This is a genomic window from Actinomadura roseirufa (assembly GCF_900659635.1).
Lineage (GTDB): Bacteria > Actinomycetota > Actinomycetes > Streptosporangiales > Streptosporangiaceae > Spirillospora > Spirillospora roseirufa.
Genome location: NZ_CAACVB010000014.1, coordinates 1 through 57,671 on the forward strand (window position 1 = coordinate 1; position 57,671 = coordinate 57,671).

Annotated in this window: 47 protein-coding genes and 1 other RNA gene (1 of these 48 running past the window's edge); 28 read left to right on the top strand and 20 right to left on the bottom strand. The window is 70.7% G+C overall.

Annotated features, from left to right (window positions below):
• On the bottom strand, positions 1-1,115 hold a 1,115-nt coding region (locus tag E1291_RS05005), incomplete at its 3' end, for an N-acetylglucosamine kinase (protein ID WP_131736353.1).
• An 88-nt stretch (positions 1,116-1,203) separates the two neighbouring features.
• Here E1291_RS05005 and E1291_RS05010 point away from each other — a divergent pair.
• The 7 genes from E1291_RS05010 to E1291_RS05040 all read left to right on the top strand — a co-directional run bounded on the left by E1291_RS05010 (position 1,204) and on the right by E1291_RS05040 (position 9,408).
• Positions 1,204-2,166, top strand: coding sequence for a MurR/RpiR family transcriptional regulator (locus E1291_RS05010; protein WP_242613953.1), 963 nt, complete (start codon positions 1,204-1,206; stop codon positions 2,164-2,166).
• Positions 2,163-3,059: an N-acetylmuramic acid 6-phosphate etherase gene (locus E1291_RS05015; protein ID WP_131736354.1), complete on the top strand. Its 897-nt coding sequence runs from the start codon at positions 2,163-2,165 to the stop codon at positions 3,057-3,059. Before E1291_RS05010 ends, E1291_RS05015 begins: the two co-directional genes overlap by 4 nt.
• A 366-nt stretch (positions 3,060-3,425) precedes the next feature.
• Positions 3,426-4,061, top strand: coding sequence for an HAD family hydrolase (locus tag E1291_RS05020; RefSeq protein WP_242613954.1), 636 nt, complete (start codon positions 3,426-3,428; stop codon positions 4,059-4,061).
• Positions 4,062-4,086: 25 nt separating this feature from the next.
• Positions 4,087-4,575 carry a DUF6912 family protein gene (locus tag E1291_RS05025; RefSeq protein WP_131736355.1) on the top strand — a complete coding sequence of 163 codons (489 nt, stop codon included), beginning with the start codon at positions 4,087-4,089 and terminating at the stop codon, positions 4,573-4,575.
• A 109-nt stretch (positions 4,576-4,684) separates the two neighbouring features.
• A complete protein-coding gene (pruA, locus tag E1291_RS05030; RefSeq protein ID WP_131736356.1) occupies positions 4,685-6,313 on the top strand; it encodes an L-glutamate gamma-semialdehyde dehydrogenase in 1,629 nt (542 codons plus the stop codon).
• 154 nt (positions 6,314-6,467) lie between these two features.
• Positions 6,468-7,178, top strand: a complete 711-nt coding sequence (locus tag E1291_RS05035) for an HAD family hydrolase (protein ID WP_131736357.1) — start codon at positions 6,468-6,470, stop codon at positions 7,176-7,178.
• 268 nt (positions 7,179-7,446) lie between these two features.
• Positions 7,447-9,408, top strand: a complete 1,962-nt coding sequence (locus E1291_RS05040) for an acetoacetate--CoA ligase (RefSeq protein WP_131736358.1) — start codon at positions 7,447-7,449, stop codon at positions 9,406-9,408.
• Between the two features lie 342 nt (positions 9,409-9,750).
• On the opposite strand, the gene E1291_RS05045 is transcribed toward E1291_RS05040, so the two are convergent.
• Entirely contained in the window at positions 9,751-10,338 is a 588-nt protein-coding gene (locus E1291_RS05045) for a hypothetical protein (protein ID WP_242613955.1), read from the bottom strand.
• 242 nt (positions 10,339-10,580) lie between these two features.
• Here E1291_RS05045 and E1291_RS05050 point away from each other — a divergent pair, with 242 nt between their 5' ends.
• Complete coding sequence (locus tag E1291_RS05050) at positions 10,581-12,101, top strand: serine/threonine-protein kinase (protein ID WP_131736362.1); 1,521 nt, start codon at positions 10,581-10,583, stop codon at positions 12,099-12,101.
• Between the two features lie 86 nt (positions 12,102-12,187).
• On the opposite strand, the gene E1291_RS44515 is transcribed toward E1291_RS05050, so the two are convergent.
• A complete protein-coding gene (locus E1291_RS44515) occupies positions 12,188-12,316 on the bottom strand; it encodes a hypothetical protein (protein WP_278045229.1) in 129 nt (42 codons plus the stop codon).
• Positions 12,317-14,896: 2,580 nt separating this feature from the next.
• Here E1291_RS44515 and E1291_RS05055 point away from each other — a divergent pair.
• Positions 14,897-19,756, top strand: a complete 4,860-nt coding sequence (locus E1291_RS05055; protein WP_131736364.1) for an NAD-glutamate dehydrogenase — start codon at positions 14,897-14,899, stop codon at positions 19,754-19,756.
• Positions 19,757-20,022: 266 nt separating this feature from the next.
• Complete coding sequence (locus E1291_RS05060) at positions 20,023-21,000, top strand: DUF8094 domain-containing protein (protein ID WP_131736366.1); 978 nt, start codon at positions 20,023-20,025, stop codon at positions 20,998-21,000.
• A gap of 229 nt (positions 21,001-21,229) precedes the next feature.
• Here the strand turns inward: E1291_RS05060 and prfB are convergent, their stop codons facing one another.
• Positions 21,230-22,339, bottom strand: a complete 1,110-nt coding sequence (gene prfB, locus E1291_RS05065) for a peptide chain release factor 2 (protein ID WP_131736368.1) — start codon at positions 22,337-22,339, stop codon at positions 21,230-21,232.
• Between the two features lie 128 nt (positions 22,340-22,467).
• On the opposite strand from prfB, the gene E1291_RS05070 reads away from it, so the two are divergent.
• Positions 22,468-23,520, top strand: coding sequence for a DUF8094 domain-containing protein (locus E1291_RS05070; protein WP_131736370.1), 1,053 nt, complete (start codon positions 22,468-22,470; stop codon positions 23,518-23,520).
• A 38-nt stretch (positions 23,521-23,558) separates the two neighbouring features.
• Here E1291_RS05070 and E1291_RS05075 read toward each other — a convergent pair whose 3' ends face one another.
• The gene (locus E1291_RS05075; RefSeq protein WP_242613956.1) at positions 23,559-23,699 is read right to left on the bottom strand and encodes a hypothetical protein; all 141 of its coding nucleotides are present in this window, start codon (positions 23,697-23,699) and stop codon (positions 23,559-23,561) included.
• Between the two features lie 559 nt (positions 23,700-24,258).
• Here E1291_RS05075 and ftsE point away from each other — a divergent pair.
• The 6 genes from ftsE (at position 24,259) to E1291_RS44520 (ending at position 29,483) form a co-directional block, all read left to right on the top strand.
• Positions 24,259-24,948, top strand: coding sequence for a cell division ATP-binding protein FtsE (gene ftsE / locus E1291_RS05080; protein WP_067453578.1), 690 nt, complete (start codon positions 24,259-24,261; stop codon positions 24,946-24,948).
• A gap of 180 nt (positions 24,949-25,128) precedes the next feature.
• Entirely contained in the window at positions 25,129-26,034 is a 906-nt protein-coding gene (gene ftsX / locus E1291_RS05085; protein ID WP_131736374.1) for a permease-like cell division protein FtsX, read from the top strand.
• Between the two features lie 121 nt (positions 26,035-26,155).
• The gene (gene smpB / locus E1291_RS05090; protein WP_131736375.1) at positions 26,156-26,629 is read left to right on the top strand and encodes an SsrA-binding protein SmpB; all 474 of its coding nucleotides are present in this window, start codon (positions 26,156-26,158) and stop codon (positions 26,627-26,629) included.
• 75 nt (positions 26,630-26,704) lie between these two features.
• Positions 26,705-28,606, top strand: coding sequence for a penicillin-binding transpeptidase domain-containing protein (locus E1291_RS05095; RefSeq protein WP_131736377.1), 1,902 nt, complete (start codon positions 26,705-26,707; stop codon positions 28,604-28,606).
• 309 nt (positions 28,607-28,915) lie between these two features.
• Positions 28,916-29,288, top strand: a transfer-messenger RNA (tmRNA) gene (gene ssrA, locus E1291_RS05100).
• Between the two features lie 60 nt (positions 29,289-29,348).
• On the top strand, positions 29,349-29,483 hold the full coding sequence (locus tag E1291_RS44520; protein ID WP_278045230.1) for a hypothetical protein: 135 nt from the start codon (positions 29,349-29,351) through the stop codon (positions 29,481-29,483).
• A 507-nt stretch (positions 29,484-29,990) separates the two neighbouring features.
• Here E1291_RS44520 and E1291_RS05105 read toward each other — a convergent pair.
• The 5 genes from E1291_RS05105 to E1291_RS05125 form a co-directional block, all read right to left on the bottom strand.
• On the bottom strand, positions 29,991-30,188 hold the full coding sequence (locus E1291_RS05105; RefSeq protein ID WP_131736379.1) for a hypothetical protein: 198 nt from the start codon (positions 30,186-30,188) through the stop codon (positions 29,991-29,993).
• The gene (locus E1291_RS05110; protein WP_131736381.1) at positions 30,185-30,451 is read right to left on the bottom strand and encodes a hypothetical protein; all 267 of its coding nucleotides are present in this window, start codon (positions 30,449-30,451) and stop codon (positions 30,185-30,187) included. Before E1291_RS05110 ends, E1291_RS05105 begins: the two co-directional genes overlap by 4 nt.
• A gap of 100 nt (positions 30,452-30,551) precedes the next feature.
• A complete protein-coding gene (locus E1291_RS05115) occupies positions 30,552-30,791 on the bottom strand; it encodes a hypothetical protein (RefSeq protein ID WP_131736383.1) in 240 nt (79 codons plus the stop codon).
• A 56-nt stretch (positions 30,792-30,847) separates the two neighbouring features.
• The gene (locus E1291_RS05120; RefSeq protein ID WP_131736385.1) at positions 30,848-31,603 is read right to left on the bottom strand and encodes a protein kinase family protein; all 756 of its coding nucleotides are present in this window, start codon (positions 31,601-31,603) and stop codon (positions 30,848-30,850) included.
• A 91-nt stretch (positions 31,604-31,694) separates the two neighbouring features.
• A complete protein-coding gene (locus E1291_RS05125) occupies positions 31,695-32,366 on the bottom strand; it encodes an RICIN domain-containing protein (RefSeq protein WP_165494968.1) in 672 nt (223 codons plus the stop codon).
• Between the two features lie 212 nt (positions 32,367-32,578).
• Here E1291_RS05125 and E1291_RS05130 point away from each other — a divergent pair, with 212 nt between their 5' ends.
• Positions 32,579-33,106 carry a SigE family RNA polymerase sigma factor gene (locus E1291_RS05130; RefSeq protein ID WP_131736389.1) on the top strand — a complete coding sequence of 176 codons (528 nt, stop codon included), beginning with the start codon at positions 32,579-32,581 and terminating at the stop codon, positions 33,104-33,106.
• Positions 33,107-33,501: 395 nt separating this feature from the next.
• On the opposite strand, the gene E1291_RS05135 is transcribed toward E1291_RS05130, so the two are convergent.
• From E1291_RS05135 to E1291_RS05145, 3 genes are all read right to left on the bottom strand, one after another.
• On the bottom strand, positions 33,502-34,965 hold the full coding sequence (locus E1291_RS05135; RefSeq protein ID WP_131736391.1) for a CLIPPER-2 domain-containing protein: 1,464 nt from the start codon (positions 34,963-34,965) through the stop codon (positions 33,502-33,504).
• 218 nt (positions 34,966-35,183) lie between these two features.
• Positions 35,184-36,458: a helix-turn-helix domain-containing protein gene (locus tag E1291_RS05140; RefSeq protein ID WP_242613957.1), complete on the bottom strand. Its 1,275-nt coding sequence runs from the start codon at positions 36,456-36,458 to the stop codon at positions 35,184-35,186.
• Positions 36,459-36,647: 189 nt separating this feature from the next.
• The gene (locus E1291_RS05145) at positions 36,648-37,571 is read right to left on the bottom strand and encodes a VOC family protein (RefSeq protein ID WP_131736393.1); all 924 of its coding nucleotides are present in this window, start codon (positions 37,569-37,571) and stop codon (positions 36,648-36,650) included.
• Positions 37,572-37,648: 77 nt separating this feature from the next.
• Here E1291_RS05145 and E1291_RS05150 point away from each other — a divergent pair, with 77 nt between their 5' ends.
• Both E1291_RS05150 and E1291_RS05155 read left to right on the top strand, forming a co-directional pair.
• A complete protein-coding gene (locus E1291_RS05150; protein WP_131736395.1) occupies positions 37,649-38,365 on the top strand; it encodes a GntR family transcriptional regulator in 717 nt (238 codons plus the stop codon).
• A gap of 74 nt (positions 38,366-38,439) precedes the next feature.
• On the top strand, positions 38,440-39,945 hold the full coding sequence (locus tag E1291_RS05155; protein WP_131736397.1) for an amidohydrolase family protein: 1,506 nt from the start codon (positions 38,440-38,442) through the stop codon (positions 39,943-39,945).
• Between the two features lie 73 nt (positions 39,946-40,018).
• On the opposite strand, the gene E1291_RS05160 is transcribed toward E1291_RS05155, so the two are convergent.
• The 6 genes from E1291_RS05160 to E1291_RS05185 form a co-directional block, all read right to left on the bottom strand.
• Positions 40,019-41,509 carry a SulP family inorganic anion transporter gene (locus tag E1291_RS05160; RefSeq protein WP_131736399.1) on the bottom strand — a complete coding sequence of 497 codons (1,491 nt, stop codon included), beginning with the start codon at positions 41,507-41,509 and terminating at the stop codon, positions 40,019-40,021.
• A 10-nt stretch (positions 41,510-41,519) separates the two neighbouring features.
• A complete protein-coding gene (locus E1291_RS05165) occupies positions 41,520-42,122 on the bottom strand; it encodes a carbonic anhydrase (RefSeq protein WP_131736400.1) in 603 nt (200 codons plus the stop codon).
• Positions 42,123-42,314: 192 nt separating this feature from the next.
• Positions 42,315-42,605, bottom strand: coding sequence for a hypothetical protein (locus E1291_RS05170; protein ID WP_131736402.1), 291 nt, complete (start codon positions 42,603-42,605; stop codon positions 42,315-42,317).
• A 464-nt stretch (positions 42,606-43,069) separates the two neighbouring features.
• On the bottom strand, positions 43,070-43,504 hold the full coding sequence (locus E1291_RS05175; RefSeq protein WP_131736403.1) for a VOC family protein: 435 nt from the start codon (positions 43,502-43,504) through the stop codon (positions 43,070-43,072).
• Positions 43,501-44,025, bottom strand: coding sequence for an SRPBCC family protein (locus E1291_RS05180; RefSeq protein WP_131736405.1), 525 nt, complete (start codon positions 44,023-44,025; stop codon positions 43,501-43,503). Before E1291_RS05180 ends, E1291_RS05175 begins: the two co-directional genes overlap by 4 nt.
• On the bottom strand, positions 44,022-44,357 hold the full coding sequence (locus tag E1291_RS05185) for an ArsR/SmtB family transcription factor (RefSeq protein WP_131736407.1): 336 nt from the start codon (positions 44,355-44,357) through the stop codon (positions 44,022-44,024). The genes E1291_RS05180 and E1291_RS05185 overlap by 4 nt, the downstream gene beginning before the upstream one ends.
• Positions 44,358-44,546: 189 nt before the next feature.
• Here E1291_RS05185 and E1291_RS05190 point away from each other — a divergent pair, with 189 nt between their 5' ends.
• From E1291_RS05190 to E1291_RS05220, 7 genes are all read left to right on the top strand, one after another.
• Positions 44,547-45,653: an NAD(P)/FAD-dependent oxidoreductase gene (locus E1291_RS05190; protein WP_131736409.1), complete on the top strand. Its 1,107-nt coding sequence runs from the start codon at positions 44,547-44,549 to the stop codon at positions 45,651-45,653.
• Positions 45,654-46,388: 735 nt separating this feature from the next.
• The gene (locus E1291_RS05195; RefSeq protein WP_165494969.1) at positions 46,389-49,190 is read left to right on the top strand and encodes an AfsR/SARP family transcriptional regulator; all 2,802 of its coding nucleotides are present in this window, start codon (positions 46,389-46,391) and stop codon (positions 49,188-49,190) included.
• A 168-nt stretch (positions 49,191-49,358) separates the two neighbouring features.
• Complete coding sequence (locus E1291_RS05200; protein WP_131736413.1) at positions 49,359-50,123, top strand: hypothetical protein; 765 nt, start codon at positions 49,359-49,361, stop codon at positions 50,121-50,123.
• Complete coding sequence (locus E1291_RS05205; protein ID WP_131736415.1) at positions 50,120-52,378, top strand: hypothetical protein; 2,259 nt, start codon at positions 50,120-50,122, stop codon at positions 52,376-52,378. Before E1291_RS05200 ends, E1291_RS05205 begins: the two co-directional genes overlap by 4 nt.
• Before the next feature lie 91 nt (positions 52,379-52,469).
• Entirely contained in the window at positions 52,470-53,339 is an 870-nt protein-coding gene (locus tag E1291_RS05210; protein ID WP_131736417.1) for an SDR family NAD(P)-dependent oxidoreductase, read from the top strand.
• Positions 53,340-53,348: 9 nt separating this feature from the next.
• On the top strand, positions 53,349-54,155 hold the full coding sequence (locus E1291_RS05215; protein WP_131736419.1) for an EI24 domain-containing protein: 807 nt from the start codon (positions 53,349-53,351) through the stop codon (positions 54,153-54,155).
• Positions 54,156-54,265: 110 nt separating this feature from the next.
• Positions 54,266-55,786, top strand: a complete 1,521-nt coding sequence (locus E1291_RS05220) for a hypothetical protein (RefSeq protein ID WP_131736421.1) — start codon at positions 54,266-54,268, stop codon at positions 55,784-55,786.
• A gap of 160 nt (positions 55,787-55,946) precedes the next feature.
• On the opposite strand, the gene E1291_RS05225 is transcribed toward E1291_RS05220, so the two are convergent.
• Positions 55,947-56,375 (bottom strand): hypothetical protein, encoded by a 429-nt coding sequence (locus E1291_RS05225; RefSeq protein WP_131736422.1) that lies wholly within the window; start codon positions 56,373-56,375, stop codon positions 55,947-55,949.
• Between the two features lie 221 nt (positions 56,376-56,596).
• On the opposite strand from E1291_RS05225, the gene E1291_RS05230 reads away from it, so the two are divergent.
• On the top strand, positions 56,597-57,671 hold the 5' portion of the coding sequence (locus E1291_RS05230; RefSeq protein ID WP_131736423.1) for an acyl-CoA synthetase. 518 nt of this gene lie beyond the right edge of the window; only the first 1,075 of its 1,593 coding nucleotides appear in the window; its start codon is at positions 56,597-56,599; its stop codon lies beyond the right edge, outside the window.

A 57,671-nucleotide genomic window follows, 5' to 3' on the forward strand; every position in this document is an offset into this window, starting at 1 on the left:
CACCGCGGCATCGGGAGTCCAGGTCGTCGGACGGCTCGGCTTCGACGACGGCCTGCTCGGCATCGTCGTGGCCCTGGAGAACGCGGCCGGCTGACGACCGGCGCGCGGGGGTCGGAGAGGGCCGGGCGCACCGCGTCGACGTCGCGGAGCAGCCATTCGGCCGCCTCCTGGGTGATCCGCCTGGCCACCGGGTCGCCGGCGGCCGCGGCGGCGGCCACCACCGGGCCGAGCCGGCCCAGCGCGGCGGGCGGGCGGCCGTACACCTCCTTGATGATCGCCTGGGCGAGCTGCGGGTTCGGCGGCGTGCCCGGCGCCTCGGGATGCCCCGGTACCGCCGAGCCCCCGGGAGAACCCGGGGGCCCGGTGCCCTGCGGCGCCCCGGAGGGCTCGGGTATCAGCACGGCGGTGCCCGTGCCGCCTCCCGGATGGGAGGAGCCTCCGGCCGACAGCGAGGACGCCTGCGACAGGGCGGGGACGCCCGGAGCCGGCGCGGCGGCGCCGGCCAGCGCCAGCGCGCGCTGGTGGCGGGGCCGCCGCGCCGAGTCGATCTCCGCGACCACGGTGGGCCCGAGCAGCGCCCGCGGAACCGAGTCGGTGAGGAGTGTGGGGGAGCCGCGGCCGTCGTAGGCGGCGAGTGCCGCCCGGACCGCCTCCTTCCCCAGCCACACCGCCGAACCCTCGTCCCCGACGAGCCAGCCGTAGCCGTCAGCGCGCTGCACGATCGTGCCGTCGCTGATGACCGCCGCCCCGGCTCCCGTGCCGGAGAACACCACGATGCCCTTGGGCTGGCTGGTGCCGGCGGCGAACGCCACCGCGATGTCGGTCACCACGGCGGGCGAGCCGCGCAGGCCGACGGCCTGCCACGCCCGGCGCGCCGCCGCGACGGCGGCGGGCCGGCCGGCCGAGCCTGCCCCGGCGATCCCGAACACGCCGGTGAGGATGTGGGTTCGGTCCAGGTCCCCGAGCGCCTCCCGCAGGGCGGTGGTCAGCGCCCCCGCGGTGTCGCCTCCAGAGTTGGGGTTGGCCCCTGGGCCGGTGCCGGAACCGGCCAGGGCTCCCCCGAGCGTCAGTACGACACAGCGGGTCTTCGTGCCACCCGCGTCTATACCGACCACGTAAGGACCGGCCAAATGGGTCAACACATGGCGACCGTAGCCTTTTCTACCGTTGACGTGACATCCTGCCAGTAAGAAACTTTCTTCCATGAGGAAACCCATCGGCCCCGAGCCGGGGAGCACGGGGGAGCACGGTGCGCCCAGGGACGAGGTGGCGTCCAAGGACCCCACACCGCTGAGCACCGTGGTGCGGGTACGCTCGCTGCTGCCCTCGCTGCCCCCCGCCGAGCGACGTGTCGCTCAACGCGTCATCGACGACCCCGAAGCGGTCGCCAACTCCACCATCACCGAACTCGCCCAGACCTGCGGCACCTCCGAGACCACCGTCATCAGGTTCTGCCGGGCGATCGGGTTTCATGGTTATCCAGAGCTCCGACTGACCCTCGCCACCGAGGCGGGCCGTGCGCAGAGCGCCAGCGGCGGCCGGGTCATCGGCAGCGACATCAGCCCCGACGACTCCCTCGAGCAGATCGTGGAGAAGGTGACCTTCGCCGACGCGCGCGCCGTGGAGGAGACCGCCGCCCAGCTCGACATCAAGATGCTCGAGCAGGTCGTGGACGCGGTCGTCGCCGCGGACCGCGTCGACGTCTACGGCGTCGGCGCCAGCGCCTTCGTCGCCGCCGACTTCCAGCAGAAACTGCACCGGATCGGCATGGTCTGCTCGGCCTGGTCCGACGCCCACATCATGCTCACCAGCGCCGCGGTCCTGGGCAGCGGCAACGTCGCGATCGGGATCTCGCACACGGGCGCGACGGTGGAGACCATCGACGCGCTCGCGGTCGCCAAGGCCGGCGGGGTGCGGACCGTGGCGCTCACCAACTTCCCCAAGTCCCCGATAGCGGAGGTGGCCGACCTGATACTGACGACTGCGGCGCGGGAGACGACCTTCCGCTCCGGCGCCACCGCCAGCCGGCTGGCGCAGCTGACCGTGGTCGACTGCGTGTTCGTCGGCGTGGCGCAGCGCACCTTCGGGCCGACCCGCAAGGCCCTGGAAGCCACATACGAGGCGGTCCGCGGCCGGACCGTGCGACCCGACCGGAGGCGTCGGTGATCGATTGCGAGCTCCCCACCGAGGGCAGGAACCCCCGAACCCTCGACGTCGACACGCTGCCGACCCTGGAGGTGCTGCGCCTGATCAACTCTGAGGACGCGAGCGTTCCGCTGGTCGTCGCGTCCGTCCTGCCCGAGGTCGCCCGGCTGGTCGACCTCGCCGTCACCTCGCTGCGCGCGGGCGGGCGCGTCCACTACTTCGGCGCCGGCACGTCCGGGCGGCTCGCGGTGATCGACGCCGCCGAGCTGCCCCCGACGTTCGGCATCTGGGGACGGGTCGTCGCCCACCACGCCGGCGGCCCCGGCGCGCTCTCCCAGGCGATCTCCGACGTCGAGGACGACGTCGAGCTCGGCACCCGGGACGCGCGCGACGTCCAGCCCGGCGACATCGCCATCGGGATCGCGGCGAGCGGCCGCACCCCCTACGTGGTCGGCGCGCTGCGCGCGGCGGCCGCGACCGGGGCGCACACCGCGCTGATCAGCTGCAACCCGCACACCCCCTACGGCGACGAAGTGGAGGTGCACATCGGCCTGGCCACCGGACCCGAGGTGATCAGCGGTTCCACCCGGATGAAGGCCGGAACCGCGACCAAGCTGGTGCTCAACTCCTTCTCCACCACCCTCATGGTGCGGCTCGGCCGCACCTACTCCAACCTGATGGTCAGCGTGAACGCGCTGAACTCCAAGCTGCGCGCCAGGCTGGTGCGCATCCTCACCGAGGCGACCGGAATGGACGCGCGCACCTGCGAGAACGCGCTGACCGAGGCGGGCGGCAACACCCGCGTCGCGCTCGTCTCGCTGCTCGGCGAGGTGCCGGCCGCGCGCGCGACGATCGTCCTGGAGGAGAGCGACGGCGGCGTCAGGGAGGCGCTGCAGCGGCTGAGATCGGCCTGACCGGCCGGCGGGCGCGGTGACCGGGGGGCAGGACCGGTGACCGCCGCACCGGCCGGCGCGGACGCCGGCCGGACGGGGTTCCGTGATCATGCGATCGTCCCCGCACCGATTGCATGATCACGGACGGCGCCCGCCCGGTCGCGGCCGGGCCGGCGCCGCCCGTCCCCCGTCGAGGCCCTCGGGTAAAAACGTACGAACCGCGCGCCCGCGCTCCGGCACATTCGGCACGCAGGGACAAAAGGGCGTGGCAGGGTCTGTGAAACGCGTGTCTCGTCCGCCTTCGGTGGCGAGGCCGTCCGGTGTGATCGGGTGGCCCCGACCGAATGGAATTCGGTCATTCCACTGGAAATCGCCTACGATCAGTGCGTGACCGTCAAAGCAGTGATCACCGACTGGGGCGGCGTCCTCACCTCCCCGCTGGCCGAGGCGGTCGGCGCCTGGCTCGCCGCCGACCGGATCGACGCCGACCGCTACCGCACGGTGATGCGCGCCTGGGTGGACCAGGCGTACGACGGCGGCGGGCCGAACCCGATCCACGGACTGGAGGACGGCACCCTCGACCCCGCCGAGTTCGAGCGCCTCCTCGCCGCCGAGCTCCTCACCGTGGACGGCGGCCCGGTCCTCGCGGCCGGCCTCATCTCCCGCATGTTCGGCGCGTTCGCCCCGGTCGAGCCCATGTACGCCGCGCTGCGCACCGTCCGCTCCGGCGGCGCCCGCACGGCGCTGCTGTCCAACTCCTGGGGCAACGACTACCCCCGCGACCTGTTCGACGGCCACTTCGACGCCGTCGTCATCTCCGCCGAGGTCGGCATGCGCAAACCCGACGAGCGCATCTTCCGGCACGCGGTCGCCCTGCTCGGCCTCGCGCCCGCCGAATGCGTCTTCATCGACGACATCGAGCACAACGTCCGCGCCGCCGAGGACCTCGGCCTCCACGCCATCCTCCACACGGCGTCCGACACCACGATCGCCGAGCTGCGCGGGTTGGGTCTGCACCCCTGACCTTCTGGCAGACTGGCTGATCGTCATGCGCGTCTACCTGCCTTCCACGCTCGCGCTCCTCGCCGGCGTCCACGCCGCCCGGGAGATCGCCCCGGCGCCGCTCACCGCCTACGCGGTGACGCCCGCGCTGCGCGAGTGGTACGCGGGCGGCGACCTCGAGGAGCTGGAGTACGCGGCGATGACCGCCGCCGCCCGCGCGTCCCTCGGCCTCCTCGCCGCCGACCCGTCCGCCCCGCGCCGCCGCGTCGTGCTGGCCGCCGAGATCCCCGACCAGTCCGTCGCCCGCGTCCCCGATGACGAGCGCGCCCTGGTGGCCGTCTCTGAGCCCGTCCCCTGGAAGTGGATCGCCTCCGCGCACGTCGACGAGCTCGCGGCCGTCCCCGACGTCACCGCCGCGATCGCCGCCCTGCCCGCCGCCGAGGCCGGCGACGACGACGCCCTCTTCACCGTCGACGGCGCGGAGGGCCACGAACTCCTCTGGTACGCCACGCAGGAACTCCAAGACCTCCTCTGACCGCGCCCGGCTTCCTTACCGGCGCTCCCGCCCGGCCGCGCATCCCCCCGAGGTGGGCGGGTAGGCCCCGCACCACGGACAAGGCCGCCGGATGCGCAGGGAGCGACAGATGGACGCCGTCACGAACGTGCCCGTCCCGGTGAACGAGCCGGTCAAGGGGTACGCGCCGGGCAGCGGCGAGCGGGCCGCGCTCGAGGCGAAGATCAAGGAGATGGGCGCCGAGCAGACCGAGCTCACCATGACGATCGGGGGCGAGCGGCGCCTGGGCGCCGGTGCCCCCATCGACGTCGTCGAGCCCCACAACCGCGGGCATCTCCTCGGCCGGATGGGCGACGCCACCGCCGCCGACGTGGCCGAGGCCGTGGCCGCCGCGCACGCCGCCGCGCCCGGCTGGCGGGCCATGGCCCCCGACGACCGTGCCGCGATCTTCCTGCGCGCGGCCGAGCTGCTGGCGGGCCCGTGGCGGCCCGTCCTCAACGCCGCGACGATCCTCGGCCAGTCCAAGTCGGTGCAGCAGGCGGAGATCGACGCGGCCTGCGAGCTGATCGACTTCCTCCGGTTCAACGTCGCCTACGCCCGGCAGATCTACGAACGGCAGCCGAACTCCTCACCGGGCGTGTGGAACCGGATGGACCACCGCCCGCTGGAAGGGTTCGTCCTGGCCATCACCCCGTTCAACTTCACCGCCATCGCCGGGAACCTGCCGACCTCCCCGGCGCTGATGGGCAACGTCGTCGTGTGGAAGCCGTCCCCGACGCAGCAGCTCGCCGCCCACCACACGATGCGGCTCCTGGAGGCCGCCGGGCTTCCGCCCGGGGTGATCAACCTCGTCACCGGCGACGGCCGGGCCGTCTCGGAGGTGGCGCTGCGTCACCCCGACCTGGCCGGTCTCCACTTCACCGGGTCGCCGCCGACCTTCCAGCACCTGTGGCGGACGATCGGGGAGAACATCGCCGGATACCGGGGGTACCCGCGGATCGTCGGCGAGACCGGCGGGAAGGACTTCGTCATCGCGCACCCGTCCGCCGACCCCGCGGTCCTGAAGACCGCCCTGATCCGGGGCGCGTTCGAGTACCAGGGCCAGAAGTGCTCCGCCGCGTCCCGCGCCTACGTCCCGAGGTCCGTCTGGGCCGCGCTCCGCGACGACTTCTGCGACGAGGTCGAGGCGCTCACCATGGGCGACGTGGCCGGCGACCTGTCGCTCTTCATGGGCGCGGTGATCGACGAGCGGGCGTTCGCCAAGCACCGCGCCGCGCTCGACCGGGCCCGCGGCGTCGGCTCGCTGCGCCTGCTGGCCGGCGGCGAGCTGGACGACGCGCGGGGCTGGTTCGTCCGGCCGACCGTCCTGGAGTCCTCGGACCCCACCGACGAGATCTTCACCAGGGAGTACTTCGGGCCGATCCTCGGCGTCCACGTCTACGACGACCACGACTACGACGCCGTCCTGGCCCAGATGGAGTCCGTCAGCGAGTACGGGCTGACCGGCGCGGTCGTCGCCCGGGACCGTGCCGCGATCGCCGCCGCGACGGACGCCCTCCGCTTCGCGGCGGGCAACTTCTACATCAACGACAAGCCGACCGGCGCCGTCGTCGGCCAGCAGCCCTTCGGCGGCGCCCGCGCGTCCGGCACCAACGACAAGGCGGGCTCGATCCTCAACCTGCTGCGCTGGACGAGCACGCGCGCCATCAAGGAGACGTTCGTACCGCCCACCGACCACCGTTATCCGCACATGTCGTGACGGCGCGGCCGGGCCCGAGCCCTCCCGGCGTGCCCGGACCGGTTGCGGTGGTGTCCGTAAAGACCGACGATTGGTTCGCCTCCCCTGCCCGGGTGGGCCGGGCCGGTGCCGGGGACGGTGCCGCCGACGCCTTCGAGCGGTGCATGGGAACGGGATGTCGACGCTGAACCGCCTGGTGCTGTGGAACATCGATCAGACACTGGTCGACGTCGGGCGGGTCACCCGGGAGGCCTACGCCGAGGCCTTCCAGCGGACCGTCGGACGGCCGCTCGTGCGCCTCGCCCCGACCCCCGGCCGCACCGAATCGGAGATCATCTTCGAGACGCTGGCCTTCAACGACGTCGTCACCACCGACGACCACCTGCCCCAGTTCGTCTCCGCGCTCACCGAGGCGTTCGCGGCCCGGCGCGGCGACCTGCGCACCCATGGCCGCGTCCTGGCCGGAGCCCGCGAGGCCGTCGAAGCGCTCTCCCGCGTCCCCGGCCTCGTCCAGTCCGTGCTGACCGGGTCGGTGCAGCCCAACGCGGTGCTGAAGGTGACCGAACTCGGGCTCGCCGCCCACCTCGACCTGGAATCCGGCGGCTACGAGAACGGCGTCTACAGCAAGGCCGCCCTCCTTGAGGTCGCCCGCGCGCGCGCCGGCGAACGCCACGGCGCCCGCTACCCCGAGGCGGCGACCGTCTACATCGCCGACTCCCCGCGGGACGTGCAGGCCGCCCGCATCGCCGGATCCCCGATCATCGCGGTCGCCACCGGCAGCGCCACCGAGGCCGAACTCCGCGCGGCGGGCGCCGACCGCGTCCTGGCGACCCTCGCCGACACCGACGCCGTGGTGAGCGTCGCCGCCGAGCTCACCCGCCTCTGACTCCCGCTCCCCACGAGCGATCCCGCAGGTCAGACGACCCGCGGCCGGCCCGCCTGGACGCCGGACCGGCTTTCGGCGAGTGTGGGCGGGGAGGACTGTCAGAGGGCGTGATGTGTGGCCGGACGAGGTTGTGGATCAGGCGGTTTCGGCGTGAAGTGAGATGGCCCGCACACGGGCCGGGCGCCGAGACCAGGGAAGTTGCGCCCGGCGCGCGGCGGGTCCGATATTGGGGAAGATCGCGCGATGGGGCGCGGTGGGAAGGAGAGAGATGTCCCGTGACCATGAGGTATCCGAGGGCGCGGCGCTGTGGGAGCCCTCGGAGGAGGTCGTCGCGAACGCCCGCGTGACCCACTTCATCCACTGGTTGGCGGAGCGGGGCGTCCACACCGAGACCTATGACGACCTCTGGCGCTGGTCCGTCACGGAGGTCGACGCCTTCTGGGACGCGATCTGGGCCTACTTCGAGGTCGTCGGCGAACGGGGCGACGGACCCGTCCGGACGGGCGGCGCCATGCCGGTGGACGGGCTCCGCTGGTTCCCGGGGGCCACACTGAACTACGCGGCGAACGCCCTGCGGCGGGCGGCGGAGACCCCGGACGAGACGGCCGTGGTCTTCCGGTCGGAGGCAGGGGGACACCGGGTCCTGTCCTACCGCGAACTGGCCCTGCACGTGGCCGAGGTACGAGCGGGCCTTGCGGACCTGGGCGTCGGCAAGGGCGACCGGGTCGTCGCGTACGTGCCGAACATCCCCGAAGCGCTCATCTGTTTCCTGGCGACGGCCTCACTTGGCGCGATCTGGTCCTCCTGTTCCCCCGACTTCGGCTCCTCCTCGGTGATCGACCGGTTCGCGCAGATCGACCCCAAGGTCTTCATCGCGGTGGACGGCTACGCCTACAACGGCAAGCGGTTCGACCGGCGGAAAGTCGTCGCCGAGATCGAGGCCGAGCTGCCGAGCCTGGCCGCCACGGTCCTCATCCCCTACCTCGACCCCGCCGCGACGCCGGAAGGGTTGCGCGTAGGCAAGCACTACGGCGACCTCCCGCGCCGGGACCACGACACCCTGGAGTTCGAAGAGGTCCCCTTCGACCATCCCTTGTGGGTGGTGTACTCCTCGGGGACGACGGGCCTGCCCAAGCCGATCGTCCATGGGCACGGCGGTGTCGTCCTAGAACACCTCAAGGCATTGTCGTTCCACCAGGATCTCGGCCAAGAAGACGTCTTCTTCTGGTTCACCACCACCGGCTGGATGATGTGGAACTACCTCATGGGCGGTCTGCTCGTGGGGTCGACCATCGTCATGTACGACGGCGCTCCACTCGACCTATGGACCCTGGCCGCCGAGAACGGCGTCACGTACATGGGAGTGGGCGCGCCCTACATCACGGCGTCCGCGAAGGAAGGACGCCGCCCAGGACACGACCACGACCTCTCCCGGTTGCGCGGCATCGGCTCGACCGGGTCACCGCTCCCACCCGAGGGATTCGCCTGGGTCTACGAGGCGGTCAGCAGCGATCTGCTACTGGGCTCGTTCTCCGGCGGCACCGACCTCTGCACGGGATTCGTCGGGCCGTCGCCGCTCCTCCCACTCCGCGCGGGCGTCATCCAGTGCCGTGGCCTGGGCGCCAAGGTCGAGGCCTACGGCGACGACGGCGCACCGATCGTGGACGAGGTCGGCGAACTCGTCATCACCGAGCCCATGCCGTCCATGCCCGTCAGTTTCTGGGACGACGAGAAGGACGAGCGGTACCGCGAGTCCTACTTCGACATGTACCCGGGCGTGTGGCGGCACGGAGACTGGATCAAAGTGCTGCCGGACGGCGGCTGCGTCATCTACGGCCGTTCCGACTCCACCCTCAACCGCGGCGGCGTCCGCATGGGCACGTCCGACTTCTACCGTGTGGTCGAGGCGTTCGACGAAATCAGCGACAGCCTCGTCATCGACACCGGCCGCCTAGGGGAAGAGGGACGCCTCCTCCTGTACGTCCAGATCGCCCCAGGCGCCTCCCTGGACGATGACCTGGTGACGTCCCTGAAGCGCGAGATCCGCTCCGCCCTATCCCCCCGCCACGTCCCGGACGAGATCCACGCGGTACCGGGCATCCCGCGGACACTGTCGGGCAAGAAGCTGGAAGTCCCCGTCCGGAAGATCCTCCAGGGCACCCCCGTGGACAAGGCCGCCAACCGCGACTCAATGGCCAACCCAGAGGTCCTCCAACACTTCACCCCCTAACCCCCGAGCCACTCCACCCGACCGACCTAGCCCCCATGCCCGTCCACGAGCCCTCCCGGTACCGGAGGCCCCACTTCCTCCGGTCCACCACGCCAAAATGCCGCGCCGAAAGCGGCGTACACCCCCCGAACTGCTACCCCAGCGCATCCTCCACCCAATGGCCGCCCGGGAGGTCCTCCAGTCCCTCACCCACAATGGCGGACCACCCACGACCCGCACACGCCAAGCTGTAGCCCCGCAAATAGAAGCGGCGTAAGCACCCACCCCGAGCCGCTCCGCCAGGACGGCTTCGGCCCCGTGGCTGTCCTGGAGGCCCTCTGATCCTTCACCCGTAGCGGCGGATCATTTTCGGGCCGCGTAGGTCAGGATGTCACTGCGGCGGTAGAAGCGGCGTAGGCGTCCGCCCCCGAGTTGCTCCACCCGGGCGGGTTCGGGCCATCCGGCGGGTGGGCGCTTCGGGTAGACCGTGACGCTGGTCTGGGCGAGGCCGAGGATGCGGGCCGCCTCCGCGAGGGTGACAAGGTCCTCCGCGTCCTCTTCGGGGGGACGCTCCTGATGTGCGGAGTACCAGGCCGTCCATTCCGCTTCGTCCCAGTAGAGGGCCTTGCCGACCTGATGGGCGACATCGGGGTGACCGTTCGCGGTGCGTTCGGCCCAGAGCCGCTTCAGGTGGTGCCGGGTGAGGCCGTGCCGCGCGGCGAGCTCGTCCCGGGTGACGAGACCGGCCGGGACGGCGGATCCGCGCGCGGCGTACCAGCGGTCCCAGGCGTCGGCGTCCCAGGTGAGCTGGGAGCCGACGGTCCCCGCGGGCTCGGGGTGCCCGTTGCGCTCCCGCTCGCGGAACCACTTCTCCAGGGTGCTGCGGCCGAGCCCGTAGGCGTCCATCAAGTCGGCGCGGGTATAGACGCGGCGGCCGTCGAGTGTGGTCACCGGCACAGTCTCGCCCATGCCGAGCCGTGGCCGTTCGGTATCGCGGCACGGGTCGCGGCACTAGGGTGGTGGCTCGACCAAAAGCGTCCGATGGGATGCGGAGGGTCAGACCGCGTCGTTCGGCCGCCGAGGCCGGTGAACTTTCCCCAGGTTTGGGGCGTCAAATTAGTGGAACGCTGGCCTGCGTCCATCCGGGCCGTGGTCCGCTCGGTCCGTCGATTTGGAGAGGGACGGTTCCACGCATGGAGGTTGCGGCGCTGCGTTCCGGGGACCCGGAGCGGCTTGGCCCGTACGCCCTGATCGGCCGGGTGGGGGAGGGCGGGCAGGGCGCCGTCTTCCTCGGCGAGGCCGACGGCGGCCGGAAGGTCGCGATCAAGCTGCTGCACGCCGAACTGACCTCCGACGACAAGGCGCGCGCCCGGTTCATCCGGGAACTGGAGGTCGCCAAGCAAGTCGCGCCGTTCTGCACGGCGCAGGTCATCGACGCCGACGCGGACGGCGACCGGCCCTACATCGTCAGCGAGTACGTCCCCGGGCCCTCGCTCAACCAGCAGGTCACCAAGAACGGCCCGCTCGCCGGAGCGGCCCTCGACCGCCTCGCGGTCGGTACCGCCACGGCGCTCGCGGCGATCCACCAGGCGAAGATCATCCACCGCGACTTCAAGCCGCACAACGTGCTGATCGGGCCGGACGGCCCGCGCGTCATCGACTTCGGCGTGGCACGTGCCATCAGCGGGTCGACCACGCTCACCAGCCGCGTCATCGGTACCCCCTCCTACATGGCGCCGGAGCAGATCCGCGGCGAGGAGATCGGCACCGCGGCGGACGTGTTCTGCTGGGCCGCCACCCTGGTGTTCGCGGCCACCGGCGAGCCGCCGTTCGGCCAGGACACCATTCCCGCCGTCATCAACCGCATCCTGCACGAGTCGCCCGATCTCGGTGGTCTCGACGGCGCCCTCGGCGACCTCGTCGCCGACTGCCTGGACAAGGACCCGGCCCGCCGTCCGCACGCCCGCCAGGTCCTGATGCGGCTGCTCGGCCACGAGGACGCCGCCCCGGCCGCCGAGAGCGCCCGCCCGTCCGGCGACACGGACGAGACGGCGATTCTCGCCGCCGGCAGCGTCCTGGCCGCCGAGATCGGCGCCGCCGAGGCCGCGGCGCCCGCCGCCTTCGCCGAGACCGCGGCGCCGGCCGCCTTCGCCGAGGCCGCGCCGGACGCAACCCAGTCCCAGCTCCAGCCGGAGCGCCTGCCCACCCCGGCCGAGTGGGCCGCCGGGAACACCCTGCCCCGCGACCCCGCCCGCCCCGCCGGTTCAGGACGTCGGCGCTCGTTCGCCGGGCCGGGCCGCTCGGCCGTGCTGGCGGGCGCCGCCGCGCTCGTCCTGGCGATCGTGGTGGTCTCCGCCGTGCTCGCCCTCGGCTCGAACGACAAGGGCAAGGCCAGCCGCAAGGTCAGCGACCCCAGCGCCTCGCCCGTGGTGACCGGCGTCTCACCGACGAGGTCCGGCCCGAGGACCCCCCAGCCGGTCGAGCAGCAGCCCGAACCGACCTACAGCGCGTCCGCGCCCGTGTCCGAGTCCCCGACGGAGACCCCGAGCACGTCCAGCAGCCCGACCCCGATCCCCTCGACGACGGCCCCGACGCCCGCACAGACCTCGCCGAGCCCCGACCCGGAGCCGACCACCACCAAGCCCACCGACCCGGGAACCAGCACCGCCCAGCCGCCCAAAGGCACCGGCACCGACGGTGCCCCCGCCAACTGACCGACCCCACAAACCCCGAGTACACCGAGCGCCCTTCGGCCCTCCCCACCCAGGCCGTACCTCAGAAGTTGATCACGGTGCGTCCGTCACTTCAGGACGATCTTGATCGTCGGGGCCGTGGTGACCTGACCGATGCGCAGTGGTCGTTGTCGGTAGCTGCCCCGCTCGATGCGGGTGACACGGTCTGCAGCGAGGAACGCCGCCGCCCCGGTCACGGAGGCAGCGCAGGTTGCGCCCTTGATCGGGCAGCACCTCGGTGTAGGTCATCGGGAGTGGCTGTAGATGGCCGTGTGGATGTGGTCGTAGCGGTCACGGGCGGTCTCGCTGCGGCCGGCCTTGCACCCGTCGGCCGCCGCCGTCGGGAATCCGGCCGATTGACAACCAGGGAAATCATCTCGCCGGGCGTGCCATGCCCCTAGCGGCGGTTGTTCCGTGGATGCGCGAATCTGCTGCCGGTAGCCAGGGCGCAGGCGGCCGGAGCACAGGCGGCCGAGACCAGGGCGCCTTGGTGACGGAGGATCCGGGGACTAGGACTGCGGTCGCGGGCAACGACGATCGGGCCTGGCGCGTGGCGGGTGGCGCGCGCCCGGCACGCGCTGCTCGGCGCGGCTCGGCGTCTGGGCCGGTGGCCGGGGCGCAGGCGGCCGGGGCGGGGACGCCTTGGTGATGCAGGTTCCGGGGACTAGGACTGCGGTCACGGCAACGACGATCGGGCCGGGCGCGTGGCGGGTGGCGCGCGGCCGGCGCGCGCTGCTCGGCGCGGCTCGGCGTCTGGGCCGGTGGCCGGGGCCAGGGCGCCTTGGTGACGCAGGATCCAGGGACCAGGACTGCGGTCACGGGCAACGACGATCAGGCCCGGCGCGTAGCTTGCGGCGCGCGGCTGGCACGCGTTGCCCGGCCTGGCCCGGCGTCTGGGACGGGGACGAGCCACGCCGCTGTGTCCTTTGACCTGCCCGTCCCAGGCCGGATGGCAGTGGCTTCCCAGCTACCGGTTCGCGTTGCTCGCCGCCGAGGGCGCACGGGCGTGGTTTGTGGTGACGTGGCACGCGTCGCGGCCGGGAGTGCTGCCTTCTGGGGACGTGAGAACGGGGTGCGCGGGAAGGGTGGCCGCGTCCCGTTGTGCGTCTTGGTGTTTGCGGATGGGCTGCGGGTGACGGTGTAGCGGCAGCGGGACGCGCTATGGCCAAAGCGCGCACCTGCTTGTGAAGAGTCGTGGGGCGGTCTGTGGCGGAGTTGCCACTCGCCGCTGGCGCGCGCTCTTTGCTGTGGGGTTCGAGAGGTGGGCATGCGGTCGGGATGGCTGTGGTCTGTCTGGGCTGCCTGGGGGTTGTGGCGGTTTTGTGGGGCGGGGCATGGCTGTGTCTGCGGCTGGGGCGCGCTGTCTTGTTGTGGGTGCGAGAGGGGGGCATGTGGTCGGGGTTGCTGCGGCCTTAATGCTGGGGCCTACGGAGTGCTTGTGGGTAGGGACATGGCCGTGCTGGGGGCGCGGCGGTGGGTGGAGCGCGCTGCTGTCTGTGGGGGCTTGGGCGCGGGTGGCGGTGGCGGTGGCGGTGGTCGTGGCCGGGGGGTGCGCGGTCAGGGGGCTGCGTTCTGTCATACGTGTTGGTGTTTGTGGATGGGCTGCGGTCAGGGCGTGGCGGCGGTAGGGGGCGGCTGCGGGTGAGGCGTGCTGCCCGGTGTGGGGTCCGAGAGGAGAGCATGCGGTCGGGATTGCTGCGGTCGTGATTCTGGGCGGGCTTGCCGGGCGGGATGTGGTCGTGTCTGTAGCCCGAGCGCGCTGCTTGTTGTGGGCTCGAGAGGAAGGGCGTGCGGTCAGGGTGGCGCGGCCTTTCCGCGATGGCGGGGCTTTGGATGGCTCGCTGGGGGAGGGGCGGCTGCGGTGGGGCGTGGCTGTGGTGGGACGCGGCTGTGACCGGAGGGTGTTGTTGCTTCTTGGTGCCGGGGCGGGTGGTGCCGGGGCGGGTGGTGAGGGGGCAGCGGTTTTTCGGTGGGATGTGCTGCCGGGGAGGGGGACCGAGGGACGGTGACGGGTCGGGAGGCTTTCTGGGGCGGGCTGGTGGGGGTGGACGGTCCGTGGGAGATGGCTCGGGGCGCCCTTGGTTGTCCGGTGGAAGGGCTTATGGGGGGCAGGTGGAGCCCTGGGTGTGGGGGGCAGTGCACGGGCGCCTGTGCGCGGTTGAAAGGGCCTGAGGTGGGCTGTGCTTGAAGGGCTATGTAGTGGCTCTTGGTTGGTGGTCGTTGTGCCGTGGGCGGGAGTGTGGGCGGTGTGGTGGGGCTCTGGAGTGAAGTTCGGTCCTTGAGGTCGGTGAGGTGTTGACGGGGGGCTTCTGGTGTGTGGCGGTTGGTGGGGATGGGGTGCTTGATCGTCCGGGGCGTTCCCCTTGGGGGTCTGTGGGAAGGCGCGGGCGGTTGTGGGGGGCGGGCGTAGTGAGTGGGGGCGGTGTCTTCCTCGGGCTCGCGTGTGTTGTTTTGAGATCTTGATCCGAGTGTGCGGGGGCTTGTTGTCCGGTGGGGTTTTGGGTAGGGGGAGTGGTTCCTTTTAGGGGTTTGAGGCGGTGTGGAGGTGGGGGTCCAGTGGGTTCGCCGAGAGGGCGGGAGAGGGCCGGAGCGCCGGTGGGGACGGGGTTGCGTGGACTTCGGCGATCGGTGGGCGGTGGTGCCGTTGGGGCTGGCAGGGTGGGCAAAGCCACGTTCACCTCGCGGCCGGGCAGGTCGGCTTTGGGGGAATTCCTGGCTACGCTGGCGCAGTGAGCGGCGCCACAACGAGGTGGCGAATTGTCTCTAGGGGAGAGTTGATGGGCGGCAAGCTCGATCAGGCCAAGGATGATCTGCTCCGGCGGGCGGCTGAGACATGTGCCCAGCGCCCCGGAAACCGGAGCGGGGATCTGGAGGAGGCCGTCGCCTACCTCCGTCTCTACTACCGTCATGTTGCGCCCGAGGATCTGCTCGCCAGGGATCCGGCGGACATCTGCGGGCCCGCGATGGCGCACCGGCTCCTCGGCGAGGAGCGGCCGCAGGGCCGGGCGAAGGTGCGGGTGTTCACGCCGTCGCTGGAGGAGTACGGCTGGGACCCCGGGCACACCGTCGTCCAGGTCGTCACCGACGACATGCCGTTCCTCGTCGACTCGGTGACGATGGAGCTGAACCGCTACCAGTTGACCACGCACCTGATCGTCCATCCGCTGCTCGGTGTCGACCGCGACGTCGCGGGGCATCTGCGCGGGTTCCGCGGCAAGCAGGACAGCGTCACGGACATCGACGAGTCGTGGATCCACATCGAAGTGGACCGGACGAGCGACCGTGAGCGGCTCGACGCGCTGGAGAAGGACCTGCTCCGCGTCCTGCAGGACGTGCGGGTCGCCGTCGAGGACGAGCCGAAGATGCGCGCGCGGGCCGGGGAGATCGCCGCGGCGATCTCGGCCACCGCGCCGCCGCTGCCGGCCAAGGAGCTCGCCGAGGGCGTCGAGCTGCTGAACTGGCTGGCGGACGGGCACTTCACGTTCCTGGGGTACCGGGACTACACGCTGACCGAGGGCGGGAGCGTCCTGCGACCCGAGCCGGGGACCGGGCTGGGGATCCTGCGCAACGACAAGCGGGAGTCCGACAGCTTCGCCGCGCTGCCGCCGGAGGTCCGGGAGAAGGCCACCGAGAAGCGTCTGCTGGTGCTCACCAAGGCGAACTCGCGCTCCACCGTGCACCGGCCGCTCTACCTCGACTACATCGGGGTGAAGAAGTTCGACGAGGCCGGTGAGGTCATCGGCGAGCGGCGGTTCCTCGGCCTGTTCACGCACGTCGCCTACAGCGAGTCGATCGCGCACATCCCCGTCCTCAAGCGCAAGCTCGAGGAGGTGCTCGAGGAGGGCGGGTTCGCGCCCGACAGCTACGACGGCCAGGACCTCATCGAGATCCTGGAGAGCTACCCGCGCGACGAGCTGTTCCAGATCTCGGTGGACGACCTGCTGCCGATCTCCCTCGGGGTGCTGCGGCTGCGCGAGCGCCGTCAGCTGAAGCTGTTCCTGCGCAAGGACCTGTACGGGCGCTTCATGTCGTGCATGGTCTACCTGCCGCGCGACCGCTACACCACCAAGGTGCGGCTGCGCATCCAGGAGATCCTGCGGACGGTGTTCGAAGGCGTCAGCGTCGACTACAGCGCCAACGTGACCGAGTCGATGCTGGCCCGGCTGCACGTGGTGGTGCGCGGGGAGCGGGGCCGCCCGCTGCCCGACGTGGACGTGGACGAGCTGGAGTCGCGGCTGACCGTCGCGACGCGGTCCTGGGGCGACGATCTGAGCGACGCGATCGTCGAGCAGTGCGGCGAGGAACGTTCCGGGACACTGTCCCGGCGGTACGGCGACGCGTTCCCGGAGGGGTACAAGGCCGACTTCCCGGCCCGGACCGCGGTCGCCGACCTGCGCCGTCTCGACGTCCTCACCGACGAGGACGACACCTCCATCAACCTCTACGAGCCCTATGGCGCCGAGCCGGGCGAGCGGCGGCTGAAGATCTACCGGCTGGGCGAGCCGATCTCGCTGTCGCGGGTCCTGCCACTGCTGCAGAACATGGGCGTCGAGGTCGTCGACGAGCGGCCGTATGAGATCAACACCGGCGAGGGCCGGCGGTTCTGGATCTACGACCTGGGACTGCGGTACGTCCCGCCCGCGGACGTGCCGGAGGAGGCCGTCAAGGGCCTGTTCCAAGAGGCGTTCATCGCCCTGTGGCGAGGCCGGATCGAGAACGACGGCTTCAACGCGCTGGTGCTGCACGTCGGGCTGAACTGGTGGCAGGCGATGATCCTGCGCGCCTACGCCCTGTACCTGCGGCAGGCCGGCACGACGTTCTCCAAGCGCTACATCGAGCAGGTGCTGCTGCGCAACGCGCAGATCACCCGGCTGCTCATCAGGCTCTGGGAGAGCCGCCTCGACCCGGCGCTGGCCGGAGGCGAGGAGGAGCGCAGCCTCGGCATCACCGAGGAACTGCAGGGCAAGCTGGACGAGGTCGCCAGCCTCGACGAGGACCGCATCCTGCGGGCCTACCTGTCGATGGTGCAGGCGACGCTGCGCACGAACCACTACCAGCGCAAGCCGTACCTCTCGATGAAGTTCGATCCCGAGCGCATCCCGGACCTGCCGCAGCCGCGCCCCAAGTACGAGATCTTCGTGTACTCGCCGAAGGTCGAGGGCGTGCACCTGAGGTTCGGGTCGGTGGCGCGCGGGGGGCTCCGCTGGTCGGACCGCCGCGAGGACTTCCGCACCGAGATCCTCGGCCTGGTCAAGGCGCAGGCGGTGAAGAACACCGTCATCGTCCCGGCCGGGGCGAAGGGCGGCTTCGTCGGCAAGCAGCTGCCCGACCCCGCGGCCGACCGCGAGGCTTTCATGCAGGCGGGGATCGCCTGCTACAAGGACTTCATCTCCGGCCTGCTCGACGTCACCGACAACCTCGTGGACGGCAAGGTCGTCCCGCCGCCGAACGTCGTGCGGCACGACGGCGACGACACCTACCTGGTGGTCGCCGCAGACAAGGGCACCGCGACGTTCTCCGACATCGCCAACGGTGTCGCCGCCGAGTACGGGTTCTGGCTGGGCGACGCGTTCGCGTCCGGTGGGTCCGTCGGCTACGACCACAAGGCCATGGGGATCACGGCCCGTGGCGCCTGGGAGTCGGTCAAGTACCACTTCCGCTCCCTCGGCAAGGACATCCAGAGCGAGGACTTCACCGTCGTCGGGATCGGCGACATGTCCGGTGACGTGTTCGGCAACGGGATGCTTCTGTCGGAGCACATCAGGCTGGTCGCCGCGTTCGACCACCGGCACATCTTCCTCGACCCCGATCCCGACCCGGCGCGCTCGTTCGCCGAACGTCGCCGCATGTTCGAGCTGCCGCGCAGTTCGTGGGCCGACTACGACACCGCGCTGATCTCCAAGGGCGGCGGGATCTTCCCCCGCACCGCCAAGTCGATCAAGCTGAGCCCGCAGATCAGGGCGGCCCTCGGCATCGACGACCGGGTCAAGGCGATGACACCGTTCGAGCTCATCCACGCGGCTCTGAAGGCGCCGGTGGACCTGCTGTGGAACGGCGGCATCGGCACCTACGTCAAGTCGTCGATCGAGAACAACGCCGACGTCGGCGACAAGGCGAACGACCCCGTCCGGGTGAACGGCGACGAACTGCGCTGCAAGGTGGTCGGCGAGGGCGGCAACCTCGGCCTCACCCAGCTCGGCCGCATCGAGTTCGCCCGTGAGGGCGGCCTGCGCGGCGGGAGCGCGCTGGTCAACACCGACTTCATCGACAACTCCGCGGGCGTCGACACCTCCGACCACGAGGTGAACATCAAGATCCTGCTCGACCAGGTGGTCCGCGACGGGGAGCTGACCCGCAAGCAGCGCGACGGCCTGCTATACGAGATGACCGACGAGGTCGGCGGGCTCGTCCTGCGCGACAACTACGCGCAGAACGCCGTGCTGGCCGCGTCGCGGGCGCAGGCGCCCGCGATGCTGCACGTCCACGGCCGCTACCTGCGCAAGCTGGAGCGGGACGGGCGGCTGAAGCGCGAGCTGGAGTTCCTGCCCGACGACAAGGCCCTCGCCGAACGCCGGCAGTCGGGCCTGGGGCTCACCAGCCCCGAGTTCTCCGTGCTGCTCGCCTACGCCAAGCTCGCGCTGGACCACGAGATCGTCGCCTCCGACCTCGCCGACGACCGGTACCTGGAGTCGTGGCTGGTCGAGTACTTCCCGACCGCGCTGCGCGAGCGGTTCCGGGACTATATGGACCGGCACCCGCTGCGCCGGGAGATCATCACGACGGCGGTGGTGAACGACCTGGTCAACAACTCGGGCTCCACGTTCGTGTTCCGGATGAACGAGGAGACGGGCGCGTCGTCGCCGGACATCGCCCGCGCCTACCTGGTCGCGCGCAAGGTCTTCGAGATGCCGCGCTTCTGGGCGTCGGTCGAGGCGCTCTCGCACCAGGTCGATGAGTCCACGCAGGTCGCGATGCTGCTGGAGGCGCGCAAGCTCACCGAGCGCGGCGCCCGCTGGCTGCTGCACAACCGGCGCCCGCCCTTCGACATCAGCGAGACGATCGACTTCTTCGCGGGCGGCGCCGCGACGCTCAGCGCGCTGCTGCCGAAGGTGCTGGTGGGGCTGGACCTCACCGCGTTCGAGCAGCGCCGCGACGGGTTCGCCGAGCGGGGCGTCCCCGACGAACTGGCCGAGCAGTGCGCGATGCTCGTCACCGCCTACTCCACGTTCGACCTGGTGAGCATCGCCCAGGACACGGGCCGGCCGGTGGAGGAGGTCGCCGAGGTGTACTTCGACCTGGCCGACCGCCTCCAGCTGGCGCGGCTGCGCGAGCGGATCATCACGCTGCCGCGCGACGACCGGTGGAGGTCGATGGCGCGCTCGGCGCTGCGCGACGACCTCTACGCCGCGCACGCGGCCCTCACCCGGGACGTCCTGGTCACGAGCGAGCCGGGAGCCGACCCCGTGACCCGCCTGCGGCACTGGGTGGAGAAGAACCGGAGCGCGGTGCTGCGGGCCCAGCAGACGCTCAGCGAGATCTGGGAGAGCGACAGCTTCGACCTCGCGACGCTGTCGGTGGCCCTCGGCTCGATCCGCACCCTGGTCACCGCCAGTTCGCTGCCCTCCACCGAAGCCTGAACCGACCGTTCTCCACGGCCGGACGTCGTCCCCCCGGCGTCCGGCCGGCCTTCCCGAAACCCGCATCACGGCACCTCCCGTTCGATGCCCCCATGCTCGACCCCGCCGCCGCGCGCCGGGAGTAGAACGACGTTCTGTGGATAACTCGACGAGGGTCGGCGCCGCAGGGGAGCCATCGCGACATTCTGACTTCACCGAGTGACTGTACGGTCACTCTGCGATGATTCCCGGTGGATCGGACGACCGTCTCCACTCGGGGGGCCTCCATGCCCGCGCACATCCGCGTCGCCTCGCGCACGACCATCTGCCTGCTCGCCGCCGCCATGGCTCCGGCCATGGCGGCGTGCAACGAAAGCTCCCGTGCGGGCGCCGACCCGCCCGCGCTGAGCAAGGAGCAGGCCCGGCAGGTGCTGGCGGGGTTCACCGCGGGTGCCAACCAGGCGGGCCACAGCCTCGACCGCAGGGCTCTGGCGGGTATCGAGGCAGAACCACAGCTGGCGATGGACACCGCGGCGTTCCGCCTCCGCCGCGCCATCCGGCAACGGCCGCCGCTGCTGGAGTTCGCCGAGCCCGTCTTCTACATCCCGAGGATGCACGGCTATCCGCACTGGTTCGCCGTGGACACCACCACCGGGTCGGGCGAGCAGCCGGTACGGCATGCTCTGCTGTTCACGCAGGCCAGGGCCGGTGGCCCGTGGCTGCTGGCGGCCGACCCGTATCCGGGGGAGGGGGCGCTGCGCAAGGTGAAACTGGACTCGGCGGGGTTCGCCGAGCCGGTGAGGCCGGACGCCAAGGATCTCGCTGTCTCGCCGGGTGGGCTCCCCGCCGCACACGCCGCGCTCCTGACGGACGGCCCGCACGCGCAGGGCGCTTCAGTGTTCGCGGAAGGATCGAAGACGAGCCAGACCTATGAGGCCCTGCGCCAAGGGGAACAGGCCTTGGCCAAGCGAGGAATCACCCTGTCCTCGCGGTTCTCGGCGACGCCGTACACGGTGTACGCGCTGCGTACCCAAGGGGGCGGGGCTCTTGTCTGGTATGTCGTTAAGCAGAACGAGGCGTACTCCAGCGTGAGGCGGGGCACGCTCGCTGTGAGCGGCGACCTCGTGGGGCTCGCCCGTGCGAGGGTCCCCAGGAACCGCCTGGACACCACCGTCCTGGTGCAGTACCTGGCCGCCGTTCCGCCCAAGGGCCGGGCGACGGTCACCGGCATGTACCGGAAGGCCGTCTCCGTGTACGGCTCCTGATGCTCCGTCGGGTGCCGGGGCGTTTCCGCTCTTCTGACCGCTGCAGTGGGACCGCACCGGCATCCGACGGGTCTTCACCTCAAAGATGAGGCGAGGTCAAAGACGAGGGCACGCCACGACCTGACGCCCCGTAGGGGAAGCGTTTCCGGCGAGCTCGTGTCGTTCGCCTCGGTCACCGTCACCCGCCCGCCCACCCTTCTAAGGCGCTCGGGTGACCGCCGAGAGTGGGTCAGGCGGTCTCCTGCTGGCGCATCCAGCGGATCTCGGCCTCGATGAACTCGTCGATCTCGCCGTCCAGCACCGAGGCGGGGTTGCCGGCCTCGATGCCGGTGCGCAGGTCCTTGACGATCTGGTACGGGTGCAGCACGTAGTTGCGGATCTGCGTGCCCCAGCTGCTGGTGCCCTCGCCGCGCAGGGCGGACATCTTGTCCGCCTCCTCCTGCCGCTTGCGCTCCAGCAGCTTGGCCTGCAGCACGTTCATGGCCGTGGCCTTGTTCTGGAGCTGGCTGCGCTCGTTCTGGCAGGACACGACGATGCCGGTGGGGATGTGGGTGATGCGCACGGCGGAGTCGGTCGTGTTGACGCCCTGGCCGCCCGGCCCGGACGACCGGTACACGTCAATGCGGAGCTCGGTCTCGTCGATGTCGACGTGGTCGCTCTGCTCCACGACCGGCACCACGTCCAGCCCGGCGAACGACGTCTGCCGGCGGCCCTGGTTGTCGAACGGGGAGATCCGGACGAGCCGGTGGGTGCCGTGCTCGCCGCGCAGAGTCCCATAGGCGTAGGGGGCCTTCACGGTGAAGGTGGTGGACTTGATCCCCGCCTCTTCGGCGTAGGAGGTCTCGTAGACCTCCGTGGGGTAGCCGTGGCGCTCGGCCCAGCGCAGGTACATCCGCTGGAGCTGCTCGGCCCAGTCGGCGGCGTCGACGCCTCCGGCCTGCGCGTTGATGGTCACCAGCGCCTCGCGGGCGTCGTACTCGCCCGCCATGAGCGTGCGGACCTCGAGCCGCTGGACGGCCTTGTGCAGCGAGGCCAGCTCCTCGTCGGCCTCCGCGAGCGTGTCGGCGTCGTCCATCTCCCGGGCCAGCTCGTACAGGGTGGCGACGTCGTCGTGCCGCTGGCGCAGGCCCTCGACCCGCCCCAGCTCGCTCTCCAGGTACGACAGGCGGCGCGTCACCGTCTGGGCGCGCTCCTGGTCGTTCCACAGGTCAGGGTCGGCCGACTGCTCCCGCAACTCGGCGATGTCGCGCCGCATGCCGTCGAGGTCCAGCACCTGCTCGATGCCGGTGAGCGCCGAGCCGAGCTCCTTGAGCTGCTCTTCGGGTTCGATACCTGCCACGGTTCGAGCTTATCGCCGTCCCGGAGTGCCCGAGCGTCCGGCCGACAGGCCGCGGATGGCAGAATCACGGATCTGGGAGGTCGATCGTCGGCGGTCGGCCTGATCGTCATGTGCCCGGGGGAGGGCCAGTGCGGAGGATCTCTGGCGCGGTCGCGGCCCTGGTGCTGCTCGTGCCGCCGCTCACGGTCGCGGGCTGCGCCGAGAGCAAGCCGGAGGCGAGGCCTTCGGGCATGCCGACGACGTCCCCGCCGGAACCGATCCCGCTCACCCCGCAGGTCGCGGAGAAGGCGTTCGCCACCTACGTGACGGACGAGGACGTGGCCAGGGCCGCGGGTGACGAGAGGCTCGCCCTGGCCTGGACGTCCGATGGGCAGGCGCTCCTGACCGCGGCCGAGTTCCGCAAGGCGGCCTTCGACGGTGACCCTGTGCGCCGCTTCTCCTATGGCAAGCCCAAGCTGTACGTGCCGAAAATCGAACCGGACAGATTTCCCCAATGGTTCGTGGCCTCGGTGTCACGGAGCGTCCAGGGGAAGGAGAAGAGCCAGCGTACGGCGCTGATGGCGTTCATGTTGCGCAGTCCGTCGGACCGCTGGCACGTCACCCTCACCACCCTGCTGGCGCCCAAGGCCAAGGAGCCGAAGGTCCTGATCGACCCTGAGGGTTATGTGACCGGGCTCGGTGCGGGCGAGAGGTCGATTCTGATCCGGCCCAGGGACGTGGGAGGCATCCAGGCGACCATCGCCGCCGAAGGCGAGGGCAGCGTCGCCGCCAAGGTCATGGGGTCCGGCCCCGTGACCACTGGCTACTACCAGGAGGCAAGACGCGCCAAGAGGAAGGCCAGGGACAAACACCTGATCCTCCAGGTCGTGTACACGGCGACGCCCTACCCCTACTTCGCGATGCGCACCGACCATGGCGGCGGCCTGGTGATCTACTCCCTGTTCCGCAACACGTCACTGGTCGCCAAGGATCCGCAGACTCCCAAGCCGGAGATCCCATCGGAGGCGGAGCACCTGCTGGACGGCACCGTCGAGGGCAACGAGGTCGACACGATGTCGATGCTGCACTTCGCCGCCTACGATCCGCCGCGGGCCAAGCAGGGCAAGCAGCCCAAGGCCGTGATAATCGCGGACGACGGGGCGGTGGCCAAGGCCGCGACCCCACCCCTCAAGAGGCCCTGACCACCGAGCCCGGGAAGATCGCGAAGCGATCCGCCCTCCTAGTAGACCCTCTGCAGGACGAGGGCGACGAACAGCAGGGCCACCAGGGCGGCCAGGACGAGCGCCGGCGGTATGGACGGGCCGTGGCGGTGCAGCTCCGAGCGGGCGATCCGGCAGGTCGGGCAGCGTCCCTCGATCACCGGGTTCGAGCATCGAGCGCAGATCAAGTGTTCGCAGCTCATGTCGTGTGGCCCCAATCTCCGTGAACGGCACGTGGGTCCGTGCGGTGAGTCGTCCTGGTGAGAACGTCGATCGCCGACCTATTAGGTATCTTTCACCATCATCCAGCGTAGCCGGACTGTATGGTCGTTCCGGCAAGTCCGGGAGCTCGACGGCATGAAACGGCCGGACGTCGGGAGACGGTTGCATGGCACTGAACGGACAGCACAACACCCCTGATCGTGCTGCCCACGCCATCTCCTCCCCCTCGGCCGGCCCGTCTTCACGGGCCGCGACTACCGGCGGTCTCTCGGTCGGCGCGTCGTCCATGGACGACACGCCGTACGGAGCGGTGCGTCCCGGCCGTTCCCCCTACACGGAGCGGGACGAGGTAGTTGACTGTCCCCTCTACACTGCTCGGAGGCTCCACGGTCCACCAGGCCGCGAAGCCGGGCGGCGCAGGCCGAAGACGACGGATCCTTCCGTGGTCGCGAGCCGGGCCGCTCCCCAACCCCTAGACTGAACCGCCGTGATGCAGCCGTGATCCATTTCGACAACGTCACCAAGGTCTACCCGAGCCAGAACCGGCCCGCCCTGCAGCATGTGAACGTCGCCATCGAGAAGGGCGAGTTCCTGTTCCTGGTGGGTCCCTCCGGCTCCGGTAAGTCGACCTTCCTGCGCCTCGTCCTCAAGGAGGAGCGTCCTTCCCAGGGTCACGTGCACGTGGCGGGCAAGGACCTGAGCAGGCTGAGCAACTGGAAGGTGCCGCACCTGCGCCGCAGGATCGGCTGCGTCTTCCAGGACTTCCGGCTGCTCCCCAACAAGAACGTCTTCGAGAACGTCGCCTTCGCCCTCGAGGTGATCGGCAAGCCGCGGCGGTTCATCGGCAAGGTCGTGCCCGAGGTCATCGACCTCGTCGGCCTGGAGGGCAAGGCCCACCGGATGCCGGACGAGCTGTCCGGCGGCGAGCAGCAGCGCGTCGCCATCGCGCGGGCGTTCGTCAACCGGCCGATGATCCTGCTCGCCGACGAGCCGACGGGCAACATCGACCCCGCCACCTCCATCGGCATCATGAAGGTGCTGGACCGCATCAACCGGACCGGCACCACCGTCGTCATGGCCACCCACGACGCCGCGATCGTCGACGCGTTCCGTAAGCGCGTCGTCGAGCTGGAGGACGGCCGGGTCGTCCGCGACCAGTCGCGCGGCGTGTACGGCCAGGCCTACTGACCATGATCCCGGGCGTCGCTCCCGGGCCCCTCCGCAGCACTTCCATCTGAACCATCGATTCTTGCCGGGGCGTACGACACCCCAGACGTGACACCACAGGCGTACGCCCGCACAGGGCCCGCGCGTCCGGCGCGGCGCCCACGCTTCCGGCGGGACACAGGCGATCAAGGACAGCGAGGCATGCGCGCACAGTTCGTTCTCCAGGAGATCTGGATCGGTCTCCGCCGGAACCTGACGATGACGATCTCTCTCGTCATCACCGTCGCCATCGCCATGGCGCTCTTCGGCACCGGCCTGCTCCTGCGCAGCCAGGTGGACTCCTCCAAGAGCTACTGGTACGACAAGATCGAGGTCTCGATCTTCCTGTGCGCCAAGACGAGCTCCAACAACAGCTGCCAGAAGCAGGACGTGACCCCGCAGGACCGGGACGCGCTCGGCGAGATGCTGAAGAAGATGCCGCAGGTCGCGAACGTCCAGTACGAGACCCAGCAGCAGGCGTACGCCCGCTTCAAGGAGCGCTTCTCCGGTTCGCCCGGGTTCGTGGAGAGCACCCGCCAGGACGACATCCCCCCCTCCTTCCGGGTGAAGCTGAAGAACCCGGAGGAGTACAAGACGGTCTCCCAGGCGGTGCTCGGCCACAAGGGCGTCGACACGGTCATCAACGAGCAGGAGATCCTGAAGAAGTTCTTCCGGATCCTCAACGGACTGCAGGTCGCCGCGCTGCTCATCGCCCTGATCCAGGTGGTGGCCGCGGTGCTGCTGGTCGGCAACACCGTCCGGCTGTCGGCGTTCAACAGGCGCCGGGAGACGGGCATCATGCGGCTGGTCGGCGCGTCCAACACCTATATCCAGATGCCCTTCATCTTGGAGGGCGCCATCGCGGGCCTGATCGGCGGCCTGTTCGCCTCGGTGCTGCTGGTGTTCAGCAAGATGTTCCTCGTCGACCGCCTGGCGGGCGACGTGCAGCTCGTCAGCCGGCTGGGCTGGAGCACGGTGATCGCGGTCATCGTCGTGTCCATCTGCTTCGGCGTGCTGCTGTGCGCGATCGCCTCGTTCCTCACCCTGCGCAGATATCTCAAGATCTGACGGGAGGAAACCCGCGCGACCACCGGCGCGTCTGATCGTAGGATCACAGACGGACGGGAAGGGAGCCGGGGCCGCGCGGCCCGCTCGCGACGACGCCGGACAAGGACCGAGGCTGATCAACGTGCCACGCGACACAGGGCGCAAGCTCATCGCCCAGAACAAGCGTGCCCGCTACGACTACCACATCGACGACACCTGGGAAGCGGGCATGGTGCTCATGGGCACCGAGGTGAAGGCGCTGCGTGCCGGGCGCGCCTCGCTCGTCGACGGGTACGCCCACGTGATGGACGGTGAGGTGTGGCTGGAACACGTCCACATCCCCGAGTACACGCAGGGCACCTGGACGAACCACGCCCCCAGGCGGCGGCGCAAGCTGCTGCTGCACAGACGCGAGATACAGAAAATCATCGCGAAGTCATCTGAACCGGGTTGGACGCTGGTACCCCTGTCGCTGTACTTCAAGGACGGCAAGGCCAAAATAGAGATCGGCTTGGCCCGTGGTAAGAAGTCCTACGACAAGCGCCAGGCCATCGCCAAGCGGGAAGCCGACCGTGAAATGCAGAAGGCGGCGGCGGCCCGGTTCAGGAGACGGTGAAGGGTGTCGATGACCAACCGAGGTCGGAGGCGGGCCCCGCGCGGGTCCCGTACAGCGTCGCGACGGGTGGTCTCGGTGGCGACCTGCGGTGCGCTCGTCGCGTCCCTGACGACGGGATGCTGGGCCGAGCCGTCGGCGATGCCCGCCGTCCGTGACTTCCTGATCGCCTGGCAGGTCGGCAACTATCCGGCGGCGGCGAAGAAGACCGTCGGCGCCGACCGCAAGCAGGTCGAGTCCGCGCTCGGCCAGGTCCGCGCCCAGCTGGACGCGGCGTCGCTGCGGCTCGCGCTCGGCGTCCCCACCGAGGGGGACACCAAGGTCAAGGCGATCCGCAAGACCGGCGACGACGCGACGGCGAGCTTCTCGGTGAAGGTCGACCTCGGTGAGAACGGCCAGCCCTGGACCTACAAGGGCTCCATGCGCCTGCGCCGCGAGGGCGGCAAGTGGAAGGTCGTCTGGGACCCCTCGATCATCAACCCGGCGTTGAAGCCGGGACAGCGGCTCGCGGTGAAGACCACGGTGCCGCCGCGCGCCCTGATCAAGGACGGCGCCGGCCGCTCGCTGCTGCGCGAGGTGAGCGTCTACGCGGTGGGCGTGTACCCCGGGCACCTCGCCGACACCCAGCGCACGCTGGACGGGCTGGCCAAGCAGGTCAAGCTCGGCATCGGCCAGCGGCTCGACACCGAGCGGCTGCTCGGACGCGTCCGCTCGGCGCCGCCCCAGGAGTTCCTGCCACTGATGACCCTGGAGGCCGGCGAGCACCAGGCGTTGCTCACCCGGCTGAACCAGGTCCCGGGCCTGAAGTTCATGAAGCTGCCCAGGGTTCCCATCCAGCCGAAGGCCGCGCCGGAGCTGGTCGGCGGTCTCGGCCCCGCCACCGCCGACCGGCTTCAGCAGGTCGGCGCCCCCTACCAGCCGGGCGACACCATCGGCGTCAACGGCATCCAGCTCCTGCAGCAGCGCCGCCTGGCCGGGACGCCGACCGTGAAGGTCGTGGCGCAGGACCCCGCCGGGCGCGTCTCCCAGGAGCTGGCCGGCTGGGAGGGGCAGCAGCCGCAGGAGGTCGACACCACCCTCGACGCCTCCTTCCAGGTCCGGGCGGACAAGGCGCTCGCCGGGCTGACCGTGCCGGCGTCCCTCGTGGCGGTGCGGCCCAGCACCGGCGAGGTGATCGCGGTGGCCAACCACGGGACGGGCGGCAAGAACCTGGCCTTCGAGGCCGAGTACCCCCCCGGGATGACGTTCGGGATCGTGTCCGCCGAGGCACTGATCTCCAAGGCCGGGCTCAACCAGGCCAGCCCGACCACGTGCCCCGGCACGATCACCGTCGGCGGCCGGACCTTCACCAGCAAGGCCCGCGCCGAAGGGAACTTCGCCACGCACTTCGGCTTCGCCTGTCAGACGACCTTCGCGCAGCTCAGCGGCAAGCTGGACGTGCCGACCCTGATGACGGAGGCGGCGGGGCTGGGTCTGGGCAAGGACTGGGGGCTGTCGGTTCCCGCCTTCACCGGCTCGATCCCCAAGCCCGCCAACGACGCGGAGAAGGCCGCGATCATGGTCGGCGAGGGCGGGGTCCGGGTGAGTCCCCTCGCCATGGCGATGGTGGCCGGCGCCGCCCGGTACGGCACGTGGAGGGCCCCCTACGTCCTCAAGGGCCTCACCGACCCCTCCCTCACCCCGCCCGCGCAGAACCTCCCGCGCGAGACCATCTCGAGCCTGCGGGCCCTCACGACGCAGTCGATGAGGTCCCTCCTCGCCAAGGACGCGCGCGTCTCCAACGACGTCACCGGCATCGCCGCCGTCCCGACGTACAAGGACAAGGACCGGGAACGGGTCGTGTCGTGGTTCGTCGGCTCCCGGGGCGACCTCGCCTTCGCGGTGGCCATCGAGGGCAAGGTCTACGCCTCCCGCGTCGCCAGGACGTTCCTCAGCCGCACCCCGCCCGTCGCCACTACCACGAAGCAGAACCCTCGCTAAGCGGGCTTTGACAGGTCTTTACGCCCCGGACTCAACCCCGCACGCTTCTCCGGGCGTCTTCCCAGGTGACTGAGCCTTCGCTTGGGGGGTTGCGGGACTCAGTCGCCGTGATGAGACCAGAGCCTCGTCTCGGGGGAGGCTCTGCCGTCCGGACCGGCCCGACCCTGCCGGTCGACCCCGGTGGGCGCGCTCAACACGCGCCCACCGGGGTTCACGCTGTCCAGGGGGAATCACGTTGCCCGCCGAGGCGTTATCCTTGTACGGTCGTCGTGCGGACGTCTTCGGACGGCGGCTTTGACAAGTCAACATGGGGGTGACCGGCTTCGACTTCGGTCGATCGAGCCAGGGGAAGCGGGTCGAGGGTGGTCGTCGTGACCTCGTAAATCCTGTGACGGCAAACCACAACTGCCAACAAGAAGCAGTCCGAGTTCGCTCTCGCCGCCTGAGGCGAGTAGCGAACTCTGTCAGCCCGGGAGCGTCTCCGACCCGGGGTCTGGCATCGTAAGGAGACTCCACCTGCAAGCCCGGTCGCGGGGCGTGTAGGGAAAACAAACAGCGGCTGAGCCTGTCGGCGACTTGCCTGCGTGAGCGCCGGGGCTGAGAAAGCGACTAGCAGGCTGCACCCGGAGAAGCCCTGACTCATTACCGAAGGACGCGGGTTCGATTCCCGCCACCTCCACGACACAGGAAGCCGCCGACCAGAGCGATCTGGCCGGCGGCTTCCTCGTTGTGTGCCTGCTTCATGACGGCTCTGGCCGAGGGCTTCGCCGGCCTCGGCGGACGCCACGCTCCGCCCCATGCACACGTCCTGCGCCGACATCGAAGCATGAGCGACTGGGCCACGCAGGCCGTCGGGAAGAGCTACTACACGTTCTGACGTGTGAGCAACAGCCGATCTTCGCGGGGGACGGGCCCGTTCGTGCTGCTCTGAACCCTTGTAGGGGCAGGACATAAAGACGGAAACCCAGGGTTACGACCTGTTGCGAACCCTCATTAGGGCGATGAGGACACGCCAAGCGCAGCATCTACAACGCTGGCATCGAAGTGTTGTCGCGAACCCTCTTAGGGACGATGAGGACTCCTGGTTGAAAAGCCCCTGGCCACATCGCTGGAGTTGCGAGCCCTCGCAGGGGATGCGGACCACTTCTGGAGCGACCAGTACGCCGCCGGGTTACGAACCCTTGCAGGGGGTGGTTTAACAGTAGCCTTTCACGCCTTCCGGCGGACTGGATACTGGGCCCGGGACCTCGGGCGCGCGTCTTCGACCGAAATCCTGGTGGTGGGGAACCGCATCCCCGGCGCCCCGCGCCGGACTCCCGGGGCCGCGGCGTTCAAGGGGCGGTCTCCTAGCCGATGGCCTCGGCGGCGGACGGCGCGTCCGGGCCTAGGTAAGACCCGAGACCGCGCCGTACCAGGCGTATTCGCCCTTCTCGGCGTCCCAGAGGACGTACAGCGACCCCTCGCCACGCCGCAGCAGGCAGAGGATCCCCGACCCACCGGATGGATGGATCGGCGCGATGTGCGGGAAGCGCTGTTCGATCAGCGCGGACAGCTCGTCGAGGCGCTCGAAGACGTCGCTCATGCCGCCACCCGTTCGGCCGTGTTCCGCCACGGCTCGTCCACCCATGGCGGGACGAACACCTCGCGGGCGTCACCACGCGGCGTCCGGCAGCGCCACCATCCGCCGCCGAGATCGACGAGCATGCCGAGCATGTCGCGAGTCTGTGGGGCGACGAGGAAGTAGACGCCGCCGGCGGCCTTCGACGTCGAGGCGCCCGGGTGAGACGGACGAGGGGGCTCTGCCGCCTTACCCGTCCCCCCGCGTGCAAGCTCGAGCTCACTCACCGCCACAGCCCTCGGAGGTCGGCGCGCGAAGCGTCGTCGCGACCGTCAGGGCCGCGTCGCCGATGTGGTTCGCCTCGATGATCGGCTCGTTCCAGCTCGGTCAGAACCACAGGTGGCCTCCGTTGTCGTGGCACCGCCTGCGCGTGATCGTGTCCGCGAGGCGCGGTATGGCGTCGCGGTGGCTCGGTGCCTTCGGGTGGATCACGGTCCGCTTGCGCTTGCCGCATGCGGTGATGTGGATTGGATCGCCGCCGTGGCCATTGCGGTCTTGGGCGAGCAGGGGGCCACCGCCGGCTTCTGCCCTTTGTCTTTCGCCGGTCGGCCCCCGTTCTTCGAGCATGAGGTCAGAGGGGCGTTCTGTGTGTTGTCGAGATGCCCTGCCTCAACGGGGGTGCTTCACTCTTCTTCAAGAGATGGTGGTAGATCAATGAGGCAGTCCAGCAGTTGTTCTGCGGTCGTGCCTTCGCCTGGATTGTTCTGCAGTACTGACTCTATGATCGTGAGAAGGTCGGGATCGAAGTCTCCGGGTATGGGGATATCCGAAGCGTTTGTGTGGTCATGTGACCTTAGCCCCGTGCCGGCGTACAGTACTAGGTTTGCCCACGAAATCAGGTCGTTCGTGAACTCCATGTCTCTGGCCCGGTCGTCCAGCGACCCGTCGAGGATTGCGGAGCCGGTGAACCCGGTCAGTCGTGGTCCGTCCGGACTCAGGAGAATCCTGTTGGGGTCGAGGGCGCGCAGCGCGATGTTCGCGTGATGTGCCGCGACGAGGAGAGTGGCCAATCCCATCGCGAGGCGGCGGACGGCGAAGCGGTCTAGTGGGCCGTGGTTGGAAATGAAACGTTGAAGTGTGTCGCCTTCGATGAACTCGACTACTGAATAAGGTCCCGTGCTTGTTTCGGCATAGTCGAGTACACTCCCCGCGATGATCGGTGAGGCGTGCCGGGCGACTCTTGTCTCCGCCTCAAGAGGATGGGTCTCCCAGTGCCCTCGCTTCGAACGGTCAGCGGGGAGGAACTTCACCACTACATGGTTCCCGTGCGGCCCCTGGGACAGGAAGTGGAAGATCCCGTCCTCGATCCTGAGCACCTTGGTCAGTGCATATGGTCCCAGGGTCCGCAGTCCAGGAGGCAAACGCGGAACGTCGGGCATGCTGCCTCCCCTCGTCCGGTCACGTCTCGTTATCGTATCTTGACGAGTGGCGAAACGCTGGATCTCAGGGAGTCCTGAACCTGGCCTCCGCCTATTTCACCACTCTTGCCCACCAGCGTTGGCTGCCATGATTGTTGCAGGTCCATTGAACGAGCTTCACGCCGTTTCGCCTGCTCTGCTGGGCGATGTCCAGGCACATCGGCCTTCCATTCTGGAGGCTGTGGACGCTGTAGATCTGGTAGTGGCCGTGGCCGAGATTCCTGAGTCGCCAGAGGCTGTTCGCCTTTTCGTTGCACGACCACTGAACGATCCGTGCGCCCTTCTTGAGCGAGTTGTGCTCCACGTTCATGCAGCGACCGCTGTTCAGGTTGACGAGATGAATGAAGCCGCTCCGATGGGTTCTGCTGAGGTACCAGTACTCGTTCTTCTGGTAGCTGCAGGCCCACTGGTCCAGGGCGACGCCGTTCTTGGTGCTCCATCCGGGAACCTCGGCGCAGATCCCGGAATAGCCGTTCACCAGCCAGTAGTAGGGGATCATCTTCGCCGGTCCGGTCGTGCCGGAAGGCGGCTTGGCCGATGAGACCGGACGGGCGTCCGCCATCGCCGTTCCGGTTCCGGAGACCCCGCACAGTGCGGCGCCGAGGATTGCCGCGGCGATCGCCGACGTCAGCATCTTGTTTGATCGCATGATCTGTTCCCCGCTCACTTCGTGCCAGATTTCGGTGCGGCCGGACGGAAGGGCCACCTGCGCCCGATTGGACACTCCCCGTATCAGGGCGTGAGGTTCTCCGGCCATCCGTCTCGGTGAGATCGATCAAGTAAGTGTTCTCCACGATGGTCGCCCACCGTGTCGCGTCAGTAGGTTGCCATCACCCCCTTTCGGCCATCACTTGTCTCTTCCATATACACGCGGCGCCGCGGTCGTTGCGCTGCACCTCGAACCAAGATCCTTTATGACGCCAGTGGAGGTGCCCCGTGGTCTCAAAGCACGGCAGTGGCTTCATCGAGTATGTGGAGAAGGCCCGGACAGAGATGCACCGCAGAGCCTTCCTGCTCTGCGGAGACTGGTTCGAGGCAGATGACCTGACCCAGAAGACCCTGATGAAGCTCTTACTCCAGTGGCCTCATCTGAACCATGAGAAGGGGCTGGGAGGCTATACGCGTACGGTGATGGTGCACACCTTCATCAGCGAGCGCAGGCGGGTCAGGTGGCGTCGGGAGGTTCCCTTGGACACCACCCCGGAAGCGCCTTCCGTCGCCGATGACCACCGGCAACTCGAAGACCGGCTGCTTCTTCTCGATGCGCTCTCGTTGCTCGGCGCCCGGCAAAGAGCGGTCATCGTCCTGCGTTACTTGGAAGATCTCACAGTCGGCGAAGCCGCCGATGTTCTCGGGTGCTCGACATCTACCGTCCGGAGCCAGACCAGCCGGGGCCTTGTGGCTCTCCGGGCGCTTCTGCGGACGGAGCGGCACTTCCAAGGCGACGGTAGGACCGAAGGCTGATTCGACCATGCGGAGCCATGTCGGGAGGACGGTCACCGCCAACTCGCGGGTGCCTCCTCTTCGAGGGAGTGCGTGTGCGGGCAGGGCCGCCGGCGCGCCTCGGATCGTCCGGCGGGTGATGTCCGTGCCGCCAAGGACGCACGTCCGCGGTCACGGCCACGGACGGCACCCTGCTCAAGGCGACGGAGCGGCTACTTGGTGGACTGGGCGCCCACTGGGTGCGGGTTTCCCTCGGTGATATCGCCTGTCCGGTTCGAGCGCGGTCAGCCGGTTCCGCGCGGGGTGCGGAACCGGCTGATCCCAGGTGTCACGTGGCGTTGGATGTCGGACGCGCAGGGCCCATCGGCGCGGTGGGTCGCGCCATCCGGTCCGAACGTGATCGCGGATCGATCGGCCTACGGCTTCGTCGGGTGGTGCTTCGGCTTGGTCTTCTCGTTCACCTCTACGGTCAGGTTGGATTCGTTGGAGGTGACGGTCGTGTGGTCGTCCTCTCTGGCGCCGGTCGCCGTCGCGGTGTTCTTGACGAAACCGCGTTCTCTGTCGGCTTCGGTGACGGTGTGCGAGCCCGTGCAGGTCACCGATTCGCCCGGCGCCAGGGTGGTGACCGGGCAGGTCAGCCCCTCGGCGAGGTCGTCCTTGATGGTGATGGTGTTCAGCGGCTCCTCGCCCGTGTTGGTGACGATGAACCTGTACCTGATGACGTTCCAGCGCTTACCGGGCTCACCCCAGCCGGCGAACTCCTTGGTGAGGTGCAGCGAACCCAGCGGACGTTCGGACTTCAGGACGACGCGGCGGATGAGGTGCACATCGGTGAACAGGCCGGTGGACGCGGCGAACCCGAATTTGTAGGTGCTCGGAACGGGCTCGGGGGCGGGGAAGCTCAGTACCCGCTGGAAGCCCTTCCCGTCCTGGAAGTCGATGTCGACGGTGACCACCGGGTTCGGCGCGGGCGACACCACGACGTGGACGGTTCGTTTCACCGGCTCCAGCAGGGCTTCCGCCTGCTCCGGCGTGACGTTCGGCGGCAGTGCGCTCAGGTCGCCCTGAAGCCGTCCGGGCAAAGTGGAGGGCCAAGGACCGCTGGTGGTCTTGTTGCTGGTCGTGGCGTCGAGCCAGCAGTACCCTTCGGTGCCGTTGCCGGGCCCTCGGACGGTGACCATGTTCGGACCGGGCGCGGGAACATGGAAGGTCGTCCCGGCGGGCGAACGCTGGGCGCAGCCGTTTCCGCGATGCTCCCAGTCTCCGAAGTAGTTCCCGAGGACGTCGAGACCGATGCCGAGATACCCGCCGTTGACGCCCGGGATGATCTGGGCGTTCGGGTCGTCGTCCGGCAGTTTCTGGGCGTAGCCGAGGCTCCCGCCGAAAGCGCCGGGCCGGGTGAGCCGCGCCGTGCCTTCGGTGAGGAAGAACGAGATTCCGTCCGCCGGGACCTGTGAGGTGTTGCCGTACTGCCATTGCTCGAAGGTGACGTCCAGTCCGTCGGTCGCCGGGATCGGCGAGTCGAACAGGACGGCACCGGACTGGTCGTTGTGCGCGTCCGTGAGCTGGAGATATCCGTGCGGTGCGCCGTTGCCGGGCGGCACCGGGCCGACCGGGTCCTCGCGGCAGCCTCCCAGCGGGTGCTCGCCGTCGCCCGGTACCGGTCCGCGCGGCGCGCCCGTCAGGCAGGCCGACCCGTACCCGATGAAGCGCGGGTCCGCGGTCGCTCTCGTGAACGTCTCGTTGACCAGATCCGAGCCCTGCCGCCTCTCGGCCGCGGACGACGGCCCGGCGGGCGCCACCCCGGCCGACGCCGCCAGCGTCGCGGCCGCGCCGACCGCCGCCGCTCCCGCGAGGACACGGGATATTCTTCGTCTCATAGCATTGACCCCCCAATTCGAATTGCGGGAGAAGAAACCCCCACGGCTCATATATCAGGACTATCGTGGACGGTTGCCCGAATTTTCCTGATCATGGCGCAATGCGACCGGAAGGATGGACTGAGCGGCGATCCCCTCATGGATCGGTCAAATCACCACTATTGCGGGTAATAAGACCTAACCCGTACCGGGTGTGGCGGCAGGTGGGCTCGCCGAAGCTAGATGAGTGCGGGGCGGGGTCGGGCGGCGGTCAGGGTGCGCAACTCCTGGGCGGCTGGAAGCGTGCGGGCTTTGTCGGGGAGAGAACCGAGGATCTCGCCGACCAGGTGACGTCGCGAGGCGCTGAGAGGCCAGGCTTCGATCGTGGTGACGGCGTGTTCAAGTCCGGCGGCGAATTCACGCGACTTCACGAGGCTGAACGCCCGGAGCATTTCCAGTGTGCTGACCGGGCCCGACATCGTGGTCGAGTGAAGGGCCCGAGCCTGATCCAGCGCACCCGTGGCGGCCCGTGTGTCGCCGAGCGCGATGAGCACGTGCGCCTCGCGCCAATGAAGAGAGGTCGGCCCTAGCAATTGGGGTGACGACAAGCCCGATGTCCTGAGACGCTGACTCTCGATGGCCTTGGCCCTGCTGGACAATGCCGTGCGGGCACCGGCGTGGTCGGATCGCTTCGCGGACGCGTACGCCTGGGCGCCGAGTGCTGAGGCGAGTCCGGGGCTGGGCCTGTTCTCGGCGATCGCCACGGCCTCGGCGGCCAGACGATTGACGAGAGTGTCGGGCCGTCCCGACCACTGGCCTTCGGCGGCTTCCCTTCCGCGTACCCAGACCCGCAGGTCCCGGTCTCCGGAGGCGTCGGCAGCGCGGCGCGCGGTCGCCCATGAGAGGCGCGCGCCCCGCTGCTCACCGACGTCGCCGAGGTCGATGGCCAGCAGGCTGGAGAGACCGGCGCTGACGCGAAGGAGCCCGAGATGGGCGGAGTCGTTGCGGTGGCGCTTGAGAAGGTCGCCGACCGCGACGAGATCGGCGGTGAGCGGATTGATCAACGCTCCGGCGTGACGGGCGGTGAGGAGTTGTCCGTGCTCGTGGACGACGGCTTCCCATTCGTCGAGGTCGAGGGGATTTCCCAGAGCGTCGTCGATTCCGGAAAGAACGGTTTCCAGAGCGCGTGGCGGGATGGCGGTTCCGGCGGCTAAGGCGGTGACGATCTGTAGCGCGGCGCGTCGTTTCACGTCGTCGTCCCTCTGGTCGGGAGTTGGACTCTGATCCACGGTACCGCCCGGTTTGCCGGATGGGGAGGGAGGTCTGAGGGCCGCCAGTGATCCATTCGCGTTGAGGATCTCGTCGAACCGGGCCGCCATCTTCTCCGACGGTCTCAGCAGCCCTCGTGCGACGCGCGATACGTATCCGTCGTCGCAGGGGACGAGGTCGGCCATCTGGCGCTGGCTGATCTTCTGTTCGGTCAGGAGTTCGCGGAGCTTCTCGCCGAAGGTCATCATTAGATCATCCCGATTTGTTCGAAGTTGTCCCGTGCCGTCCTCGACTGTGGTGTGGCACGTCGCCGCCCTTTGGCCATTGTGGACGTTCTTTCGCGGGTCATGCAGGCTTTTGACGAAGGCAAAGCATGGGATGATCCGGTCGGCCGGAAGGATGTCCGGTTATGGCGAATGGTTCGATTTTCCTTGTCAGGCTTCGTCGTGGGAGCCGGTCATCAGTTCGGCGAGGTCCTCGGGTGCGAGGAAGGAGGGCGGGGGCGGGGGTCCCCAGGCGTAGAGGCTCTTCTCCCCGGCCACGACTCTCGGCTCCCAGATCTGGTCGTCCAGGATGCAGTCCAGGTCGGAGTAGTACTCGGAGTAGTTGCCGGCCGGGTCGCGCAGGTACCAGAAGAAGTTCGACCCGATGTGGTGCCGGCCCAGACCCCAGGTGTGCCGCTCCGGGTGGTCTTCCAGCATCGCGGTCGCTCCGCGGCCGACCTCGTCCACGTCGTCGACCTCCCAGGACGTGTGGTGCAGGAAGGTGACCGGGGCCTGCTGGACGAGCACGTTGTGGTGATCGGTGGAGCAGCGCATGAAGGACGCGAGGCCGGGCGCCTCGTCGCTGACCTTGAACCCGAGCCCCTCGGTGAAGAACCGCTGTGTCGCGGCCTGGTCGGCGGAACCGAAGACCACATGACCGAGCTTTCGAGGACGGACGCGATCCGTCCTTTCGATGCCCGGCGCCCTCACGTTGGGCCGGGACAGTACGCCGGGGCCGTTGTAAGGGGGAGTGGGTGTGGGCTCCTGGTGTATCCGGGCCGTCACCGACACGACGACGTCCACTCCGGTGACCGGATCCGCGGTGTGGAGGGTGTCGCCGTCGCGGCGGTTGCCGACGCCGAGGCGGCTCAGCGACGACGTGATCCGGGCGAGGTCGTCGGGGTCGTCCACGCCGACGCCCAGGCTCAGCAGCCGACGTCGGCGACTGTGTCGGATCCGCAGTTGCTCGCCTCCGTCCACCGTGGAGAAGCCGCTCCCAGCGGTGGGCGTGAGCCCGAAGTCCGTGTAGTAGGCGGCGGTCTCCTCGACGTTGGGCACCCCGATGGTGACTCCGGTGAGGCGGTGCAGGCCCATCGCTGGCCTCCTCCTGAGAGTGACGACTCTCCCTAAGAGAATCGATTCTTACCTCAAGAGTATGTTACTTTCGTCCCATGGTGAAGCGTGAGGGCGGTGAGAGCCTGGCCGTGGCCGTGTACGCGCGGCTGCGGTCGGCGATTCTCGACACCGGTGAACTCGTCCCGGGGGAGCGGCTCCGGCCCGCGGAGCTCAGCGGCCGGTACGGGGTCAGCCTGAGCGTCGTCCGGGAGGCGCTCGGACTCCTGGCCGCCAAGGGCCTCGTGCGCATCGAGCGCAACCGCGGCTTCCGGGTCACCCCGCTGTCGCCGGAGGTCCTCGCCGACCTCACCGAGGCCCGGGTCATCAATGAGGGCGCGGCGCTGAGACTGTCGGTGGAGCGCGGGGACGTCGCCTGGGAGTCGGAGGTCCTGGCGGCACACCACCGGCTGGCCGGTCAGCCGCTTTTCCTGGACGGCGACCCGCCGCCGCGCAATGGGGAATGGGCTCGCGCGCACATCGAGTTCCACCACGTCCTGATCAAGGCGTGCGGCAACTCCGTCCTGCTGGACATCTGCTCGCGGCTGTCCGATACCGCCGAGTTGTACCGGGCCTGGTCCGCCGCCGGGACCCGCGAGGTGCGACGCGACGTCGCCGCGGAGCACAAGGGGCTGCTCGACGCCGCTCTGGCGCGTGACGCCGACCTGGCGGCCCGGCGGTTCGAGGAGCACGTGACCCGGACCCGGCGGATCCTCACCGAGTTCGGCCTCCCCAACAGCGGTGCCGAGTCCGCCGCCCGTACGGCTACCCCATGAACCCGACCCTTGAGAAGGCCGCGCACCACGGCCGTGTTTCCGCAGAACTCCCCACTTTATGACGGAGGTTTCACATGTCCGCACAGCACAACGAAGGCGAGCCGCGGGAGAACGCCGCTCCGGTCGTTTTCACTGATGCCGAGGCCCCGAGCGACAGCGGTCGTCCTGGACGCCGCTACGTCATCCGGGGCGGGGCCGTCATGTCGATGGACCCCGGTGTGGGCGACTTCGAGGCCGCCGATGTCCTGGTGGAGGGCAAGAAGATCGTCGCGGTCGGGCTCCGCGTCGAGGCGTCCGGCGCGGACGTGATCGACGCGCGCGGACGCATCGTCATGCCCGGCTTCGTGGACACGCACCACCACCTGTTCGAGACCGCGCTGCGCTCTTTCCTTCCCAACGGCCTGCTGTTCAACGACGGCTCCGGCTCACCGAGCGCGGACCCTTCGTACTATGAGTACATCTTGCAGCGGTTCGCTCCCGCCTATCGTCCGCGGGACGTGTACCTCGGCTCCCTGTTCGGGGGGCTCGCCCAGCTCGACGCCGGTGTCACCTCCGTGCTCGACGTCTCCCAGATCCACCACTCTCCTGAGCACACCGACGCGGCCGTCCAGGCGCTCCTCGACACCGGGCGCCGCTCCGCGTTCGGCTACTTCGAAGGCGACGGCCGTGACGAGGCCCGCTACCCACAGGACGCCTACCGCGTCCGGAAACAGTGGTTCTCGTCGGACGACCAGCTGGTGACCATGGTCATGGGCGGCGAGCTGTACCACGGTGAGGACGTCTACACCCGCTCCTGGAACATCGCCCGCGAACTGGACCTGCAGATCGCCGCGCACGCCGTGCCGGGGGCGGGGCTACAGCCGATCATCGACGACATCGCCCGCGGCACCGGCGGGACGACCAACGACATCGGTTTCGGTCCTGACGTGCTGTTCATCCACATGACCGAGATGTCCGACCTCACCTGGCGGCGGGCTCGCGACGCCGGGGTGCGGGTCTCGGTCGCCGTCCCGATCGAGATGGCCATGCGCCACGGCACGCCGCCCCTTCTCAAGCTGCAGGAACTCGGCATGGAGCCGTCCCTCAGCTCCGATGTCGAGACCACCATGGCCCCCGACGCCTTCACCCTCATGCGCTCAGCGATGACAATGCAGCGCATGCTCGTCAACCAGAGGGTCCTCGCGCAGGGCGGCACCACGTTCCCCGAGGACTGGCCGACGCCCGCTGTTGGCACTCCGCCGCTGCTCACCGCCCGCGACGTGCTCCGCTATGCCACCGTCAACGGTGCCGAGCACCTCCGGCTGGACGGGAGGACCGGCTCCCTCACCCCGGGCAAGGAGGCCGACATCGTCCTGCTCGATGCCACGGCGCCCAACGTGACCCCCCTGAACAACGTCCCGGGGGCCGTCGTGACGCTCATGGACCGGACGAACGTCGAGACGGTGATCGTCGCGGGCAGGATCCGCAAATGGAAGGGGCACCTGCTCGACGCGGACCTCGGCCGCCTGCGTCACGAACTGGAGGACTCGCGCGACCACCTGTTCCACGCGGCGGGCGTGCGACAGAACCTGTTCGCCTAGGAGTTCCCCGGCACCGGTCCGCCCGACGGCGCAAGCCTGCCGAGCGGACCGGTGTTCGTGCCTTGCAGGGTGGTCAGGGGGCGGTGGCTCCTACTGGGAGCAGGGTGGGGATCGCCTGGTTGTGACGGTCGACCCAGCTGGTCAGGGCCGTGCGGCAGGCGTGGTCCAGGTGCCGGACCCCGGCGAGGTCCAGTTCGAGGGGCCGGTGCCGGGGCAGGGCGTCCAGGGTGTCGATGATCTGCGGGAGGCGCAGGAAGGTGGCGTTGCCCGCGAGCGTGACGCGGATCGGGTCATCGGGGACGGCGTCCTCGTCCGCGCCGTGGACCTCGATGTGGAGGTGCGAGGTGTCCCAGGCGGACTTGACCACGGCCAGCAGCAGGCCGAGCAGGACCCCCTCGAACAGGTTGAGCGCCACCACCGCCACCGCGGTGGCGGCCAGGATGACCGCCTCGCCCCGGTGCTCGCGCCACAGCGGGCGGAGCTGGGCGAGGGGGACGAGCTTCCAGCCGGCGAAGACGAGCACGCCCGCGAGGGCCGCGAGCGGGATGACCTTCAGGACGGCCGGGAACAGCGCGGCGAACAGCAGCAGCCAGACGCCGTGCAGGACGCGGGACGCCTTCGTCCGCGCACCCGCCTGGACGTTGGCGGAGCTCCGCACGATCACCGCGGTCATCGGCAGCGCGCCCAAGGCGCCGCACACAGTGTTGCCGATGCCCTGGGCCATGAGCTCCTTGTCGTAGTCGGTGCGCGGGCCGTCGTGCATGCGGTCCACGGCGGCGGCGCTGAACAGGCTCTCGGCGGACGAGATGAGCGCGAACGCCACGACGGTGCCCACCACGCCGACCTCGGTGAGGCGGGCCAGATCCGCGCCGTGCGGCGGCTGGATCGAGCCGAGGAGCCCCTCGACGCGGAGCTTGGCGACCGGCAGGTCCAGCAGGGCCGACGCGATCGTCGCGACCGCGACGGCCGCGAGCGGCGCCGGGAGCGTGCGGACCCGGCGGGGCATGCGCGGCCAGCCGACCAGGACCGCGATCGTCGCGACGCCGATGCCGAGGGCGGACAGCGCGGTGGACGATCCGGCGCTGTCCAGGAGCAGGTCCGGAAGGCCGGTGAGCTTGGCGACGCCCGATCCGGGGGCCTTCGCGCCGGCCATCGCGTAGAGCTGCCCGGCGATGATGGTGAGGCCGATGCCCGCGAGCATGCCCTCGACGACCGCGACCGAGATCGCCCGGAACCAGCGGCCCATCCGCAGCGCGCCGAGCAGGATCTGAACGAGGCCCGCCGCCAGGACCAGCGCGCCGAGGACGCTGAGGCCGTACTCCTGGACGGCCTCGTAGACCAGGACGGTCAGTCCGGCGGCCGGGCCGCTGACCTGCAGGCTGCTGCCGGGGAGCAGCCCGACGACGAGCCCGCCGACGATGCCGGTGACCAGTCCGAGCCCGGCGGGGACCCCGGAGGCGACGGCCACTCCCGCGCACAGGGGCAACGCGACGAGGAAGACCACCAGTGAGGCGGATATCTCGCCCCGCCAGACTCGGGGCGACCGCAAGTTTGTGGGGAGCATCAGATCCTCACTAAAGGGGAAGGAAGGCGTCGGTGCCCGGCCGGTGCACGAGGACTGATCCAGTGTGGACCTCGTAGTACCAGGCGTGCAGGGTGATCTGGCCGTCGTCGACGCGCCGCCGCACGCCGGGGTAGCCGCGCAGCCGCTCCAGCTGCGCGAGCGCATGGCTCTGCGCCGCCTCGGCGTGGTCCGCGCCGGCCGCCTGCGCGCGGACGGTCGCCGGCGGCTCGCCGCCGACCTCGGCCAGCCATCCGCGGACGGCGGGCGCGGCGCGCAGGTCACCGGCGCCGAGCAGCGCGCCGACGGCGCCGCAGTGAGAGTGACCGCAGACGACGATGTCGGCGACGCCGAGCACCTCGACGGCGAACTCGATGGTGGCGACCTCACCGGCGGGACGGTCCAGGCGGTACGGGGGCACGATGTTCCCCGCCGTGCGCAGCTCGAACAGCTCGCCCGGACGGGCCCCGGTGAACAGCGACGGGATCACCCGCGAGTCCGAGCAGCTGATGAACAGCGCCAGCGGCGACTGTCCCGCGGCCAGTTCGCGGAAATCCTCGCCGCGCCGGGTGGCGTGCTCGCGGAACGAGCGCGCGTGGTCAATGAAAGTACGCATGCGGAACACACACCTCGAAGAACCGCCGATTCATCGGCGGGAATCAGGGACGGAGTCGGCTGTGAAGGGATCGGACGCGCTCGGTCAGAGCGCATGCGCGTCGACGGATTCGTCGAACGTCCGATAATGCCGCTGCCCTTTCTCGGGGCAGGGTGTCATCCGAGAAGAATGTCGGATATCAGAGGTTGAATCTCAGCAGCGGAAGACCTGCAAAAGCGCGCGGACCTGCCCCGCGGCCGGTCCACCGAAGGCGTCCAGGAAACCGCGGAATCGGCGTGGCAGGGTACTGGCCCCCACGGCGCGCCGCAGGGCGGAGGACGAGGAGGCGTCGGGCGTCCTGACCAGATGAGAGCCAGAAACCCTGCTGGTCAGCCTGATGGCGAGGTGCTCAGGGGCCCTCCGCCCGGCGTGCTCCTGACCGCAGTCGTCGTCGGAGGGGGCGGCGTCGACCTTCCGGGGATTCTCCGCGAGCGCCAGTGCCATGGCCGGCGCCGCGGATTGACCGGATTTCATCGGCTGCAGACAGGTGCCGGACAACAGGTACAGACAACCACATATTGTGGCGACACAAAGAGCGACAGCACTCTGGAATGACCTGTGCCGAACCACTCTCGGTGGCCTCCGTCCCGTCTCGCGCGGTTCCCCTGGCTGCTCGTGACGCTCGATTCACCAGACTACATGGAATCGGCGGGAGGTGGCGGAACGAACTTGTGACCGTCCGCTCACCCGGAAGCGGCGCCCGCCTTCGGGGTGACCGTCGTTTGGAGATCACATGAGAATTATTCAATTCTCGCGACGAGAGGGACAAGTATGTGAGTCATGCAGGTAAAGGCTGGTTGTCGGAGTGCGCCGGGTCCGTACGCCCAGATCACGCGTGTCGTGAGCCGGACGCACGGCGTTCCGGCGCGGTGGCGGAACTGGATGCGCCGCTCTGACGGGTGGGGGAGTCAGGCGCGCCAGGGCATGTGCTGGAGAGTCCAGGTGTTGCCGTCGGGGTCGGTGAACCAGGCGTAGAGGACGCCCCCGTGGTCCTCCACGGGGGCCACGTCCGCGCCGCGCTCGATGAGGTCCCTCCGGGCCCGCTCGATGTCGGCGACGACAAGGTGCAGGCCGCGCAGCGCGCCCGCCGGCATGTCCAGGCCCGCGAGGCCCTCGGTCAGCGTGATCGAGCAGGCCGAGCCGGGCGGGGTGAGCTGGACGACCCGGACGCCGTCCGCGGGACGCACGTCCACGTCGGCGTGGAACCCGAGGCCGGTGTAGAACGCCTTGGCCCGGTCGATGTCGGCGACGGGCAGCGGCACGAGTTCGAGCAGGAACGCTCCGGGGCGCACGGGCAGCACTGGGCCCTTCTCGGTGGCGGAGGCGTGGTCGGGCTCGGTCATGGGCGGTGTCCTTTCCAGGGCGCGGTCGATCGGACGTGGTGGTGGAGCAGGGAGTCGAGCCGGTCGAAAGCCTCGCCCAGGCCGCGTCGCATGGGGCTGCGGAGCATGCCGTCGCGGATCTCGCGGGTGGGGTAGCGCACCGTGGTGGTCACCGCCGTGCGGCCGTCCCGCTCGTCGAAGACCGTGGTGACCCGCGCCTCGCCCTCGTCCCAGCCGTCGTAGATCTCGCTCTGCACCAGCCTGGCGGGGGCATCGACCTCGATGTAGGCGCCCCCGTGGCCCAGCTCCGCGCCGCCCGGGCCGCGGGAGACGAAACGCCAGGCGCCGCCCGGACGCAGGTCGATCTCGCAGACGACGAGGTGCCAGCCGCGGGCGCCGTGCCACTGCCGCAGCAGGTCCGGCCGGGTGAACGCGTCGAACACCGTGCGGCGGGACGCGGCGAAGGTCCGGGCGAGGACGATCTCGGTGTCGGACGGCGCCGCGACCACCAGGCCCGCGCCGGGCGGCGGCCGCGCCGTCATGAGCCGTCCCGCTCGTCGAGCCGCGCGAGCAGGTCGTCGAGCCGCCGGTAGCTCTCCTCCCAGTACTCGCGGAAGTCGGCGAGCCAGTCGAGGGCGTCCCGGAGCGGGCGGGCCTCCAGCCGGCACGGCCGGCGCTGCGCGTCACGGCCGCGCGAGACCAGGCCGGCGCGCTCCAGCACGCGCAGGTGCTTGGACACGCCCGGCTGGCTCATGGCGAACGGCGCGGCCAGCTCGCCGACCGTCGCCTCGCCCTCGGTCAGCCGGGCGAGGATCGCCCGCCGGGTGGGGTCGGCCAGCGCGGCGAACGTCGCGTCCAGGGTGCTGGTGTCCACGAGATCAACCTTCCGGTTCTATAACCAGATGGTTTTGTATTCGGGCGGACGCTCGCCTGTCAAGCGGCGGGCCGGGTGAACGGTCCGGCCGGCGCCCGGTGCTTTGCAGGACGGGTTCCTCGATTCACGATGGGCTGGAGACGGCCGCTCATACGCGGCGGCCGGTGGCCGGGGGACCGGGTGATCCGCATGGTCGGGAACGTGGTGGTCGTCGGAGCGGGCGTCTACGGCGCGGCGGTGAGCGAGTCGCTGACGCGGCGGGGCGCCCGGGTCGTGGTCGTGGACGCCGGGGCGCCCGCCGGAGGCACGTCCGGCGCGACCTTCTCCTGGACGAACTCCTGCGGCAAGCAGCCGCGCGCCTACCACGACCTGAACGTCGCCGGCATGGAGGCCCACCGCAGGCTGGCGGACGATGCGCCCGGGGGCGGCTGGTACCACGAGGGCGGCAACCTCGAATGGGCCGACGGCGAGGCCGGCCGCGCGGAGCTGCGCGCGAAGGTCGCCAGGGTGCTGGAGTACGGCTACGAGGCGCGCCTGCTCGGCCGCGCGGACGTCCCGGCCCTCGAACCGGACCTCGATCCCACCGGGCTCCCCGACGAGATCGCCTACTTTCCGCGCGAGGGCTGGGTCGAGCCGGTCCCGCTGGTCGGGCATCTGCTGGCCCGCGCGACGTCCGGCGGCGCCGAGGTGGTGCGGAACGACGCCGTGACCGCGGTCGAGACGGGCGCGGACGGGGTGCGCGGCGTCCGGCTCGCCTCGGGGCGCGGCATCGCCGCGGACGCGGTCGTGAACTGCGCGGGGCCGAGGGCCGCCGAGATCGCCCGGCTCGCCGGGCTCGACCTGCCGATGCGCAACACCCGCGGCGTGCTCGTCTACACCTCGCCGGCGGCGGTGTCGGTGTCGCACGTCGTCCACGCGCCGCGCGTCCACCTGCGCCCGGACGGCGCGGGACGGTTGCTGCTGCACACCCCCGAGGTCGACGCGGCCGTGCGGGTCTCCGACGCCGGAGAGGTCACCGTCGACGAGCCGGCGGTCGAGAAGGTGGTCGAGGCGGGCCGTGCCCTCTACCCGGGCATCCGGGATGTGGAAGTGGAGAGCGTCCGAGTGGGCGAGCGGCCCATTCCGGGTGATGGGCTGCCAGTGCTCGGGCGGGTCGCCGGTCTATCCGGCTTCCATTTCGCGGTCTCGCACAGCGGTGCGACGTTGTGTCTGCACGCCGGTGATCTAGTCGCCGCCGAAGTGCTCGGCGAGGACCGGGACGACGCGCTCGCTCCCTTCCGTTTCGAGCGGTTCTGAGAATGGGACCGTTCTAATGGTGGATGGCGCTGGGCGGGCGGCCATCCGTGGCAAAGGCGGTGCCGAGGTAAAGCGGTGGCGAGGGTGAAAGCGGTGCCGGTGACAAGGGCGGGTGCGGGCAGGTGATGCCGAGTGCGGGGCGATCGCCTGCCATCCGCGAACGGATGGCAGGCGACACGCGTCGTGGCGTCGCCCCGCAACGCCGCCACCACGGTCGAGCACGCGGATCTCCGCGTGCGCCCGGCCCGGGCGTGTGCGGCGCGGGCCCCCGTGGTGCCTGGGGGCACCGTCCGCGCCGTCCACGATGAGCCATCGCGTGCCTGGCTCCCGAGCCGGCGAGTCCTCGTCACTCGGCGGCATTGGTACGGTGAACACGCTAGGGAGCGCCCGCACATTGGCCGTACATTCGCCGTACATTGCCGCTACCTGCGCCGATGTCCGCATCGAGCGGCCGCTTTCCGGATGCCGGAAGGGGCTTATCGCCATGATCTCAGGACGGCCGCCAAGACGGGGCGCGCGAGCGTCTTCAGCGGTCCCTTCGAGCTTGGTACACTGCGAGTGGCATTGGTTGTCTGATCCTCAACTTGATGGCCCCATGGATCTCTGTCCTTCCACCGGAGTCACTGTTGACATCGGGGTTCACCCGGGCTTTGAGAACCTGAACGCGTGCATGACCCGGGCCCCGGAATAGCAGGCGAGGGCATCGTCATGCGGTTCGGCGTTCTCGGACCACTCGTGGCCAGTGATGGCGAGCAGGCCATCGAACTGACGCCGTTGAAGTGGCGGGTACTTCTCGCGATCCTGCTCCGGCAGGCGAACAAACCGGTCTCCAACAGCTCCCTCGTGGACGCGCTGTGGGGCGAGCGGCCGCCCCGGTCCGCGCTGGCGAACCTGCGGATGTACGTCCACCTCCTGCGCCAGGCCCTCGGCACCGACGACCGGATCGCGCGCATCGCCCCCGGCTACGCGCTGACCGTGAACCCCGGCGAGCTGGACGCCCACCGGTTCGTGGACCTCGTCGAGCAGGCCCGCAAGTCCACCGAGAGCGCCGACGTCCTCACCGCCAACACGACCCTGCGCGAGGCGCTCGGGCTCTGGCGCGGCTCCGCCTACGAGGGGCTGGGCGAGTGCGCCCCGCTGCGCGAGGAGGCGGTCCGGCTGGACGAGCTCCGCCTCGCCGCCATCGAGGAGCGCATCTCCACCGACCTCGACCTCGGCCGTCACGACGAGCTAGTGCCCGAACTGCGCGTGCTGACCGCCGAGCACCCCTTCCGCGAGCAGTTCCGCGCCGGGCTGATGCTGGCCCTGTGCCGCTCGGGCCGCCAGGCCGACGCGCTCCAGGTCTACCGGGACACCCGGCAGGTGCTCGACGAGGAGCTGGGCATCGAGCCCGGTCCGCGGCTGCGCCACCTGGAACAGGCGATCCTCGCCAACGACCCGTCGCTGTACGCGCCGGTGCGCGCCGCGGCGACCGGCGGTCTCCCGGTGCCCGGGTCGTCCGCCGCCGGCGGAGTGCGGGCCTGGTCGGCGCCGCAGCACCTGCCGCTGGACGTGTCCGGCTTCAGCGGCCGCGCCGACGAGCTCGCCCGGCTCGGCGGCCTCCTCCCGGAGGTCGGCACCCACCCCGGCACCGTCGTGATCGCGTCGATGTCGGGGATGGCCGGGGTGGGCAAGACGGCACTGGCCGTGCACTGGGCCTACCGGATCCGCGAGCAATTCCCGGACGGCGCCCTGTTCGTGGACCTGCGCGGCTACGACCCGTCCGGCGTCCCGGCCCCGCCCGACGAGGTCCTCGACGGGTTCCTGCGCACGCTGCAGGTCCCGCCCGAGTCGATCCCGTCGCGGCTGGAGGACCGCGCCGCGATGTTCCGCTCCCAGCTCGACCGGCGGCGGATGCTGATCGTCCTGGACAACGCCGCCTCGTCCGCGCAGGTCCGGTGGCTGCTGCCGGGCTCCGGCGACTGCCTGGTCGTGGTGACGAGCCGCAGCAGCCTGTCCGGGCTGGTGGCCAGCACCGGCGCCTACCGGCTGCCCATCGACCTGCTGTCCTCGGCCGAGGCGATGGACCTGCTGCGCGAGGTCCTCGGCTCCGCCCGGATCGACGCCGAGCCCGAGGCCGCCGAGGAACTGCGGCGGCTGTGCACGAACCTGCCGCTGGCGCTGCGGCTTGCCGCCGAGCGCGCCGCGGTGCACGCCCACCTCACGCTCGCCGACCTGACCCGCGAGCTCGCCGACGAGCGCGACCGGCTGGACCTGCTCGCCGCCCCCGATGACGAGAGCACGGCCGTGCGGGCCGCGTTCTCCTGGTCGTACCGGGCGCTGCCCGCGGACGCGGCGCGCGTCTTCCGCCTGCTGGGCCTGCATCCCGGCCCCGACATCTGCCTGTCGGCCGTCGCCGCGCTCACCGGGCTGGAGCGCCAGCAGGTCCGCGGGCTGCTGGACACCCTGACCGACGTCCACCTGGTGCAGGAGACCGCGCGGGAGCGCTACCAGCTGCACGACCTCCTGCGGGTGTACGCCCGCGACGTCGCGCACGCCGACGAGCCGGCCGCGGAACGGGACGCCGCCGTCCGCCGCGTCCTGGAGTGGTACCTGTACACCACCGACCTCGTCGACCGGGTCATCATGCCGGGGCGCCAGCGCGTCCCGCTCGACCCGCCGCGGCCCGAGCTGCGGCTGTCCGAGCCGGGTTCGCTGGCCGACTCGCTGGAATGGTGCGAGGCCGAGCGGATCAACATGGTGGCGGCGATCCGGCACGCCGCGCAGATCGGCTGGCACGACATCGCCTGGAAGCTCCCCTACACGCTGTGGAGCTACTTCAACGTGCGCAGCCGGTGGACCGACTGGATCACCACGCACGACCTCGGGCTCGCCGCCGCCCGGCAGGCCGACGACGCCTTCGCCGAATGTCACCTGCTGGCCAGCCTCGGCAACGCCTACCGCGACGTCCACCGCGTCGACGAGGCCTTCGACCGGTTCGAGAAGGCCATCACGATCGCCCGTCGCATCGGGGAGCGCTGGATCGAGGCGGGGGCGCGCACGCTGCGCAGCGTCGCCCACCGCAACCTCGGGCAGTTCGGCATGGCCATCGACGACTGCCGCGCCGCGCAGGAGATCTACGACTCCATCGACGACCGGTGGGGCGAGGCGTGGGTGCTCTACCAGCTCGGGGAGATCTTCGAGAAGATCCGCCGCTACGACGAGGCCGTCGAGCACTGCACGCGGGCCCTGGCCCTGTTCGAGAGCGTCGGCGACCACTGGGGCCGCGGCCGGACGCTGTGGATGCTCGGCCAGACCTACCACGGCCTCGGCCGCCTCGACGAGTCCGCCGACTACTCCCACCGCGCGCTGGTCACCGCCCGGGAGATGGGCAACCGCAACGGCGAGGCGTTCGCCCTGTTCATCCTGGGCGAGCTGAAGGACGACACCGGCGACCGCGAGTCCGCGCGGCGGCTGTGGGAGCAGGCCCTCGCCCTCTTCGAGGAACTCGGCAACCCGCAGGCGGCCAAGGTCCGCGCGCGAATGGCCGGGGCTTAGCCGCGGCACGGCACCTCGTCGGTGTACCGCGGCGCCGCCGGGCCGGTGCCGGTTTCCCGGGCCTGGGCGCTGGCCGATTCGGGACACGGCCATGTCGGATTTCAGACACACGCCTCCGGCGGCCTTCTGCAGGGTTGACGGAAACCACCATCCGCAGGAGAGACCACCATGGAGACCTTCCGGGCGCTGCTCGTCGTCGACGCCGAGGATTTCAGTGCCCACAGCGACGTGAAGCTGCCCCATCTGCACCGGGAGATCCGGCGGGCGCTCGGCGCCGCGTTCGAGGCGAGCGGGCTCGGCGACACCTGGAGGGCCGTCCGTTTCCTGGAGAGCACGGGCGACGGGATCCTCGCCGTCCTGCCGCTCGAAGCGGTGCCGCGCCTGGTCGAGCCGTTCCCGCGGCGGCTTCAGGAGGAGCTGGCCGCGGCCGCCCCCGGGCTGCGGGCGCGCGGGATGCGGCTGCGGCTGCGCGTGGCGCTGCACGTCGGGCTGGTGGACGACGAGCGCCCCGGCGCGCCGGGCATCTCCACCGCCACCGTCGACGTCAACCGGCTCCTGGACGCCGAGCCGCTGCGGGCGGCGCTGCGCGGCAGCGACCCGGAGGTCACCTTCGTGGCGGCGCTGCTGTCGGCGGAGCTGTTCGGGAACTATGTCGCGGGCGGCCGCACCGGGCTGCGCGAGAGCCAGTTCACCGAGGTCGCGGTCAAGGTCAAGCGGTTCGAGCGGCTCGCCCACCTGTACGTGCCGACGCCGTCGCGGGAACCCGGCCCGGAGGACGGGCGGGACGGCCCGTCCGGTGGGACGCCGTCCCGGCCGCCCGCGCCGCCCGCGCCGGGAGGGCCGTCGATCGGCGGGGTCACGATCAACGGACGGGACGCACAGGTCGCGTTCGGGAACCAGATCGGCGGCGGCCTCACCCAGGAGCGCCGATGACGGTGATCGACGACGTCCACGTCGAGGGCGACGGCACCCAGAACGCGTTCGGCAACGTCGTCTCCGGCGACCTGGTGCAGACCCAGCTCCAGTTCGTCCGCGGCCGGCCCTCGATGATCATGTCGCAGGACGAGATCGACGACCGGGTCGCGGGCTATGTGCCCGCCCTCAACCACGAGGAGATCCTCGGCGTCCTCGACCGCCACCACGCGGTCGGTCTCGCCGGGCCGCCGGGCGCCGGCACCACCACCACGGCCGTCGCGGCGCTCCGGCGGCTGCGCCCCGGCCTCGGGATCCGGCAGTTCTCCACCGACGAGGACGACGTCGAGGAGATCGCCGTCGGCGGCGCCCGCGGCTACCTCGTCCGCGCGGGCGACGAGGAGCCCTCGCGGCTGCGGGCGTGTCTGGAGGCGGTCCGCGCGGCCGGCGGGTTCCTGCTGGTCGTCGGGACGGTGGCGCAGCTGCGCCCGTTCGCCGAGTTCCTCCCGTTACTGGCGGTGCACCCGCCGCCGCCCGACCTCGTCTACCGCGCCCGGCTCGCCCGCCGCGGCCTCGCCCGGAGCCGGTGGGCGGGCTGGCCGCGCGCGGCGGAGCTGCTCAAGGGCGCGACGCCCGGCGACGCGCGTCGCCTCGCCGACCTCGTCCTGGCGGGCGGCGACGAGCGGGAGGTGGAGCTGGCCTACCGGGGCTGGGACGAGCACCTGCGCGCGTGGTTCGGCTCGAACGGCGCGCTGCGCGACCAGACCCTGATGATCGCCGCGGCGACGATCGCGCCCGCGGACGAGACGAGCGTGTACGGGGCGGCGCTGTCGCTGGCCCGCCAGCTCAAGATCAAGATCGAGGGCGGCGGGCTCGCCTGGTGCCCGTCCACCGGGCTGAGCGAACGCCTCGGCGCGGACCGCGACGACGAGCTGATCGTGTTCCGGCGGCACGGGTACGCCTCGTCCGTCCTGCGGCACGTGTGGGACGAGTACCCGCTGGCCCGCCTGGACCTGCTGTCGTGGCTGTCGGCCCTGCCCACCGACGACGTGGTGGAGCTGAGGCCGGCGCTGCGGCACAAGCTGGTCGAGGTGTTCGCCGACCTGGCCGCCGAGCACGACGCCGTCGACAAGATTTTGCGGATGGCCGCGGAATGGGCGGTCCGGTACCAGGCGGCCGATCTGTCCTATGTGGCGCTGGCCCGCACGTGCCTGCATCCGCAGGTCGGCGGGCGCGTGCGCAGGCGGCTGTACGAGTGGTCCACCGAGCGGCGGACCGCGCAGACGCTCAAGCTCACCATCGCCCGGGTCTGCCAGGTGCTCGGGCAGACGCACGCGTCGGTCGCGCTGACCCGGCTGAAGCACCTCGGGACCTACGGTGACGAGCAGGTTCAGGACGAGGTGTTCGAGGTGGTGCTCGCGCTCGCCGAGGTCCACCCCGGGACCGTCTACCGGACCGCGCTCACGTGGTGCCGGACGGCGGCGAACCTGTCGTCCCGGCGGGACGTGTTCCACCGGGCCCGCATCGGGCTGCGGGTGCTGCTCGCCGAGCACGACCGCGCCCTCCCGTTCGAGCACCCCGACGAGGACAGGTTTCACCTCGTCGGGGAAGCGGCCGGCTCCGCGGCGCCCCCGAACCGGGTGCCGGATCCGCAGCGGCTCCGGAGCCTGCTGGACGTGATGGCGCAGCTCGCGAACCGGGGAGACGAGCAGGTGGAAGCGCTGGTGCTGGCGGCCGCGCGGACGCTGACCGCCGCCGGATACGGCCCGCACGTCCTGCGCGCGGTGCTGGGCTGGACGGCCACCGGTGCCCCGCGCGAGACAGCCGAGCCGCCGCCCCGGGAGCGGACGGCGACGGCGATCTTCCTCGCCCTCGCCGCCGAGACGGGCCCGGACGGGGCGCCGGTGGTCCTCACCGGCGCGGGCGCGGTGGACCCGAGGGCGTGCGTCCCGCCGTGGCGCGTGGCACTCGGCGCGCAGGCGCACGGACCCGGCGGCTTCTCCCTGTTCGAGGAGGTGCTGTGGCGGTGGCTGGACGCCGCCGTGCGGCTGCCCGCGCTGCGGGAGCGGATCGTGTCGATGCTCGCCGACGCGGCGGGCGAGGACCTCGGCCGCCGGATGGTCGTGCTGGAGAGCGTCCGGCTGTGGGCGACGCGGGCGGCCGACCGGCGGGGCGTCAGGGAGGACGTCCTGGTCCGGCTGCTGTATCCGGAGTGGAAGCGGCTGCTCATGGTGGCATGGGTCCGGATCCGCTCCCTGGCGGGCGGAGCGCGGTGAGCGCCGGGGGCGGGCGACCGTCCTCGGGTCGTCGCCCGCGCGGACGCGGGACCGCTTGCTCACGCCTTCCGCGCGGTGGTGGGGTGGGGGCATGCAGACCAAGATCGCTATCGTGACCGGGGCGACGTCGGGCATCGGGAAAGAGGTCGCCCGCGGGCTGGCGGACGCCGGTTTCCTGGTGGGGATCGTCTGCCGGAGCGAGATGCGCGCCCGCACGGCCGTGGCGGAGCTGGAGCGCGACGTGCCGGGCGCGCGGATCGAGACGTTCATCGCCGACCTGTCGGTACAGCTGGACGTGCGGCGCGTCGCGGCGTCCCTGACCGAGCGGTTCGACCGGCTGGACGTCCTCGTCAACAACGCGGGCGTGCACATGCTGCGCGCCAAGGTCAGCGCCGACGGCCACGACCGCATGATCGCCACCAATCATCTGGGGCCGTTCCTGCTCACGAACCTGCTGCTCGGCCGGCTGGAGAAGGCCGCGCCGTCGCGGGTGGTGGTCGTGGCGTCCGAGGCGCACCGCGGCGCGGACCGGCTCGACGTGGAGCGGATGGCCGAGCCCGGCACCTACCGGGCGGCCGGGTCGGTGCGCGTGTACGCGCGGTCCAAGCTGCTGAACATCCTGTTCACGCTGGAGCTGGCCAGGCGCATGGAGGGCAGCGGGGTCACCGCGAACGCGCTGTGTCCCGGTGTCGTCGCGACGGGCCTCGCCCGGGACGTGCCGGGCGGCGAGCGGGCCGGGGCGATCCTGTCGCGGACGCCCGTCCTGCGCACCCCCGCGCAGGGGGCGCGGATGGCGATACGGCTCGCCACGGCGGCGGAGTTCGAAGGGCGCACCGGCGGCTTCTATAGCTCGACGCCCGGGGCGGGGCTGCTGCCGACGGTCGGTGCCCTGAAGGACCCGGAGCTCGGCCGGGCGGTCTGGGAGCGTTCGGCCCGTCTCGTGGGGCTCGCGGCCCGATAGTTTTGGCACGTGAGCGATGCGCGTGCCCCCCGGCCCCCGGCCGTCAAGGACCTTTTCAACGGCGTCGGCTACCTGCTGCGCGGTCTCGGGTGGGCGGCCCAGCACCCCGCGCAGTGGCTGTTCGGCCTCATCCCCGCCCTCATCGTCCTGGCGGTGTACGCGGCGGCGCTCGTCGCGCTCGCCTACGACCTGGACGGCGTGTCCTCCTGGGTGACGCCCTTCGCCGACGGCTGGCCGGACGCGGCGCGCACCACCGCGCGGACGGTCGCCGGGATCGCGGTCTTCGGCGCGGCGCTGTTCCTCGCGGTCATCACGTTCACCGCGGTGACGCTGCTGGTCGGCGACCCCTTCTATGAGGCGATCGCGGTCCGGGTGGAGGACTCGCAGGGCGGCGCGCCGCCCGACCCGGACGTGCCGCTGCTCGTCCAGCTCGGGCGGGCGGTCAAGGACGCGCTGATCCTCGGCGTGGTCGCGCTGCTGTTCGCGGTGGTGTTCTTCGCCTGCGGCTTCCTGCCGGTGGTCGGGCAGACGGTCGTGCCGGTCGTCGCGGCGTGCGTGTCGGGCTATTTCCTCACCGGGGAGCTGACCTCCGTCGCGCTGGAGCGGCGCGGGCTGCGCAGGAGGGAGCGGTTCGCGCTGCTGCGCCGGAACCGGCCGCTCGCCGTCGGGTTCGGCGCCGCCGTCTTCGTCGTCTTCCTCATCCCGCTCGGCGCCGTCCTCGCCATGCCGGGGGCCGTGGCGGGCGGCACGCTGCTGGCGCGCGAGCGGCTCGCGGACGGCGAGCGCCCGGACGCCGTGCCCGTCGCCGGGCACTGAGGCGGTGTTTCCGGTCATCACCGATCTGAGAGAAAGGCGATAAGAACCTGTGTCCGGAGTGTGATTACCGACCCGGACGGAAATGATGATCTTCGCGTAACGTGTGCCGCATGTCCGATCAGGGGGAGCGCGTTGCGCGCTGGACCGAAATGAGCGAGGGCGATACCGGGCGCGACCGGGACGAGCCGCAGGGCGGGCCGGAGATGGACGTCCCGCCCGTGGCCTTCTCCGAGGCGAAGGTGCCGGAGGTACCGGCGTCCCGCGTGCCGATGGCCGCGCCGGAGCCGAGTCCCCCCGCGCCGCCGGTTCCGCACGACGTGTGGGGCAAGGTCGAGAACCCCGCGCCCCGTCCCGTGGCCGAAACACCCCCCGCGCCTCCGGCGCCGGAGGCCCCCGCGTTCGAAGCTCCCGCGTCCGGATCGCCGCTCTTCGAACCCCAGGGGTTCGACGCTCAGGGTTTCGGGCCCTCCTACGGTGAGCCGTCCTACGGTGAGCAGGCGTACCGGGAGCCGCCCTACGGGGAGCCGCTGTCCGGCGGGCCGCTGTCCGAGCCCGTCGCGCCGGCCGGGCCCGCCGTCCCGCCGCCCGCGCCCCCGGCGGGCGCCGACGCCGAGGACGTCAAGGTCGCGCCGGTGGAGGAGTCGCCCCACTGGGAGGGGTCGCTGTTCGACGAGGGCGACGGCGACGCGCGCTACGAGCCCGCCGTCCCGACCGGCTCGGACCTCCCGGCCAGGCCGGGCAAGCCCAGCAGCGGCAACTGGCAGATGCCCGACTGGATGGCCGACGAGGCGGCGGCCGACGCCAAGCTCGGCGGCTCGCCGGCGCCTCCGCGCACCGGTGGCGACGAGTACGACGAGGACTTCGGCGGTGGCCGGGGCCGGCTGGTGCTGATCGGCGGGGTGGGGCTGCTCGTGGCCGCGCTGGTCGCGGCCGGGGGCGTCTACCTCATGAAGGGCCGGGGCGAGGACAAGGGCGCGAAGAACGGCAAGACCCCGGCGTCGTCGGGCGGGAAGGGCGGCCGCGCCGCGCCCCCGGCGAAGCCGAGGAAGCCGAAGATCACCATGCCGCCGGACAAGCTGCTGCGGAAGTTCCCCGGTACCCCGAGCAAGACGGTGGGCCGGGTGGCCGACGCGCGCTCCGGGCTGGTCTGGCCGCGGCTCGCCGCGCCGTGGCAGGTGCCCGGCAAGAAGAGCGGGCCGGGCACCGCGGGCTGGTCCGGGCGGCAGATCACGGTGACCGAGCGACACGGCGGGCGGCTCTGGTACGGCCAGCTCCTCACCGGCGCGCTGGCACCGAACCTGCGCGGCGCCTACCAGGGGCCCGAGAACGTCAAGGCGGTCAGCGGGCTGGCCGCGAAGGGCTTCGAGACGCAGTACTACACGTTCCCGCACCGCACGGCGCCGCTGGCCTCCCAGGCGCTCACCGTGGACGGGCACCGGGGCTGGCTGGTCGCCTCCTACCTCACCTACGACCGCGACGGCGTGAAGGCCACCGGCGAGATCGTCGCGACCGCGGTGATCGACACGGGCCGCCCCGTGCCCGCCGTGGTGTTCGCGTCGCTGCCCAACTCGAACAAGAAGCTGTGGCCGGACCTAGGCCAATTCCTCTCCGGCCTGAAGGTCGTGGAATAAGGACGAAGGCCGAACCCGGTCCTCGGCCGTCACGCGAGCGCGCGCCCTGACCGGCGGGGCGACGCCGGAGGCGAGCCCCGCCGGGAAGATCGCGAAGCGATTCGCGCTCGCACGAGAACGGTCAAGGGTGAGCCGCCAGGCGAGCTCTGGGGCCGGGCTTCTAGAAACGCAGCATCCAGGAGGCGACCTTCGCGAGGGCGTAGTAGACGACGGCCGTGATGGTCCAGTTGATGTAGAGCTGCTCCTTGGGATCGGAGCGGGTGAAGACGTCGTGGAACGGGGTCGCCAGCCAGCGGCCGGCGTCGAGCGTCGCGTCCACCGCGCCGTTGCCGGGGTTGGCGTCCGCCCAGGTCAGCAGCATGCCGAGGGCGAGAATCGCCACCGCGGCCAAGCCGGCGGCCAGGACGATCGCGCTGACGGGGTTGTGGTGTGAGCGCCGCCACCGCCGCGGTCTCCGCTCGGCGGCGGCCCCGGTCCCGGCGTCGCCGGGCGTCTTCCTGCGCGTCCAGAGCTGCCGTCCTTGCCAGGGACGCCGTCCGGCCCGGGTCCCGCGCTCCTTGCGTCCAGTGCGTCCAAGGGGAAAGGCCACGACATTCCTCCCATAGCTCGCTGTCGGTCCAGCAGTGCCACGGGACGGGATCCGCAAACGCGGTCCCTATTTCGGGTGGTCCGATAGGGCGTTTTAGTGCACTTCGCTGTGGATCCGGCCCGGCTTCGCGGGGTCCGGGACGACGCGGCGTTTCCGTGTTCTACTTTGACCGCGGGCGACGGGATGTGACGCGGCTCACCATGATCACGTAGGGAGGCCCGATGGGGTCCCTGGGCTTCTGGCGGCTGGCGCGGCGCGATCCGGAGTGGGTCGCGGCGGTCGATCCGGACGGGACGCGGTACACGGCGGGCGAGCTGCTCGGCCGGTCGAACCGGCTCGTCCACGGGCTGCGGGCGCTCGGGCTGCGGGAGGGCGACGGCCTCTGCGGGCTCGTCCCGAACGGCGTGGACGGGCTCGTTCTGTACCTGGCCGCGCTCCAGGCGGGCTGGTACTACACGCCGGTCAACTGGCACCTGACCGGCCCGGAGATCGGGTACATCGTCGCCGACAGCGGGGCCGGGGCGTTCTTCGTCCACGAGCGGTACGCGGCGGAAGGGGCGCGGGCGGCGGGGGAGATCGCGCCGGACCGGCGGTTCGCGTTCGGTGAGGTCGAGGGGTTCCGGCCCTACGCCGAGCTCGTGGAGGGGCACCCGGACGGGCCGCCGGACGGCCGGACCAACGGCGCGACCATGCACTACACGTCCGGGACGACGGGCCGGCCGAAGGGCGTCCGGCGCCCGCTCGCGGGGATCGACCCCGACGACCACGCCGAGCTGCTGACGTTCCTGCCGGAGATGTTCGGGATCACGCCGGGACGGCCGGCCGGCGGCGCGCCGCACGCGCACCTGGTCACCTCGCCGAACTACCACACGGCCGTCACCCAGTTCGGCGGGTCGGCGCTGCACATGGGCCACACCCTCGTCCACATGGACGGGTGGGACGCCGAGACGTGCCTCCGGCTGATCGAGGAGCACCGCGTCACGAGCACGCACATGGTGCCGACGCAGTTCAAGCGGCTGCTCCGCCTGCCGGAGGAGGTCCGGGAGCGGTACGACGTCTCCTCGATGCGGTGGGCGCTCCACGCGGCGGCGCCCTGCCCCGTTCCGATCAAGCAGATGATGCTCGACTGGTGGGGCGACTGCGTCTGGGAGTACTACGCGGCCACCGAGGGCGGCGGGACGATCGCGAGCCCGCGGGACTGGCGGGCCCACCCGGGGACGGTCGGCCGCGCCTGGCCGGTCAGCGAGCTGCTGATCGTGGACGACGACGGCGAGCCCGTCCCGGCGGGGACGGACG

Coding starts and splice junctions, on each gene's coding strand:
- E1291_RS05010 (WP_242613953.1), top strand. CDS start 1,204: ATGAGGAAACCCATCGGCCCCGAGCCGGGGAGCACGGGGGAGCACGGT.
- E1291_RS05025 (WP_131736355.1), top strand. CDS start 4,087: ATGCGCGTCTACCTGCCTTCCACGCTCGCGCTCCTCGCCGGCGTCCAC.
- pruA (WP_131736356.1), top strand. CDS start 4,685: ATGGACGCCGTCACGAACGTGCCCGTCCCGGTGAACGAGCCGGTCAAG.
- E1291_RS05035 (WP_131736357.1), top strand. CDS start 6,468: ATGTCGACGCTGAACCGCCTGGTGCTGTGGAACATCGATCAGACACTG.
- E1291_RS05040 (WP_131736358.1), top strand. CDS start 7,447: ATGTCCCGTGACCATGAGGTATCCGAGGGCGCGGCGCTGTGGGAGCCC.
- E1291_RS05050 (WP_131736362.1), top strand. CDS start 10,581: ATGGAGGTTGCGGCGCTGCGTTCCGGGGACCCGGAGCGGCTTGGCCCG.
- E1291_RS05055 (WP_131736364.1), top strand. CDS start 14,897: ATGGGCGGCAAGCTCGATCAGGCCAAGGATGATCTGCTCCGGCGGGCG.
- E1291_RS05060 (WP_131736366.1), top strand. CDS start 20,023: ATGCCCGCGCACATCCGCGTCGCCTCGCGCACGACCATCTGCCTGCTC.
- ftsX (WP_131736374.1), top strand. CDS start 25,129: ATGCGCGCACAGTTCGTTCTCCAGGAGATCTGGATCGGTCTCCGCCGG.
- E1291_RS44520 (WP_278045230.1), top strand. CDS start 29,349: ATGACGGCTCTGGCCGAGGGCTTCGCCGGCCTCGGCGGACGCCACGCT.
- E1291_RS05105 (WP_131736379.1), bottom strand. CDS start 30,188: ATGAGCGACGTCTTCGAGCGCCTCGACGAGCTGTCCGCGCTGATCGAA.
- E1291_RS05115 (WP_131736383.1), bottom strand. CDS start 30,791: ATGCTCGAAGAACGGGGGCCGACCGGCGAAAGACAAAGGGCAGAAGCC.
- E1291_RS05120 (WP_131736385.1), bottom strand. CDS start 31,603: ATGCCCGACGTTCCGCGTTTGCCTCCTGGACTGCGGACCCTGGGACCA.
- E1291_RS05135 (WP_131736391.1), bottom strand. CDS start 34,965: ATGAGACGAAGAATATCCCGTGTCCTCGCGGGAGCGGCGGCGGTCGGC.
- E1291_RS05140 (WP_242613957.1), bottom strand. CDS start 36,458: ATGACCTTCGGCGAGAAGCTCCGCGAACTCCTGACCGAACAGAAGATC.
- E1291_RS05145 (WP_131736393.1), bottom strand. CDS start 37,571: ATGGGCCTGCACCGCCTCACCGGAGTCACCATCGGGGTGCCCAACGTC.
- E1291_RS05150 (WP_131736395.1), top strand. CDS start 37,649: ATGGTGAAGCGTGAGGGCGGTGAGAGCCTGGCCGTGGCCGTGTACGCG.
- E1291_RS05155 (WP_131736397.1), top strand. CDS start 38,440: ATGTCCGCACAGCACAACGAAGGCGAGCCGCGGGAGAACGCCGCTCCG.
- E1291_RS05160 (WP_131736399.1), bottom strand. CDS start 41,509: ATGCTCCCCACAAACTTGCGGTCGCCCCGAGTCTGGCGGGGCGAGATA.
- E1291_RS05165 (WP_131736400.1), bottom strand. CDS start 42,122: ATGCGTACTTTCATTGACCACGCGCGCTCGTTCCGCGAGCACGCCACC.
- E1291_RS05170 (WP_131736402.1), bottom strand. CDS start 42,605: ATGGCACTGGCGCTCGCGGAGAATCCCCGGAAGGTCGACGCCGCCCCC.
- E1291_RS05175 (WP_131736403.1), bottom strand. CDS start 43,504: ATGACCGAGCCCGACCACGCCTCCGCCACCGAGAAGGGCCCAGTGCTG.
- E1291_RS05180 (WP_131736405.1), bottom strand. CDS start 44,025: ATGACGGCGCGGCCGCCGCCCGGCGCGGGCCTGGTGGTCGCGGCGCCG.
- E1291_RS05190 (WP_131736409.1), top strand. CDS start 44,547: ATGGTCGGGAACGTGGTGGTCGTCGGAGCGGGCGTCTACGGCGCGGCG.
- E1291_RS05200 (WP_131736413.1), top strand. CDS start 49,359: ATGGAGACCTTCCGGGCGCTGCTCGTCGTCGACGCCGAGGATTTCAGT.
- E1291_RS05205 (WP_131736415.1), top strand. CDS start 50,120: ATGACGGTGATCGACGACGTCCACGTCGAGGGCGACGGCACCCAGAAC.
- E1291_RS05210 (WP_131736417.1), top strand. CDS start 52,470: ATGCAGACCAAGATCGCTATCGTGACCGGGGCGACGTCGGGCATCGGG.
- E1291_RS05220 (WP_131736421.1), top strand. CDS start 54,266: ATGTCCGATCAGGGGGAGCGCGTTGCGCGCTGGACCGAAATGAGCGAG.